The sequence below is a fragment of the Streptomyces sp. NPDC058464 genome (genome assembly GCF_042721035.1).
In the GTDB taxonomy this organism is placed as follows: Bacteria; Actinomycetota; Actinomycetes; order Streptomycetales; family Streptomycetaceae; genus Streptomyces.
Map to the genome: position 1 here is coordinate 1 of NZ_JBHXMA010000008.1, position 56,250 is coordinate 56,250.

Below are 56,250 nucleotides of genomic sequence, written 5' to 3' on the forward strand. Positions count from 1 at the left end.
ACGGCGGAGGGAGTTGCCGAGGGTGTAGCCGAAGCCCGGCTCCAGCGGCTCGATCACGAACCGGGAACGGAACTCGTCGACGACCTCTTCGGTCAACGAGGGACGCTGAGCGATCAGCATGTGTGGATCAGATCCTTCTTTCGTGGACGCCCACTATTTGACGTCCGACGGGACCGCGCCCGTGAAGGGCGCGGGTACTGCAAGGGTACGGGCGGTACGCCCCTTACGGAGCCGTACCGCCCGAGCAGCCCTGCGAAACGAGGTCAGACGCGACGACGCTTCGGCGGACGGCAGCCGTTGTGCGGGGTCGGGGTGACGTCCTGGATGGAGCCGACCTCGAGGCCCGTGGCCTGCAGGGAGCGGATCGCGGTCTCACGACCGGAACCCGGGCCCTTCACGAACACGTCGACCTTGCGCATGCCGTGCTCCTGGGCGCGGCGGGCAGCCGACTCGGCGGCCATCTGCGCGGCGAACGGCGTGGACTTCCGGGAGCCCTTGAAGCCGACGTGGCCGGCGGAGGCCCAGGAGATCACGTTGCCGGACGGGTCCGTGATGGAGACGATCGTGTTGTTGAACGTGCTCTTGATGTGCGCGTGGCCGTGAGCGACGTTCTTCTTTTCCTTGCGGCGCACCTTCTTGGCAGCGCCCTGACGACCCTTGGGGGGCATCTAGTAACTCCTACGGGGAGGTGGTCGGTCCTACAGCGAAGACCGCTGATGAAGCGTTGTCCGCTGCGGACTACTTCTTGCCCGGCTTCTTCTTGCCGGCGATGGCGCGACGCGGGCCCTTGCGGGTGCGGGCGTTGGTGCTGGTGCGCTGACCGCGGACAGGCAGGCCGCGACGGTGACGCAGACCCTGGTAGCAGCCGATCTCGACCTTGCGGCGGATGTCGGCCTGGATCTCGCGACGGAGGTCACCCTCGGTCTTGATGTTGTTGTCGACGTACTCGCGGATGGCGACCAGCTGCTCTTCGGTCAGGTCGCGAACGCGGGTGTTCGGGTCGATACCGGTCTCGGCCAGCGTCTGCTGGGAGAGTGTCCGGCCAATGCCGAACACGTAGGTGAGGGCGACCTCCACGCGCTTTTCGCGCGGGATGTCAACACCGGAAACGCGTGCCATTCAATGGCTCCTGGTGATCTTCGGAGGTCTTCCGCAGAACCGGTTCCCAGCCGCCGTACCAGGTACGAACTGGGTCCCCGGCCTCCGAACCGGGGGTGTCAGGCACCGTGGCGCCTGGGTCCTGCGTATGAACATTTCAGCTCGCGTCGCGCGAATCTCTGCGATGTCGATGCAGAGGGATTGGTCCTGCGTCAGCCCTGGCGCTGCTTGTGGCGCGGGTTCTCGCAGATGACCATGACCCGACCGTGACGGCGGATCACCCTGCACTTGTCGCAGATCTTCTTGACGCTCGGCTTGACCTTCATGGGATTGAGGTTCTCCGGGTCAGTTGCCGGCGGCCCCGCTCGCGCGGGACGTGGGCAAGATCTACTTGTATCGGTAGACGATCCGGCCACGCGTCAGGTCGTACGGAGACAGCTCCACCACGACCCGGTCGTCAGGGAGGATGCGGATGTAGTGCATACGCATCTTGCCGCTGATGTGTGCCAGGACCTGGTGGCCGTTCTGGAGCTCGACCTTGAACATGGCGTTCGGAAGAGACTCGACGACAGTGCCCTCGATCTCGATGGCACCTTGCTTCTTGGCCACGCTTCGCCCTTCGAATCGACTACCTTGATCGACTCCCACGCTTCCCTTGCGGGCGCATGCGGACATGCGGGTGCACGAGAGCCGACGAGTCAGTCTACGTCAGCGCACCCGGAAAGACGAATCGTGAAAGCCTGCCCCAGAAGGCAGATCATTAAGCGCGCAGCGCCCCGTAAGGGGCGCGGGGAACTGCGCGCTCAGCCCACACCGGCCGGCACCGTCGAAAAATGCTCAGCCCAGCGGATCCGGCGCAGCCGTGATCCCATGCTCGGCGAGCTTCGCCTTACCCCCGTCGGGAGACGTCAGCACCAGCGGACCCTCCGCGGTCAGCGCAACACTGTGCTCCCAGTGCGACGACCACGTACCGTCCGTCGTGATCACGGTCCAGTCGTCCGACAGGACCTCCGTCCGGGGTGTCCCCAGCGACACCATCGGCTCGATGGCCAGGCAGAACCCGGACACCAGCTTCGGCCCCTTGCCCCGCCGCCGGTCGACGTAGTTCAGCAGGTGCGGGTCCATGTGCATCTCGGTGCCGATGCCGTGGCCGCCGTAGTCCTCGATGATCCCGTACTTGCCGCCGCCCGGCTTCGGCTGGCGGCGGATGTACGTCTCGATCGCCCGCGAGACGTCGACCAGCCGGTTGCCCTGCTTCATCGCCGCGATGCCGGCCCACATCGACTCCTCGGTCACCCGGGAGAGCTCGATCAGCTCCGGAGCGTGGCCGGAGCCCACGAAGGCGGTGTAGGCAGCGTCGCCGTGCCAGCCGTCGATGATCGCACCGCAGTCGATGGAGATGATGTCGCCGTCCTTGAGAACGACGTCCTCGGAGGGGATGCCGTGGACGACGACGTCGTTGACGGACGTGCAGATGGTGGCGGGGAAGCCGCCGTAGCCGAGGAAGTTCGGCTTCGCGTTGTGCTCCGCGAGCACCTTGCGCGCGACCTGGTCCAGATCCTTGGTCGTGGCCCCGGGCACCGCTGCCTCACGCGTCGCCGCGTGAATGGCGGCGACGACCAGCCCCGCCTCACGCATCTTGGCGATCTGCTCGGGGGTCTTGATCTGCACCATCAGCTCTGCTTCCTCACGGGTGCGGGTCCTGTTTTGTACACCGCAACAGTACGGCCACCTGGCGGCGCGGCAACACGCGGTCGCGCCGATCACGGCCGCACCCCGGTCAGCGCCGGGTGAGCAGCGGGGTCCAGCGGCCTTCGTCCTGCAGATCCGGCGTCCGGAAGCCGGAGAGCGGAGTGACCTTGCCGTCCAGTCCGACCAGGATCAGCTGGTTGCGGAACTCGCCCTTGCCGGGGCTGCACTGCTCGGGATCGCACCGCCAGGCGATGAGGTGGCTGTCGTCGGCCCAGGCGAGCAGCTGCTGGCCGGGGACCACCGCGGCCCGCCCGCCGGTCCTCGCGTTCCGGATCTCGGAGACGATGTCGTCGCCCTCCCCCACGAAGGCGCCGGTCACCAGGGTTCCGTCAGGGGACCGGAGCCCCTCCGGGGAGGACGTACCCGCTTCCTGATCCGGGGCGGGCTTCCTCCTGCCGGTCACGTCATAGTAGATCGCCTTGTTGCCGCCGGACTCCCACACCAGCTTCCCGTCCCGGCTCCAGGAGAAGTCCTGACGACCTGCGGCGGGGGCTTCGCTCTTCCTGGCCGGCCGCTCGGCGAAGTCCGCCCTGCCGGAGGCGACGTCGATCACGTAGAAGCCGGTGCGGCTCTGCTTCGGTCCCGGGACGGTCTCGTCGTTCCAGCGGTAGGACGCGTCCTTGAACAGACCGTCCGGGTTGAGGCGGTACGCCGTCGCCAGCAGACGGCTGCCGTCCGGTGAGAACTGCACGCCGCCGACGCTCCGGTCGACCTTGATCCAGCGCCGCACCTTTCCCGTGGCCAGGTCAAGCAGCCCTATCCGGCGGACGGGCAGATCACGCTCGAGCACCGCCGCGGTCCGCGTCCCGGGGGCGACGTCCAGCCAGGCCCAGTCGGTCTTCTCGTACCGCTCGGTGGCCGTGTCGAGCAGCCGCCACTCGTAGGTGCCGATCGCGTTCCCGTCCGGCTGCTTCACGAGTTTCGCCGTGTAGTACGCCGAGACGGCGGTCCGCCCCGCCGCGATCAGCTCCCGAGGCGGCGACTGGTCCGGGTGCGCCGCCACGTCCTTGGCATCCGGCACGCCGGCGGCCCTCTCATGCGTGTCGCCGCCGCGCAGCGCGAGCGGCACCGCGAGCCCCACGGCGACGAGCACCGCTACGGCGGCAGCCACCAGCAGGCGTCGAGCCTTGCGAGGGCGAGGGCGAGGGCGAGGCAGCGGCCGCCGTTCGGCGGATTCCGCTGCTGGTCGCGCCTTGGGAGAGGACGTGGTGAACGCCGCGCGGGCATGCGGGTCGGGAGCCATGCTCGAACCTCCACGGGAATGACGACGGGGACCGGGATCCGGCCGGTCGGGGTGCGGGACAACGAGGAAGGGGCTGCTCCCGCGATACCGGAGCAGCCCCTCTGCGATCGATCTCAGCCCACGGGCAGGTGAAGCATCAAGGCGCCTGGGCCGAGGGCGAACTCACCCGCGGTTCACTCGTTGAACCAGTCCGGCGACCAGACGGCAGCGCCGCCCCCGTTCCACCAGACCTCCATCTTGTAGACGGAGAGCTGGCCGATGTTCTCGCCCTTCTTGTCGCAGCCGGAGTCGCCGCCGTCGTCGAGGGTCCACAGCCTCGACGTGATGCCGGCGGAGTTCCGGACCCACAGAGCACCGGTCACCCCGTACCCGTCGGCCTTGGTGTCACAGACCGAGAAGACATCGCCGTCGTCGTGGAAGTGCATGTAGCCACGGCTCGACGGAAGGTTGATCTGCTTGTCGCTGTCGGCCTGCGCCGAAGCACTCAGCCCGACCACCAGGGCGGCGGACGCGCCGACCACCATGGCCGCGCGAGCGAGCTTCGAGTTGATCACTGTTCCCCCAACTAGGTTGTGCATCACCGGTGTTGCCGGTGAGGTCGCTGTGAACACTATGTGTCCTACGGACTTCATGTCCACATCAATTAAGAGTTGGGCATGAATATGACAAGGAACCATGCGATCCGCTTGACGACCTCGTCCGCCGGGCTGTCCGCCGGGCTGCGTGCACAAACACGACGGTCGCGGCGCCCCTGAGGGCACCGCGACCGGTCGGACGGCGCGATCTACTTGTTCTCGGCCTTTTCGCGCTTGAGTACCTCGAGCGCCCGCTGCGTGATCTCGTCCACCGGACCCAGGGAGGAGATCGTCACGACCAGACCCTGAGCCTTGTAGTAGTCGATGATCGGCTCGGTCTGCGTGTGGTAGACCTCGAGCCGCGTCCGGACGGTGTCCTCGGAGTCGTCGTCGCGCTGGTACAGCTCGCCGCCGCAGATGTCGCAGACGCCCTCGACCTTCGGCGGGGTGTACGTCACGTGGAAGACGTGGGACGAGTCGTTGCGGCAGATGCGGCGGCCCGCGATCCGCTTGACGACCTCGTCCTCCGAGACCTCCAGGTCGAGCACGGCGTCCAGCTTGATCTTCTCGGTCGTCAGCAGTTCGTCGAGCGCCTCGGCCTGCGAGACGTTGCGCGGGAAACCGTCCAGCAGGAAGCCGTTCACGGCGTCCTCCTGCTCCATGCGGTCCTTGGCCATGGCGATGGTGACCTCGTCGGGGACCAGGTTGCCGGCGTCCATGTAGGACTTCGCGAGTTTCCCGAGCTCCGTCTTCTGGCTGATGTTGGCGCGGAACAGGTCGCCCGTGGAGATGTGCGGGATCTGCAGCTCCTTGGCAAGGCGAACGGCTTGCGTTCCCTTACCGGCGCCAGGCGGCCCGACGAGGACGATTCGCATCAGCGGAGGAACCCTTCGTAATTGCGCTGCTGAAGCTGGCTCTCGATCTGCTTCACCGTTTCCAGACCCACACCCACGATGATCAGGATGCTGGTACCACCGAACGGGAAGTTGTTGCTTGCCCCAAAGCCCACCAACGCCATCGTCGGCACGAGAGCGATCAGCCCCAGATACAGCGAACCCGGCCAGGTGATCCGGTTGAGCACGTACGACAGGTACTCAGCGGTCGGTCGGCCAGCCCGGATGCCCGGGATGAAGCCACCATACTTCTTCATGTTGTCGGCGACTTCCTCGGGGTTGAAGGAGATCGCCACGTAGAAGAACGAGAAGAAAACGATCAGCAAGAAGTACATGCTGATGTAAACCGGGTGCGTGCCCTTGGTCAGGTTGGTCTCGATCCACGTCTTCCAGCTCGAGGTACCGCCCGCGAACTGGGCGACCAGTGCCGGAATGTAGAGCAGCGACGAGGCGAAAATGACCGGGATCACACCCGCCTGGTTGACCTTGAGCGGGATGTACGTGGACGTACCGCCGTAGGAACGGCGGCCGATCATGCGCTTCGCGTACTGCACCGGGATGCGGCGCTGGGCCTGCTCGACGAAGACCACCAGCGCGACCATGACCAGGCCCACCGCGATGACCGAGCCGAACTCGATCCAGCCGCCGGCCAGGGTGCCCTGCTTCTTGATGGTCCACAGCGCGGACGGGAAGGTCGCGGCGATCGAGATGAACATCAGGATCGACATGCCGTTGCCGATGCCGCGGTCGGTGATCAGCTCGCCGAGCCACATGACGACGGCCGTACCGGCGGTCATGCAGATGACCATGGTGATCGTGGTGAAGATCGCCTGGTCCGGGACGATGCTGGAAGCGACCGTGCAGCCGGAGAACAGGGCGCCGCTGCGGGCGGTGGCCACCAGGCCGGTGCCCTGCAGGATGGCGAGCGCCACCGTCAGGTAACGGGTGTACTGCGTGATCTTCGCCGTGCCCGCCTGGCCCTCCTTCTTCAGGGCTTCCAGACGCGGGATGACCACGGTCAGCAGCTGAAGGATGATGCTGGCGGTGATGTACGGCATGATGCCGAGCGCGAAGATCGTGATCTGGAGCAGCGCGCCACCGCTGAACATGTTCACAAGACCGAACAGGCCCTGGTTGCCGGACGCCTCGCCGACACACGTCTGGACGGCTTTGTAGTTGACGCCGGGGATCGGGATGTGGGTACCGACCCGGTACACCACGATGATGCCGAGCGTGAAGAGCAGCTTCTTGCGCAGGTCGGGCGTCCTGAACGCCCGGGCGAACGCGGTGAGCACGGTGCCTCCTGCGACCCCCGCGCAACTGCGTCAAGGGTGACGGTCTTGAGGTTCGACGAATGGGAAAAAGAACAGTGCTGGCCACCTTACCGGCCGTACTGCCCCCCTAGGAACGACCAACCGGGGATACCCCATTGTGAGGTATCCCCGGTCGGGAAATGCTTACGTCATCGAGACGTCCGAAATGATCAGACGAGCTCGGTGACGGTGCCGCCGGCGGCGGTGATCTTCTCCTTGGCGGAGCCGGAGACGGCGTCGACCGTCACCTGCAGCGCCACGGAGACCTCACCCTGGCCGAGGACCTTGACGAGGCTGTTCTTGCGAACGGCACCCTTGGCGACGAGACCCTCGACGGTGACCTCGCCACCCTCCGGGTACAGCGCGGCCAGCTTCTCGAGGTTCACGACCTGGTACTCGGTCTTGAACGGGTTCTTGAAGCCCTTCAGCTTCGGAAGACGCATGTGGAGGGGCATCTGGCCACCCTCGAAGCGCTCCGGAACCTGGTAACGGGCCTTCGTACCCTTGGTACCACGACCGGCCGTCTTACCCTTCGACGCCTCACCACGACCGACACGGGTCTTGGCGGTCTTGGCGCCGGGGGCCGGACGGAGGTTGTGGATCTTGAGCGGGTTCTGCTCCGCCATGATCAGTCGACCTCCTCGACCGACACGAGGTGGCGGACGGTGTGCACCATGCCGCGGAACTCGGGGCGGTCCTCCTTGACGACCTGCGTGTTGATGCCCTTGAGACCAAGGGAACGCAGGGTGTCACGGTGGTTCTGCTTGCTGCCGATGTAGGACTTGACCTGCGTGATCTTGAGCTGCGCCATGATCACACACCCGCCCCGGCACGCGCACGGAGCAGAGCGGCGGGAGCGACGTCCTCGAGCGGCAGACCGCGGCGGGCCGCGATCTCCTCGGGACGCTGCAGACCCTTCAGGGCCGCCACGGTCGCGTGCACGATGTTGATCGCGTTGTCGGAGCCGAGCGACTTCGACAGCACGTCGTGGATACCGGCGCACTCCAGGACGGCACGCACGGGACCACCGGCGATCACACCGGTACCCGGCGAAGCCGGCTTGAGGAGAACGACGCCGGCAGCCTTCTCACCCTGGATCGGGTGCGGGATGGTGCCCTGGATACGCGGGACCTTGAAGAAGTGCTTCTTGGCCTCCTCAACGCCCTTGGCGATGGCGGCCGGCACCTCCTTGGCCTTGCCGTAACCGACACCCACGGTGCCGTCACCGTCACCCACCACAACGAGCGCGGTGAAGCTGAAGCGACGACCACCCTTCACAACCTTGGCGACGCGGTTGATCGCGACAACGCGCTCAACGTACGCGGTCTTCTCGGCGGCAGCAGCGCCGCCGTCACGGCCCTTCCGGTCCCGCCGCTCGCCGCCACCGGCACCGCCACCGCGGCGCTGGGGTCCAGCCATTGGATTACCTCTCTCTTTCCGCTAGCTACAAGCGGCTCAGAACTTGAGCCCGGCCTCGCGGGCGGCGTCCGCCAGGGCGGCGATGCGCCCGGCGTACTGGTTACCACCACGGTCGAACACCACGGCCTCGACACCGGCGGCCTTGGCGCGCTCGGCGACCAGGGCGCCGACCTGCTTGGCCTGCGCGGACTTGTCGCCCTCGCCACCGCGGACGGACGCGTCCAGGGTGGACGCGGACGCCAGGGTGTGGCCCTTCAGGTCGTCGATCACCTGCGCCACGATGTGGCGGTTGGAGCGGGTCACGACCAGACGGGGGCGCTCCGCCGTACCGGAGATGTTCTTGCGGATCCGGATGTGACGGCGCTTGATCGCGGCGCGCTTGTAGGCGTCGCCCTTGAGGATCTTCTGCCCGTATGCCATGGCTTACTTACCCGCCTTTCCGACCTTGCGGCGGATGACTTCGCCCTCGTACTTGACGCCCTTGGCCTTGTACGGGTCGGGCTTGCGCAGCTTGCGGATGTTGGCCGCGACCTCGCCGACCTTCTGCTTGTCGATGCCCTCGACCGAGAAACGGGTCGGAGCCTCGACCTTGAAGGTGATGCCCTCGGGGGCCTCGACCAGGATCGGGTGGCTGTAACCGAGCGCGAACTCAAGGTTCGAGCCCTTGGCGGTCACGCGGTAACCGACACCGCTGATCTCGAGCTTCTTCACGTAACCCTGGGTCACGCCGGTGATCATGTTCGCCACCAGCGTGCGGGACAGGCCGTGCAGGGCCTTGCTCTGACGCTCGTCGTTGGGGCGGGTCACCGCGAGAGTGCCGTCCTCGCCCTTGGCGATGTCGATCGGAGCCACGATGGTGTGGGTCAGCTCGCCCTTGGGGCCCTTGACCTGCACCGTGCGGCCGTCGATGGTGACGTCCACGCCGGCGGGAACCGCGATGGGGAGCTTGCCGATACGCGACATAGCTGTTTCCTCCGTTCCCTTCTGCTACCAGACGTAGGCGAGGACTTCCCCGCCTACGCCCTTCTTGCCGGCCTGCTTGTCGGTGAGGAGCCCGTGCGACGTGGAGATGATCGCCACGCCGAGGCCGCCCAGCACCTTGGGCAGGGAGGTGGACTTCGCGTACACCCGGAGACCGGGCTTGGAGATCCGCTTGATGCCCGCGATGGAGCGCTCACGGTTGGGACCGAACTTCAGGTCCAGGACGAGGTTCTTGCCGACCTCGGCGTCCTCGACCTTCCAGCCCGTGATGAAGCCCTCCTGCTGGAGGATCTCCGCGATGTGAGACTTGATCTTGGACGCCGGCATCGTCACGGAGTCGTGGTACGCCGAGTTCGCGTTCCGCAGACGCGTCAGCATGTCTGCGATCGGATCAGTCATGGTCATGAATTGGCCTGTGGCCTCTCTCGCCGGGGTTTCCTGGTGCGCCATCCCTCTCCCCGATCCGAGACGGGACGGGTGCGGCGCGGTGGACCTACGGCGTAGTAAGTCGTACGGGCGACTGTCAGGCGCCCAACCCTCCAAGCCTAAGCCATGGAAGGGAGGGCGCCTGACACGCCCATTGCTTACCGAGAGCCCTGGGAATCCCTAAAAGGGGGATTACCAGGAGCTCTTGGTCACGCCCGGCAGCTCGCCACGGTGAGCCATCTCACGAAGGCACACGCGGCACAGGCCGAACTTGCGGTACACGGAGTGCGGACGGCCGCAGCGCTGGCAGCGCGTGTAGCCACGCACACCGAACTTGGGCTTGCGAGCAGCCTTGGCAATCAGAGCCTTCTTCGCCATCTCGCTCACGCCTCCTTGAACGGGAAGCCGAGGTGACGAAGGAGCGCGCGGCCCTCAGCGTCGTTGGTCGCCGTGGTCACCACGGTGATGTCCATACCCCGGGTACGGTCGATCTTGTCCTGGTCGATCTCGTGGAACATGACCTGCTCCGTGAGACCGAAGGTGTAGTTGCCACGGCCGTCGAACTGCTTGGGGGACAGACCACGGAAGTCGCGGATACGCGGGAGCGCGAGCGACAGGGTGCGGTCCAGGAACTCCCACATGCGGTCGCCACGGAGCGTGACGTGGGCACCGATCGGCTGGCCCTCACGCAGCTTGAACTGCGCGATGGACTTGCGGGCCTTGGTGACCTGCGGCTTCTGGCCGGTGATCGTGGTGAGGTCGCGGATGGCGCCCTCGATCAGCTTGGAGTCGCGGGCGGCGTCGCCCACACCCATGTTGACCACGATCTTGACGAGGCCGGGGATCTGCATGACGTTCTCGTACTTGAACTCGTCACGCATCTTGCCCGCGATCTCCTCGCGGTACTTCAGCTTCAGACGCGGAGCAGTGGTGGTAGCCATCAGATGTCCTCACCCGTCCGCTTGGCAACGCGGATCTTGTTGCCTTCGTCGTCGAAGCGGTAACCGACACGCGTGACGACCTTGTTGCCGTCCTTCTCAACGACCAGCTGGACGTTGGAGACGTGGACGGGCGCCTCGGTCGTGACGATGCCGCCGGCCTGCGAACCGCGAGCGGTCGGACCGGCCTTGGTGTGCTTCTTGACCCGGTTGACACCCTCGACCAGGACACGGTCCTCGCGGGGGTAGGCCGCGATGACCTTGCCCTGCTTGCCCTTGTCCTTACCGGTGATGACCTGGACCAGGTCGCCCTTCTTGATCTTCATGCTTACAGCACCTCCGGAGCCAGCGAGATGATCTTCATGAACTTCTTCTCGCGCAGCTCACGGCCGACCGGGCCGAAGATACGGGTGCCACGAGGGTCGCCGTCGTTCTTGAGAATGACAGCGGCGTTCTCGTCGAAGCGGATGTACGAGCCGTCCGGACGGCGGCGCTCCTTGACGGTGCGAACGATGACCGCCTTGATGACGTCACCCTTCTTCACGTTGCCGCCGGGGATCGCGTCCTTGACGGTGGCGACGATGACGTCACCGATGCCCGCGTAGCGGCGACCGGAGCCACCGAGCACACGGATGCAAAGGATCTCCTTCGCACCAGTGTTGTCGGCGACACGCAGTCGCGACTCCTGCTGGATCACGTCTATCTCCTGTTTGTCTGCCGGTTCCCCGGGCGGGTGTGAAACCTACACACCCGCCCGGAGCCTGGCGGAACTGTCCTGCGAGGGATGCCCCGCAGGAGATTTACTTGGCCTTCTCGAGGATCTCGACGATGCGCCAGCGCTTCGTCGCGGACAGCGGCCGGGTCTCCATGAGGAGGACACGGTCGCCGACGCCCGCGGCGTTCTGCTCGTCGTGCGCCTTGAGCTTGTTCGTACGGCGGATGACCTTGCCGTACAGCGCGTGCTTGACGCGGTCCTCGACGGCGACGACGACGGTCTTGTCCATCTTGTCGCTGACGACGAGACCCTCACGGGTCTTGCGGAAGCTGTCGCGCGCCGCGGTGTTCTGCTCAGTCACATTGCTCTCGCTCATCAGGCGTTCTCCACCGTTTCGATGCCCAGCTCACGCTCGCGCATCAGGGTGTAGATCCGCGCGATGTCCTTACGGACGGCCTTGAGCCGACCGTGGTTCTCGAGCTGACCCGTCGCCGCCTGGAAGCGGAGGTTGAACAGCTCTTCCTTGGCCTCGCGGAGCTTGCCCAGAAGCTCCTCGTTGCCCAGCTCGCGCAGCTCGGACGCCTTGGTACCGGCCGACATCACGCTTCACCTGCCTCGCGCTTGACGATCCGGCACTTCATCGGCAGCTTGTGGGCTGCGCGAGTCAGGGCCTCACGGGCGATCTTCTCGTTGGGGTAGGACAGCTCGAACATGACCCGGCCCGGGTGCACGTTCGCGATCCACCACTCCGGAGAACCCTTACCGGAACCCATGCGGGTCTCGGCAGGCTTCTTCGTCAGCGGGCGGTCCGGGTAGATGTTGATCCAGACCTTGCCGCCACGCTTGATGTGGCGGGTCATCGCGATACGGGCCGCCTCGATCTGGCGGTTGGTCACGTACGCCGGCGTGAGGGCCTGGATGCCGTACTCGCCGAACGCGACCGTCGTACCGCCCTTGGCCTCACCGCGACGCTTCGGGTGGTGCTGCTTGCGGTGCTTGACCCTACGGGGGATCAGCATGTCGGTCAGGCCTCCGTTCCGGTGCTCTCAGCAGCCGGAGCGGCAGCGGCCTCGGCCTGGGGGGCCTCGGCAGCGGGAGCCTGCTGCGGCTTGCGACCGCGCCGCTCGCCACCACGGCCACCACGGGCCGGGCGGTCACCAGCGCCACCACCACGGGCCGGGCGGTTGCCGGCGCGGGCAGCGGCGTTCTCGGCGCGGACCTCGGCGATGTTCTTGACGTCGCCCTTGTAGATCCAGACCTTCACACCGATACGGCCGAAGGTCGTCTTGGCCTCGAAGAAGCCGTAGTCCACGTTCGCGCGGAGCGTGTGCAGGGGCACACGGCCCTCGCGGTAGAACTCCGAGCGGGACATCTCGGCGCCGCCGAGGCGGCCACCGCACTGGATCTTGATGCCCTTGGCGCCGGCCTTCATCGCCGACTGCATGCTCTTGCGCATGGCACGGCGGAAGGAGACGCGGGAGGAGAGCTGCTCGGCGACGGCCTGGGCCACCAGCTGAGCGTCCGTCTCCGGGTTCTTGACCTCGAGGATGTTCAGCTGGACCTGCTTGCCGGTCAGCTTCTCCAGGTCACCGCGGATGCGGTCGGCCTCGGCGCCGCGGCGGCCGATGACGATGCCGGGACGCGCGGTGTGGATGTCCACGCGGACACGGTCACGGGTGCGCTCGATCTCAACCTTCGAGATACCGGCGCGCTCCATGCCGGACGTCATCATCCGACGGATGGCGACGTCTTCCTTGACGTAGTCCTTGTACAGCTTGTCGGCGTACCAACGCGACTTGAAGTCGGTCGTGACACCGAGCCGGAACCCATGCGGGTTTACCTTCTGGCCCATTACCGGGTTCCTTCCTTGCTGCTGACGACCACGGTGATGTGGCTGGTCCGCTTGCGGATCCGGTAGGCACGGCCCTGGGCGCGCGGACGGAACCGCTTCAGGGTCGGACCCTCGTCGACGTACGCCTCGGAGATGAAGAGGCTGTCGGCGTCGGTGTGGTCGTAGTTGTGCGCGGCGTTGGCGATGGCGCTGTCGAGCACCTTGCCGACCGGCACGGAGGCTGCCTGCGGAGCGAATCGCAGAACAGCCTGAGCCTCCGTGGCGTCCATGCCACGGATCAGGTCCACCACGCGGCGGGCCTTCATGGGCGTGACGCGGATGTACCGCGCCTGGGCCCTGGCTTCCATGGTTGTCCCTCTCAGTTACTTACGTGTCTGAATGCGATCCGCTGCTAGCGGCGCTTCGACTTCCGGTCGTCCTTGACGTGGCCCCGGAAGGTGCGGGTCGGCGAGAACTCGCCGAGCTTGTGGCCGACCATCGACTCGGTGACGAACACCGGGATGTGGGTCTTGCCGTTGTGCACCGCGAGGGTGTGCCCCAGCATGGCCGGGACGATCATCGAGCGGCGGGACCAGGTCTTGATGACGTTCTTGGTGCCGGCTTCGTTCTGGGCGTCCACCTTCTTGATCAGGTGGTCGTCGACGAAGGGCCCCTTCTTCAAGCTACGAGGCATCTCAACCAGTCCTTAACGCTTCTTGTTCGTCTTGCGGCGGCGGACGATGTACTTGTTCGACGCCTTCTTGGGCGAACGAGTACGACCTTCCTTCTTGCCCCACGGGGACACGGGGTGACGACCACCGGACGTCCGGCCCTCACCACCACCGTGCGGGTGGTCGACCGGGTTCATGACGACACCACGGACGGTCGGGCGAACGCCCAGCCACCGCTTGCGGCCGGCCTTGCCCCAGTTGATGTTCGACTGCTCGGCGTTGCCGACCTCACCGACGGTGGCGCGGCAGCGCGCGTCCACCATGCGGATCTCGCCGGACGGCATACGGAGGGTCGCCATGGCGCCCTCACGCGCGAGCAGCTGCACCGAGGCACCCGCGGAGCGGGCGAACTTGGCGCCACCGCCGGGACGGAGCTCGATCGCGTGGACCGTGGTACCGACCGGGATGTTGCGGAGGGCCAGGTTGTTGCCCGGCTTGATGTCGGCCCCGGGACCGTTCTCCACGGTGTCGCCCTGCTGCAGGTTGCGCGGGGCGAGGATGTAGCGCTTCTCGCCGTCCGCGTAGTGCAGCAGCGCGATGCGCGCGGTGCGGTTGGGGTCGTACTCGATGTGCGCGACCTTCGCCGGCACGCCGTCCTTGTCGTGACGACGGAAGTCGATCACTCGGTAGGCGCGCTTGTGTCCGCCACCCTGGTGGCGAACGGTCACACGACCGGCGTTGTTACGGCCGCCCTTGCTGTGCAGCGGGCGGACCAGCGACTTCTCCGGCGTGGACCGCGTGACCTCGACGAAGTCGGCGACGCTGGCGCCACGACGGCCCGGCGTAGTCGGCTTGTACTTGCGGATTCCCATTTCTCAGTCCTCGTCCGATATCGGACGATCCGACCCGCTTACGCGGTCGGACCGCCGAAGATGTCGATACGGTCGCCCTCGGCGAGGGTCACGATCGCGCGCTTGGAGCCCGCGCGCTGACCGAAACCGGTCTTGGTGCGCTTGCGCTTGCCCTGGCGGTTGAGGGTGTTGACCCCGGTGACCTTGACCGAGAAGACCGCCTGGACGGCCTGCTTGATCTGGGTCTTGTTGGCGCCCGGGGCGACGACGAACGTGTACTTGTTCTCGTCCAGGAGCGCGTAGCTCTTCTCCGAGACGACCGGCTTCAGCAGCACGTCACGGGGGTCCGTGTACGACTTGCTGATCGGCGTCTCGACGGTGTTCTTGCCCTCGGCCTCGTGGCGGCGCGCCTTGGCGACGCGCGCGGCCTTGGCGGCCTTGGCGGCCTTCGAGGCGATGCTCGGGTGGCGGGTAGCCATCAGACCTCGGTCCCTTCGGTGTCGTTGGCCTTCGGGCCGGCGACGAAGGACTCGAAGGCGGCCTGGGTGAAGACCACGTCGTCCGAGACGATCACGTCGTACGTGTTCAGCTGGCCCGGCTCCAGGATGTGGACCTGGGGCAGGTTGCGGGCGGACAGCCACGCGGCCTCGTCGGCACGGTCGATGACCAGGAGCAGGTTCTTGCGCTCCGAGATCTTGCCGAACAGCGTGCGAGCGGCCTTGGTGCTGGGGGTCTCGCCCGCGATCACGCCGGTGACGACGTGGATGCGGTTGTGACGCGCCCGGTCGGTGAGGGCGTGACGCAGAGCGGCAGCCTTCATCTTCTTCGGGGTGCGCTGCGAGTAGTCACGCGGCTGCGGGCCGTGGACGACGCCACCGCCGGCGAACTGCGGCGCGCGGGTCGAGCCCTGACGGGCGCGGCCGGTGCCCTTCTGGCGGTAAGGCTTCTTGCCACCACCACGGACCTCGCCACGGGTCTTCGTCTTGTGCGTGCCCTGGCGGGCGGCCGCGTTCTGCGCGACGACGACCTGGTGGATCAGCGGGATGCTGACCTTCTCCACGCCGAAGATCTCCGCGGGGAGCTCGACGCTACCGGTCTTCTCGCCGGCAGGCGAAAGGATGTCAACAGTGCTCATCGGTTACCTCAGGCCCCCTTGGCCGCGGTGCGGACCAGGACGAGGCCGCCGTTCGGACCGGGAACCGCGCCCTTGATGAGCAGCAGACCCTTCTCCGCGTCAACGGCGTGGACGGTCAGGTTCTGGGTGGTGACACGCTCGTTGCCCATGCGACCCGCCATGCGGAGGCCCTTGAACACGCGGCCCGGGGTGGCGCAGCCACCGATGGAACCGGGCGAGCGGTGCTTGCGCTGGGTGCCGTGACCGGCGCCGAGGCCCTTGAAGTTGTGACGCTTCATGACACCGGCGAAGCCCTTGCCCTTGCTCTTGCCGGTGACGTCGACCTTCACGCCGGCCTCGAAGACCTCGGCGGTGACTTCCTGACCGAGGGTGTACTCGGAGGCGTCGGCCGTACGGATCTCGACAAGGTGACGGCGGGGGGTGACGTCGGCCTTGGCGAAGTGGCCCTTGAGGGGCTTGTTCACCTTGCGCGGGTCGATCTCGCCGAAGGCGATCTGGACCGACTCGTAGCCGTCGACGTCGTTGGTACGGACCTGGGTGACGACGTTGGGGCCGGCCTTGACGACGGTGACCGGAACAACACGGTTGTTCTCGTCCCACACCTGCGTCATGCCGAGCTTCTCGCCCAGGATGCCCTTGATCTGCTTAGCCATTCTCAGATCACCGGCCTCAGAGCTTGATCTCGATGTCGACACCGGCCGGGAGGTCGAGTCGCATCAGAGAGTCAACGGTCTTGGGGGTCGGGTCGAGGATGTCGATCAGGCGCTTGTGGGTGCGCATCTCGAAGTGCTCGCGCGAGTCCTTGTACTTGTGCGGCGACTTGATGACGCAGTACACGTTCTTCTCAGTGGGCAGCGGCACCGGGCCCGCGACCGACGCACCAGTTCGGGTCACCGTCTCGACGATCTTCTTCGCCGAGGAGTCGATGACCTCGTGGTCGTAGGCCTTGAGCCGGATGCGGATCTTCTGTCCCGCCATGGCTACTCAGTAGTCCTGTCTTTGCACGCTCTGGAACCCGGCGGTTCCGCCATCCTTCTCCGACCCACGCGGTCGGGTGTGTCGCGCTCTCGCCGACACAGATGCCCCTTGTTCGAGCATCCCTGCTGGGAAAGCACGGCCCTTCCGGAACCGCAAGCCGGGGGCGGAAGGCCCACCGGGTGCCTGGCCGGTGCCGCACCGCACTTCCCGAAAGATTCCCGTACGTCCGCCCCAGTGCTGCCGTAGTGGCAGTTAGGACGACGAGTACTGTGGGACTCGCTTCCGGTCCTCCCGGCGGGAGGCGCGCAGCATCAACACTCGACCGAGCAACTCCGACAGTCTGCCACAGAGGGCGGGGGGCTGGCCAATCGGGCCGGGGAGCATACCCCCGGAGTGACGCAGGTCAAACCCGGTCCCTCCCCGGCGGCGTCCGCGAGGGCCTCGGCCGATCCCCGCCGCACCGTAATCCGCTCGCCCGCCGCCACCCCCACCCCTACGCTGAGCAGGCACAACGGCTGTCACGGGGGACGTTCACCATGCGTACGCACTATCCACGGACCCGGCATCTGCCCTGGTCGCCCGGCGCGACCGCCGATGATCTCCGGGTCACCGACCTGTCCGGCCTGCGCGGCCGCGAGGTCGTCGTGACCGAGAAACTCGACGGCGAGAACACCACCCTTTACGCCGACGGCCTGCACGCCCGTTCGCTGGACTCGGCCCCTCACCCCTCCCGCACCTGGGTCAAGGCACTCCAGGCCCGGATCGGCCACGCCGTTCCCGAGGGGTGGCGGGTGTGCGGAGAGAACATGTTCGCCCGGCACTCCATCGCGTACGACGACCTGGAGAGCTACTTCTACGGCTTCTCGGTCTGGGACGCGGAGGGCCGCTGCCTGGACTGGGACCGGACGGTGGTCTTCCTGCGCGGGCTGGGCGTTCCCGTTCCCAGGGTGCTGTGGCGAGGCGTGTTCGACGAGCGGGCGCTGCGCGCTCTGCGGCTGGATCCCGGTCGGCAGGAGGGATACGTCGTCCGGGTCGCGGACGGGTTCGGCGCGCAGGAGTTCGGGGAACGCGTGGCCAAGTGGGTGCGGGCCGGACATGTGCGGACGGACACGCACTGGATGCACGCGGCCGTCGTCGAGAACGGGCTCGGGGCCGGCGCGGCGCTGTGGGCGGTGCGATCGGGAGCGGCCGTCGACGCGCGGGCACTGGCGGAGGCCGCGGGGCTGCCCGGCGAGGGGGACGCACGGGCCGTCGAGCGCTTCGATCCGGCGGGGCGGTCCGGGGACGACCTGCTGGCCGGTGCCCTGGCCGCGCTGCTGCACGGAGTGCGGCGGGGGCGGCTGGCGGCACGGCTCGCCACGGTGGCGGGCATACCGCTCGCCCGCCGGGTCGCCGACCTCGTGGGGCTGCACCCGGCGCTGCACCTGCCGTTTCCGGACGGAGACCGGCGGGCCGGTCTGGTGCGCCTGTCGTACGCCGCCGACCTGGGTCTGCTGCATGCGGTCGCCCGGGCCACCGCGGACACCGACGAGGCACGCGAGCAGGTGGAGTGGTCGGCGCTGCACGCCGAGGACGTACGGAATCTCGGGCTGCGGGAGGTGTTCGCAGAACTGCCGGCCGACACGGCCGCCCGGTGCCGGGCCGAGGCCCGGGAGGCGTACGCGCTGGGGCGGATCGGCGGTACCGACGAGGCCGTAGCGGCGACCTGGCGCTGGCGGTCCGGCGCGTTCCCGAAGCTGGTCCAGACGGTCGGTCCGGCCGGCAGCGGCAAGAGCACCTTCGCACGCGGGCTCCCGGGCGTGGACGCGTACGTCTCCCTGGACGACCTGCGCGAGGCGCGCGGCTCACGCGCCGACCAGCGGGCCAACGGCGAGGTCCTCCGCGAGGGGCTCGGCCGGCTGGACCGGGCCCTGGCGGCCGGCGGGACCGTGGTGTGGGACGCCACGTCCCTCACCAAGCAGCAGCGCTCGCTGGTGCACGGGATCGCCCACCGCCGTGACGCCCTGATCACACACGCCGTGGTCCTGGTCGCCGAGGACGAGCTGATACGGCGCAACACCCGCCGCGAGCACCCGGTGCCGCCCGACGTGCTCACCGGCCAGCTGCGGCGCTTCGTCCCGCCGTATCCGGGCGACGCCCATCGCACCTGGTACATCGGGGCGAGCGGGACCGTCGAGGAAGAGGTCTGACGCGTGCGTACGAGCGAGGAGATCTATCACCGGGTGCGCTGGGACGCGCGTTTCGACCCGGCCCGCTTCGTCCTCGGCGTCCTCCAGCGCGGCGCCGCGCCGAAGCGTGTCCCGCTGCCCGCGTTCGTGCCCGGGGGCGAGATCCCCTGGCACCGGGTGCTGTTCATCGAGGCCGACGGCGAGGTGGTGTGGGACCGGGCCACGGGGGCGGACCGGATCGACGCGACGGAGGCGGGGCGGGTTCGCGAGGCCCGGCTGCTCCGGGCACCGTTCTTCACGGCCCGTACGCCGTACGCGTGGGACGGCGCGGACTGGGGGCCCGCGCCCTCTCGACGCGGGGACTCCTCCGGCGGTGTGCGGGGATCCGGCGGTGTGCGGGTACTGACCTGGAACACGCTCTGGGACCGGTACGACGCCGACCGCATCGACAGTGCCCGGCGCAGGCCTCTGCTGGTGCGGGCCCTGCGCGACGCGGACGTGGACGTGATCGCGTTGCAGGAGGTCGAGGCGGAACTCCTCGCCCTGCTGCTGGGCGAGGAGTGGGTGCGGGCGGGCTGGACGCTGGGCACGGACCCACGAGGGCGGGACGTCGACGCGTGCGGTCTGCTGCTCCTGAGCCGGCTCCCCGTCATCGAGGCCGCGTACCACGAACTGGGCCCGCACAAGGCGGTGACCGCCCTCGTCGTGGAGGCGGGCGGACGGCCCGTGGTCGTCGCGGCGACCCATCTGAGCAGCGACCACTCCGAGAACGGCGCCGAACGGCGCACGACGGAACTCACGCGCATCGCCGAGGGGCTGGCGGGCGTGGAGGCCGAGCTGGTCCTGATGGGCGACTTCAACGACGGCGGCGGCACACCGCAGGTGCTGCTGGGCCTGCGGGACGCGTGGAGCGAGGCGCACGGCGCCGACGACGCGACCCCGACCTTCGACCCGGTCGGCAACCCGCTGGCCGCGATCTCGTCGCTGACGGGCCGGGTCTCACGGCTGGACCGGGTGCTGCTGCGCGGGGAGGGGCTGCGGACAAGGCGCGCCGAACTCCGCGGTGACGTGCCGTCGACGGAGGGGACGTACATCTCCGATCACTACGGTGTCCTGGCAGAGCTCGCGGTGGGCGCTCCGGAGGCGGACGCCCTGGAGTCCCTTGCCGAAGGACCGACGCCCCGGACGGCGCTGGCGTGGCTCCCGCCCGAGGAGCTGTGGGCCCCGCTGCAGGAGATCCGCCGGGACCACGACCCGCAGATCCACCGCTGGCCCCCGCATGTGAACCTGCTCTTCGGATTCGTACCGGAACACACCTTCGAACGGGCGGCGGCGGTGCTCGCGACGACCGCCACCGCTCCCTTCGACGCCCGGCTGGAGGGGGTGCAGTGGTTCGGCCACCGGGACGACGCGACCGTCTGGCTCGACCCCGCCGCCGCGGGTGAGGAGCCCTGGGCCGACCTGCACCGCACGCTGCTGCGCCACTTCCCCCGCTGCGGCGGCCGCCACACCGGCTTCACCCCCCACCTCAGCCTGGGCCGCACCACCGACCCGAACACCCTGGCCACCGCCTGCGCGGCCCGGCTCGCCCCGATGCCGGTCAGGATCGGCGAGCTGGCACTGCTTTCGCGGCGCGGGGACGAGCCGATGCGGGTGCGGGCCACGGTGACGCTGGGAACGGGCGAGGTGCGGTGGGCGGACGAGGCCGCGCAGGGCGGGGTGCAGGACATGGTGCGGATGGCCGAGGAGATCACCCGCCGCATCGAGGACACGTTCTCCGACGGTGTCGTCCATGCCGTCGGCTCCCGGCGTATGGGCTGCGCGCTGCCCGGTGCGGACCTGGACCTGGTGGCGGTGCTGCCCGGCACGGTCGGACTCCCCGCCGTACGGGCACGGTTGGCCGCCGCTCTCCCCGAGGCGACGGGTGTGCGGGAGGTGGTCGGGGCCCGCGTACCCGGTCTGCGGTTGCGGATCGACGGGCTGGACGTGGACCTGGTCGTGGTCACCACGGGATCGACGGACCCCGCGGAGGCGGTTGCGCGCCGGACCGAGCTGGGCGAGGAGGCCGCGATCGCGCTCAGCGCGGTGAGCGACGCCGACGCGGTGCTGGCCTCGGTGGGCGGGCACGGGGTTGCCTTCACCCGGCTGGCCACGCAGGTCAAGGCATGGGCGAAGGCCCGGGGCCTGGACTCGGCACCGTTCGGAGGCATACCGGGCCTGGCCTGGTCCGTCCTGGCCGCCCGCACCACGGCCGAGGCCGGCGACCTCGCGCCGGGCGATCTCCTCCGGCACTTCTTCGCAACGTGGGCGGCCTGGGACTGGCGGCAGCCGGTGGGCCGGACAGACGATCGAGCCCAGCCCCGCCTCCCCCTCACCATCACGACACCCTCCGCCCCCGTACGCCCCTGCACCGACCAGGTGACGGCGGGCATGCGTGACCTGGTCGTCCAAGAGCTTTTCCAGGCCTGGGAGTTGCTGGAAGCGACCACGGACCCCTGCCCACCGGCCGAGCTCCTCGCCCCTCCCCCGCTCCACCGCCGCCACGCGGCCTGGGCGGTCCTCACGGTGGGCCCGGGCGCGGACGAAGGCCGGGTGAGGGGCAGAATGAGAGCCCTCGTCACCGACCTCTCGGCGTCGGTCCCCGACTGCCACGCCTGGCCCCGCCCCTTCACCGCGAACCCGGTCCGCTATGCCATCGGCCTGGGCTCCGCCCCGCCGACCGCCGGCCAGCTCACGGCTCTGGCGGAACGCCGACTGCGCGGTCTGACCGGCGTCACGCTGACCCGGACCGAAGGAGGCGGGGTGCCGACCCTGCGCTGACGCTCCGCCTCCGACAGGGCGCGCTCAGAAGCCCCGAGGGACACCGAACCGGCGCGGATGACGCGGCTCCCGGACCGGTCCCCGCCGATCGGGCGCGTCAGAATCCCCAGGGGTCGCGATGAGGCTTGACTGCGGGGTCCTCGGACCAGGTCAGACGGGCCTCGATCTGGTCCCCGGTGAGCCCGAGGAGCCGATCGACTGCCCAGCCGTTCCATTGGACGGCACGGGGGAACTGCGGCAGCCGGAAGGCGGGCAGCCGAGCCGGCAGTGCTTCGGGACGGTACACGGGCCTCTTGACCTCACCGTTCCGCTTCGGCTTGGACGACCTGCGCAGATCAAGGCAGTCGACCACCTGGTCGACCACGTAGAGGACGTAGTCGTCACCCCCGGCCTTGTCGATCTCCACAGGCACCAGGCTTCCAGCCGCCAGCAACTCGTCCCCGAACCGTTCGGCCAGCCGACGGCTGAGAACGGGTGCGGCGGGGCTGCCGCTGGGAAACTCGCTCTTGGGAGTGCCGTCGTCGTCCAGCCATTCGGCGCGCAACCCGGTGGGCCGCCCCTCCTCACCTCCCTGCCCTTGCCCCTGCCCCTGCCCCTGCCAGCGCATGAGCCGGACCGCGTCCGTGACGTTCAGCCGCAGCGTCTCGTAGTCACCCAGGCTCGGCAGGAGCCGGTAGACCGCCAGACCCCGCCGGGGACTGCCGGACATCGGGTCACCTGACCGCACTGACCGGACGGTCAGCACAGGCTCTCCGCCACCAGGGGCAGAAGCTCGTCGAGCTCCAGCTCCTGGCTGCCTGACGCGCCCGAGAGCACCCACGTGCCGTTCTGGTCCCACTGCACGCGCCGCACATCACCGGTGTGGTTCTCGTACTTCACGAACCCGCCGGGTGCGTTCCTCAGCTCCGGGATCTCGGCCGGCAGGACCTCGGGCCGGGCCAGGGCACGCCCCGGGTTGTCGCTGCCTCCGCCGGTACGGGGGTGGTCGAAGCGCATCTTCAGGAACGGCATGGGGCCACGGCCGATGTCCGCGGTGGTCAGCATCTTGTGATACCTCGCCTCCGCCTCCTCCGGCGTCTCCCGCCCCGAGAACTCGCACCGGTACGCGGGGAAGACGATGGTGGTCAGGGGCGTGAGGTCGGGGTTCTGGACCCGGTGGTGGCCGTGCACCCCGGGTACGACGGCCGCTACGGCGTCGAAGGAGTATCCGGACGCCTCGAAGCCGCCAACGCAGGTCAGGAAGCGCCCCTCGGCGATCAGCTCCGCCTCGTGCGCGCGGGCGAAGGCCAGGACCGCGCGCGCCAGCGCCTCGTCGTGCCGGCGCACCTGGTTCATCTGGAGAAGCCGGGTGCCGTCGCCGGTCAGCGCCCCCGCGAAGTTCAGCACCGGGTTCAGCCGCCACGTCCAGGCGCCGGCCATGCCGTCGATCGGCGTGGCCCGCGGGAACGCGGTGACGGTGGACTGCAGATCCATGGTTCCTCGTGGGTTGCCGGATCCCCACCGCGGCACATCGCTCGCCGTGTTCTCTGCGAGACTCGTTCCCGGCAAGGCAGCCGTCCCCCTCATGGAGACCGACTGATGGACGCAGCGCACGACAACAGGTGGTCGGTGCTGGGCCGGGAGATCCTGCGTGGTGAGGTCGAGGTGACGGCGGCCCACTGCCCCAACTGCGATGCCCGGTCCTTGACCTGCAAGGAAGTGGGACGTCGCACGGACAGGACAGGGTACGCGGAGGTCCGTTGCGGGGATTGCGGACATGGCGTCTTCGTGGTGCGCGCCTTCGGACAGGACGGTTATCCCGCCCCGCCCTTCATCGGCGGCGAAGAGCGCTCGGGTCCGGGTCCGGCGTGAAGGCCGGATGCGGGTGCGGGAAGTCACTGGGAAACACATCCAACCGGGTCGCACCGGACAGGATTGCCACCAGGAATTCCACGATTCCCCCGTCGAAGTGCGGCCACTTGGTGTTGCGCGCCCCGTTCGCCGTCACGGTCCAGGAATTCGGGTCTTCTTCGGGGTCGGTAATCCAGTAGATCGTGTCACCATTGTCGGTCTTCCCGACCGCCAATAGGTCATCGATCTCGTACGGGACTTTCCTTTTCAGGCTCTCGGGCATCTGCTCCAAGATTTCGGCCGCACGTTCAGCGGCGTCAACGAGGCGCGTGGGATAAAAACGTGAACTCGGATGCAGAATGTTCATGAACTGATCGAAGGATCCCGACCCATACTGCTCTGCCAGCCACTTGTAGTCGTCAGGCAGGGAGATCCCGAGCTCGTCCTCCACCGACTCCCAGTCGATCTCCGCGGCAGCGTCCCCTGGAGGCGGAACCAGTCGCAGCAACTCTTCTCGTGCGGTCACAGCATCTCCGTCTCTCCGAATCCGAACATACCGGCAGGGTTCTCCAGTTCTTCGTCGAGAGTGAACCCCTTGTCCCCACGGGCATGGAAGGTCAATTTATGAGGGGCTACGTCGCCCGGCTCAGGATAGTGGGCTCGAACCTCGTATCTGACGGTCTCGCCGGCGTCCACCGCGTCATAGATCCTCTGCTCGATCTGGTCGCGCATGATCGGGGTGTTGGTGGGATCCTGCGTGAGAGTCACCAGGTTCTCCTCGAGATCCCCCCGTCCTCCCAGGCGATCCGCCAGCAGATGCCCGCGCCCCTCATTGAATCTCGTGCCGTGCCCGCTCCATCCGGATGGATGGATGTCCTGAGCTGCGGAGCTTCCGGTGTCGAGCATGTCCTTCGAGATGATCGCGTTGACGCCGGTCGCCCGCCCGTCGGCGTCCAACGGCAGGTAGTGGACGTTCCCGTTGTGCTCGATGACGCCGTTGCACGGTCCCAGACCCAGGGGGTCCACCCATCGCCACGGGTTGTGGACATAGGTGACCGGATTGAAGGCGAACTCTAGGCCGACCGGGTCCTGGGAGGCGTATCGGCCGGTCTCGGGGTCGTAGTAGCGGTGATAGTTGTAGTGGAAGCCCGTCTCCGGGTCGTGATACTGCCCGGGGAAGCGCAGCGGTGTGAAAGCCGTTCCGTCCGTTGTCCGAACGGTGACGCCCCAGGTCGTCCTCCTCGATCGCCAGGCGACCGTGCCGGTTTCGTCGACGAGTTCGGTGGGCGTACCCACGAGATCGGTGACGATCGCGAAGAACCGGGAGTCGATGTCCTGCCGGGTCGCCGCGTCGGTGATCCGTTCCGTCTGTGTGAGCGGGTGCAGGCCGTCGTGGTCCCAGGTGAGGGTGACGGGATGCTGCCGACTGTCGGAGACCGTGGTCTGTTCGGCCAGGGTCACGCCGTCCCAGACGAATCGAGTGATCTCGACCGGTGTCACGCCGTCGGCCGCACACCGCGTCTTCGATATTCGGCGTCCCATGGGGTCGTAGGCATAACGCCAGAACGTCCCGTCCGGTGTGGTGACGGCCGTCAGCCGGTCTTCGGCATCCCACTCGTAGGTCCAGACGTCCGCCTTGCGGGAGGGACGACGCCTACGCCTGGCGGTCACCCGGCCCGCCCCGTCGAACTCGTACCGCACCGAGCCCGCGCCACGCTGCGGCCACGTCGCTTCGACCTGGTTGCCTGCCTGGTCGTAGGCGTAGGACTCGACCCAGTCCTGTGCGCGCACACCGGTGACGCGCCCGGCGGTGTCCAGGTCGATCGAGGTCGGCCCGGTCAGCATGTCCTCCATGCCCACGAGGTAGCCGTCCGGACGGTACGCGTAGGCGCGCTGCTCCACGGTCTCGCCCGCGGCCGACAGCCTCTGGCCGACGAGGCGGCCTGCCGGATCCCAGTCGTGTTCCAGCAGCAACGAGTCGCCGATGGCACGCGATGTCTCACGCCCTGCCGCGCTGTGGGCGAAATCGAGACGGTGCCCCGAGGTGGTCAGTGATGTGGTCCGGCCCGCCGCGTCCAGTATGTACTCGGCCACCGCGCCAGCCGGTGTGGTACGTGCCCGGCGCCGTCCCCGGCCGTCGTAACGGAAGGAGAGCGTACGACCGTTGATCGTCTCGGCTGTGACGCGTCCCGCACCGTCCCGGTGCCGGACCATGTCGCAGCCCGGACCCAGGGCCCGGCTCAGCAGACCGTCGGCGTCATATTCGTACGAGGTGACGGTGCCGGCCGCGTCTTTCGCGATGGTCCGGCCGACCGCGTCCAGGCTGTAGCGGACGGTCTGCCCAAGCGGGTTGGTGCGGGAGACGAGCCGGCCCGCGGCATCTCGGCCGTAGTCGACCCTGCGGTCGTCGAAGTCCTGCTCGCTGATCAGTCGGCCTGCCGCGTCATAGGTGTAGTCCCAGGTCAGTCCTCTTGGGTCAGTGACCCTGGTCAGGTTCAGGGACGGTGCATAGGAGAACTCGTAACGGACTCCGTTCGCGTCGGTGCGCGCACTCAGCAGGTCGAAGTGCGTGTACTCGTACGTCGTGACGCCGCCGCCCGCGTCCATGTGACGGGTGCAGTTGCCCTCACCGTCGTACTCCCACGTCTCGGTCGCTCCGTCCGGGCCGACTGTCCGCGCGAGCTTTCCCTCGGGTGTCCACTGGTAGCGGGTCACCTTCCCTTCCGGGTCCGTGACGGCGCGAATCCGGCCGAAGGCGTCATACTCCCTGGTCACCCGGTGCCCCAACGGGTCCACTATGCCGACGCACAGGCCGCTTCCGTTGTTCGTCAGCCGGGTCCTGGCGCCCAACGCGTCGACGACGCCGGCCAGAGCACCCGTCTCGTCGTATTCGTAGTGCGTCGTGGCACCGAGGGGGTCCGTGACCGTGACGCAGTTGCCCCTGCTGTCGTACTCCCTCGCAAGCGATGCTCCGCCTGGCAGGGCTACGGTCGCGAGTTGTCCCCTTTCCGTGTAGGAATAGCGCGTCGTCGCTCCGTCCGGACGAGTGACGACGGTGAGCCGCCCGCCAGGACCGCGGGAGAAGCGCGTCGAGTGCCCCAGGGCATCCGTCCACGTCACCAACTGCTGATCGCTGCCGTACTCGTTGACCGTCACGCCGCCGCATGCGTCGATCTCCGCCTCGATCAGGAACCGCTCGTCGACGACGAAACGGTTGATCGCGCCCTGCGCACTCGTGTAGGTCGTGATGCGCTTTCCGGGCCAGGCGTCGTCGATGCCGTCGTAGGCGATGACAGCAGCCAAGTGCCCGGCTTCGCCGCCTTGCGCGACGCATCGGTCCTGCTCGTCGTAGGCGTAGGTGTAAGTACTTGCGTTGGTGTCCGTCCACGAAGTGATGCGCAGTCTGTCGTCATAGGCGTATCGCAGTGGAAGGCCGGACGAGTTGACGACCTCGGTGAGGTTGCCGTCTGTATAGCCGAACCGCATGACCTCGACGTCCGTACCGTCCTCGGCGGCGTCCGCCAAGTGGAGTGCCGTCACGCGCCCGCCGTCGGTCGTGATCCTCACGAGGTAGCCACCCGTGTGCCGGACGGCGACCGGTGCCCCGTCGGGGGCGTAGTCGAAGTGAACTGCGTTGCCATGGCGGTCCGATATCCGCAGCAGAGGGCAGAGCCCACGGCTGGGCCTGCCGAAATGGCGCGTCAGGCCGGATCCGGGATCCTGTACCCGGTAGCCACCGCCGTCGAGACGACGGAGGGGCCAGCGGGGCCCGGTCTCCGGGAACGCCGGCGTGTCCGGGTCGGCTGGATGCGTGTACGACAGCAGTCGGCCGTCCTCGGTGACGAAGACGACGCCCTGTCCGTCGATCTCCAGCCGCTGGTCGAGGGTGGAGGCCCAGGAGGGCCCGAACCACCAGCCCGTCCGATACCCGGATGCCACCTGCCGGGAAAGTCCAAGCGGCAGGGTGCCGGGGAGATTCAGATCGGACTGTGCAAGAAACATCCAACCGGTCGCCATGTCGATCGGGTCGCCGCAGCCCCGGATACGCGACTTGAGGCGACCGAGCGCATCCTTGCCGCCGGTGAGGGCGTCGTCGAGCATCCGGCGCCCGCTCTTCCCCAGCCCGCGGACGGCGAGGCTCATGGCCTTCATGCCGCCGCGGAGATTCTTCATCTCCTTCAGCCCCTTGGCGAGCTTGCCGAGGCTGGTGATGCCCTTGCCGCCGGGTATGCAGTCCAGGGCCGCGAACGCCACATCCCATAGCGATGCTTGGCCTTGGGAGTATTTGTAGAGGGTGTCGGCGAGGACGACGAGGGCGGCGACGAGGACGATCGCGCCGAGGATCGGCCCGCCGATGATCATCGCGATGATCCCGACGACCGCGACGACGACCTTGCAGACCGTGACGATGGTGTCCCAGTTGTCCTCGAACCAGTGCCCGACGTCCTGCCACCAGTGCCGGTTCGGGATCCCGGCGTCGGAGGCCTCGTCGATCTTCCGCTTCGCCTCACCCGCCGCGTCGTCGCGCATCTTCCGCGCGTCCTCGGCCATCTTCTTCGCCGCGTCGAGGGCGCTCTGGGCGGACGTCACGTCCGACTGGGCCTGGGTGTGCGCGGACTTGGCGCTCTGCACGTCCCGCGCAGCGGCCCGGACCTTCCCCTCGTCCGGCTTGTCGGCGTCGGACTTGCTGCCGGTGGGATCGTCCTTGTACTTGTCCGCTTCCTTCGTCGCCCGCGTCACCCACGAATCGGCCGACGACAGGCGGGACTTGGCGGAGGACAGATCCGACTGCGCCTCCTTCGCCTTCGCGAGAGCCTTGTCGGCGAGAGCCTGGGCGCGCTCCAGCTTGGGCCAGTAGTCGGCGAGCGCGTCGCCGCACAGCTCGTAGGACTTCTTCAGCTTCTTCAGGTTCTTCGGGACGTCCTTGAACTGCTCCTTGAACACCTCGGCCGACTTGCCCGCCCACTGCAGGAGGGTGTCCTCGCCGGCCATGCCCTTGACCAGACGCAGTGCGTCGGAGACGTCGTCGGCGAAGGCATGCAGCTGCGCGGCGAGGGTGCGGACGCGCTGCGGGTCGCCGGGGGTGGGGTCCCGGTCGAGGTCGAGTGGATGCCAGTCCGCCGGTCGATACCCCGCCATGATCCCGCAACCCCCGTCGCGTACGCCCCGTCAACAAACCTGTGCACACGCGAACTTACAAGGAACGGTCGTTCGAGGTGAAGCCCGGCGGTCGGACTCGCTGTCAGGTCCCGAGCGTCCAGCAGGGGGAACCCTCCACAGGCGCGGGGCGGACCCGCAGGGCGGACAGGTCGAAACCCTGGTCGTCGGCGTCGTCGTCGGCGTCGTCACCGGTGGGCAGACGTCCGGACGCATCCGGGTAGTAGTACAGACCGTACGACCAGTACTCCGGGAACTCGTGGCACATGAGATCGGGGTACGCCGAGATCTCCGCCTCGTGATAGCGCTCGTTGATTCTGGCCACGGCCTCCGCGCAGGAGATACCGAACCTTGAGATCATCTCGTTCGCGATGTCCCGGAAATACTCGACCATGCCTTGATCGAGGTCCATCAGGAACTCCGCTGTCATGGCGTCGGTGGTCCTACTCGGCTCGGCGACGGCGGCCGCGCAGCGCCCGTCGGCCCTCTCCGATGGCATCCACGGAGCGCAGCCACCAGTACTCCAGCTTGTTGCGCACCGCCAGATACACCCACCGGCGCTTGAACCAGGGCGGCAGGTCCCGGAACGGCACGAAGGTCAGCGTGTCCCTGATGGGGTGCTCGGCGACGCCGCCGGGGCCTTCGGCCCGCAGAACCGCGAACAGCTCCGGAGTCAGAGCCTCGTTGAGCCGCGCGGCGTGCCCCGTCGCGACGAAGGCGTTCGTCCGCTGCAGGCCCTCGGGCAGCAACCGCATCACCTTGACGATCCGAGGCGACGCCTCCTCCAGCGGGCAGTGGAACGCCAGCCCGATCACCGCCGTACCGAGATGATCCTCGCCGCGCTCGAAGGCCGCATCCCACTCGGCGGGGTCGTCGAGCCCCAGCAGTCCCTCGCCGCTCTTCCAGTCCAAGACGCCGGCCCGCTCAGTCCGCGAAGCGGAACGTCGACGTGATCGCGTCGAAGATGTCGAAGAAGGAGTCGGCGAGGTCGAGGACCTGGCTGCTGCCGGCGACCAGGGCGACCTTGCCCTCCTGGCCGGGGACCGGGATGAACGTCTGCATCAGGACCGCGCGGATCGTGCGGCCCAGGCTGTCCTCGGGCATCGGGATGTCCTCGATGCCGTAGGTGCGGGCGGCGGGGCCGACGCCGGGGATGTCGACGGTCGTCACCTTGCGCCAGGAGTCGCCCTCCCGGTGGGCCTCCTTGGGGGCGAGCTGCGCGGCGATGGCGGCCGGGTCGTTGGAGAGGGGTGCGCCCTCGCGGGTACGGCCGCCGACCAGCGACACCGTGACCGAGCCGGTGATCGGGGTGTCTCCGCCGAAGCTCTCCGCCATGCAGCCGCAGTACATCGCGCCCGACTTCCACGCGTCGGCCGCGGACTTGCGGAGGAACGCGATGTACGTGTCCCGGTACTGGGCCAGCTCCGGGTACTGGGCGACGCGCTCGTTCACCATCCGCCGGATCGAGTCGTCCCGGGACTCCGGCCGTACGTCGAACTCCCACCACGACTCGGGCACCTTGATCCGGAATCCGCCGCGCTCGATGGTGAGCGTCTCCATGTAGCGAGCCATGGTGTACGCAACCCCTCCCCCGATGATCTGATATACGGTGCGGCCCAGACTACGAGACGTGCGAACGGGGGACGGTCACGTGGGCAACGGCAAGAGCGATCTCGCCATACCGCTGAGCGAGCTTGAGGACTACGGCCGCAAGCTGCGCTCCATCAAGGAACGTCTCAACCACACCAAGAAGATGTTCGAGTCGTACAAGGACGACGTCGGCAGCGGCACGGTCTACGACGCCCTCGACGACTTCGAGTCCAACTGGCACGACGGCCGCGAGGACATCACCAAGCAGATCGATTCGCTCGCCGACATGTCCGACACCGTGGTCCGCGAGTTCAAGAAGCTGGACGACGACCTCGCGAAGAAGGCGAAGGACGCGGTGCGGCCGGAGGGCCAGCAGCAGCAACAGGGTGGTGGCGGGAACAAGGCGGAGTAGTCCGCGTTCCGCGCGGACAGGCTCATTTCATGCCGGACACCGCACTGCTCATCATCGACATGCAGCGCGCCATGATGAAGGACGCCCACGACGGCGAGGCCTGCCTGGGCAGGGTCGCCGAGCTCGCGGACCGGGCCCGCGCCGACGGCGTGCCGGTCGTCTACCTGCGGCAGCAGTTCGCCCAGTTGCCCGCCGAGTGGCTGGAGATCCATCCGACGCTGACGCCCCGGCCGGGAGACGTGGTCCTCGACAAGGAGAGCGCGGACTCCTTCCTCGACACGACGCTCGGCCAGGTCCTGGAGGAGCGCGCGGTACGCCGGCTCGTCGTCACCGGCTTCGCCTCCGACTACTGCGTCGACTCCACCAGCCGCAGCGCCCTCTCCCACGGCTACGACGTGGTCCTCGTCGCCGACGGCCACACCACGATGGAACGCCCGGCCGGCACCGAACCGACGGCCGCGCAGATCGTCGCCCACCACAACGGGATCTTCTCGGTCATCCAGTACGCGGGACGGTCGGTCACAGTGGCCGCGGCGGCGGCGATCCGGTTCGACGGTTCACAGCCGACCTGACCGGTCGGCGTCGTCCACGTCCACGCTCACGTTCCATGCCTCCGGCAGTTCGCCACCGCAGAAGACGCAGACGAAGTCGGCCTCACGGACGATGTTGTGCTCAGCGCAGGCCGGGCAGCGACGGAACACCACCTCGTGAGTGAAGGCGGTGGGGCGGCCGAGCGGGATGCCGTCGAGTGCCCGGGCCACCGCGGGCCAGGACGTGATGTCGGGGCAGTAGCCCGTCGACTGGTTGCTGACCTCGTCCACCGCCCAGCGACCCGCCTCGCGTACGAACACGAAGGTGATCTCTCCGGCCCCGAGTACGGCCGCCGCGCCCGCGCAGGCCACATGCTCGCTACGGCGAGGCGCCAGCCGTAGCAGCCCGTCGGCGCCGACGACGTACGTGAACGGCTCGGCCAGCTCGGCCGGTGACTGCCGTCCGGCCCACGACTCGAAGTCGGCCACGGACTCGATCGGGGTTCCGGTGGCCGCGGATTGCCGTGCCGTGACGGCGAGTTCGGCAGGGCCGACGTAGCGGTAGCCGCGCTCCGGCGGACCGCCGCCGAGCAGCTCCTCCTCCAGCGTCCTGTCGTACGACCGGAACCCTGCCTTGATGTGGTCCGGAGTGGGTGAGTCCGGGCGGAGCATCGACGGCAGGCGGGCGACTCGCCACATGCGGTGGACGTGGTGCGGGGTGACGTTCCCGGCCGGGTCCGCCAGGGCGCAGGTGGCGGTGAGGATCTCGGTGACCTGGGGTGCGCCCGTGGCCGCGCCCGTGCCGGCGTCGAGGGCCACCGCCACCAGCATGTCGAGGAACTCGGTCAGCTGGAGGTCCGCAGCCATGCGGCACATGCGGCGCACGACCGACGGCGACGGGTCGTGGAGGCTCTCGACCCCTGTCACCCCGGCGGACCAGAGGACGAGGATCGGCGCGGACAGGTCGTAGTCGCGGAAGTAGGCCATCTCGTCGGCGGTCGCCCTGGCCTCGTCTGCGTCGAACGCGCAGAGCGAGCAGACAGCGGCGAAGAGACGGTCCCATTGTTGCCGTCTGTCCGACAGGAACGCGCCGACCGAGACGTCGGCGAACGACCACGTGCCGGTGGCGTTCAGCGCACCCACGGCCACGACCGCCCCGAGCGGTGCGAACAGCTCGCGGGCGTATCTCACTCGTCGGCAGTGGCGGCGTGGGAGAGGAAGGCCGTCCAGGTGGCGGGCGGGAAGGCGAGGTGGGGGCCGCGGGAGGGGGTCGCGGTGTTCTTGGAGTCGCGGACGTGGACGGTGGCGGGCGTGGTGGCGACTTCGACGCAGGAGCCGCCTTCACTGCCACTGCTGTAGCTGCTCTTGGACCACGTCAGACGCGTCAGACCGGAGGCGTCCTCGGCCGTGGTCTTGCGGATCATGTCTCCCCCAGCAGTTGTTCGATGAAGGCCGCCGACTCACGCGGCGTGAGCGCCTGCGCCCGGACGATGCCGTACCGCAGTTCAAGGATACGGAGCTGCTTCGCATCGGACACCGGGCGGCCGTTGGCAACTGCCGGCGAACGCCCCAGCGCCGAACCGTCCTCGGACTTCAGTGCACCGGATCTTCCAGCAGGATCCGGGGCTCTTTCCCCGAGCCGTAAGGGCGCTCGGCGTCTCCTTCAGCGATCCGGTCTCGGCATCACCGTTTCCCACTGACCTGACGGAGAACCGTCCCCTGGAACGCCGCGTCGACACCCTCCTCCGCCTCGACACGGCGAAAGACGGCAGCTTCCTGCTCGCCGTGGAGGCCCAGGGAGGGCAGGACGCCGACAAGCCCGCCAGCTGGGCCTACTACCTGGCGTATCTCTACGCCAGGTACAAGATGCCGGCCGTACTGCTGGTCGTCTGCCGGGACAGGCACACGGCCGCCTGGGCGGCACAGCAGGTCAGCCTCGGTCCCCCGCAGTGGCCCACCCTCACCTTGCGCCCGCTCGTCCTGGGCCCGGACACCGTGCCCGTCATCGACACTCCGGAAGCGGCCGCCAAGGACATCTCCCTCGCGGTACTGTCCTCCGCGCTGCACAGCCGCGCCCCGGAGTCCGATGCCATACTGAAAGCACTGGCAGCCGCCCTGAAGGGCCTGCAGGCCGACGACGAAGACACCGCGAGCATCTACATCGAGCTCACCGAACAAGGCCTGGGCAAGACGCCGGCCGCGGACCTCTGGAGGCACCTGATGGCCGTCGACCTCTCCATCTTCCAGTCCCAGACAGCCCAGGCCCTCCGAGCCGAAGGCCTCGCCGAAGCCCTCCTCGTCGTCCTCGGTGGCCGCGGCATCGACGTCAGCGACGAAGCCCGCGAGCGCATCGCCGCCTGCGACGACCACGACACCCTCACCACCTGGCTGACCCGCGCCGCCACCGCCAACACCACGGCCGAGCTCTTCGAGCAGTCCAAGTAAAAGGACGGGTTAATTCCGGGTTATTCGAAATGAACGGCCTCCGGAAAATCTATCCATGGAAATCTGTGAGTTTCCCTCACTGATCATTTCCAAATCCTGTGACATTTTCTGACCTTGGCTTTACCATCGCCCAATGCGTATTTCCGAGGTCGAAGCCGCCAACGCCCGCATGCTGGCCCACGCGCCATCGGTCAGGCCGGTCACCACCGGGGACATCATCCGCGTGCACCGCAAGAAGTTCCCGTACCGGGGCTACGTGGAGATCGAGTCGCCGTACTGTCCGCCGTTTGTGATGTTCTGCGTGAACGACGATGCGGTGGCCATGGACACCCTGTGGAACGGGACGTTCGGCTACGAGCCCGGCACGCTCGCCACCTGGTCGCGGCTGGCCGCGCGGAGTTCGACCATCGCGGACGTCGGCGCCCATGTCGGCTACTTCTCGATGATCGCCGCGCATGCCAACCCGAAGGCGAAGGTGCACTCCTTCGAGCCGGTCGACCAGATCCACGCCCGGCTCTCGGTGAACGTCCGCTCCAACGGCGTCCAGAACATCAAGCTCCACCAGGCCGGCGTCTCCAGCGAGCCCGGCTGGGCCGACATCAGCGTCCGTTTCTCCGGGAACCTGCTCTCCACCGGCTCGACCCTGGAGGGCGCCGCCGCCCCTGACGCCCAGCACAAGCGCATCCAGCTCCTCACCCTCGACGAGGTGTTCGCCGAGACCAAGCTGGACCTCGTCAAGATCGACGTGGAGGGGCACGAGATGTCGGTGCTCCGCGGAGCCCGGCAGGTGCTGAAGCGGGACCGGCCGACCCTGGTGATGGAGGCCCTGGTCGACGCCTCCCTCGACGACCTCGTCGCCGAGTTCGAACCCCTCGGCTACGAGGTCCACTGGATCGCCGAGCACGACGGTGCGCTGGTGCCCTGGAACGAAGCCCGGCCGCCGCACACCCGCAACCTGCTCTTCGCTCCCCAGGGCTGAGCCCACAAGGGTTGCACTGAGGCTGTCCCCACCCCCGACCCACCCGTCTGCCGGATGGTCGGGGCTCCTCGGCGTCCGGCACCGTGAAGGACGGAAACGTCAGTCGCGTGTTGGGGGAAGGACGCCATCGTGCGAATCGCAGTCGGAGCCACAGCACCACTCCTGGCCCTCGCCCTGGCCGTACCGGCCGCGGGGGCGGCGCCGGCCACCACCGCCCATGCCGCCACCGCCACCGTCACCGCCACCGGGCTGTGGCGCATGGACGGGTACGGAACCGTCCTCGCCATCGACGCGCGCGGGGCGCAGGAGTACCAGACGACCGCCGTCAGCTGCCTGAAGGGGTACTTCGCCGCGGCGGCCCCGAAGCCGGGGACGTACGGTGTCGAGGGCGCCGTGCTCACCGTGCGGCCCGCCCCGGACGGGGAACACGCCCGGTTCGGCGTCGACGTCGCGGTGGGGCACCGGCAGCTGCGCCGGATCGGCTCCCTGCCCGCCGCCTGCACCCGCCCGGCCGCGACCGACCCGCGCACCGCCTTCGACGTCTTCTGGCAGTCGTTCGAGGAGAACTACCCCTTCTTCGCCGCCAAGGGCATCGACTGGCACGCCGTCCGCGACCGCTACCGGCCCCTCGTCCACAAGAACACGCCCCGGGCGCGGCTCTTCGACATCCTCAGCCGCATGATCACCCCGCTGCACGACGCGCACGTCCTCGTCCAGGACGGCGACCGGCACTACGGCACGGTCCGGCCCGGCACCGTCGTCCCCACCGAGGAACTCAACGACAAGGTGAAGAAGTTCGTCGTCGAACGCGACCTCGCACGGGCCACCGGCCGGCAGGACTTCGCGGGCGGGCTCATCACGTACGCGGACCTGAAGCAGCAGGGTCTGGGCTACCTCCGGATCGCGAGCTTCGACGGCTACGACCAGGACGACCCGTCGTACACCGCCCAGCTCGCCGAGCTCGACCGGGCGCTCGACACCGTCCTCACCCCGGCCCGCGTCCGCGCCCTGCGCGGGCTGGTCATCGACCTCCGCATCAACGGCGGCGGCTCCGACGCCCTCGGCATCCGCATCGCCGACCGCCTTACGGACACCCCGTACGTCGCCTACGCCAAGCGCGCCCGCAACGACCCGGCCGACCCGACCAGGCACACCCGCCCCGAGCCGATCCCCGTGAACCCCTCGCCCAAGCCCCGCTACACCGGCCCGGTCGCCCTCCTCACCGGCGGCTCCACCGTCAGCGCAGGCGAGACCTTCACCCAGGCCCTGATCGACCGCCCGGGACGCACCGTACGTATCGGGCAGCCGACCCAGGGCGTCTTCTCGGACGTCATGGTCCGCAACCTCCCCGACGGCATGGCGGTCTGGCTGCCCAACGAGGAGTACCTGACCCGGACGGGCCGGACCTTCGACGGGACCGGGATCCCGCCGCAGATCAGCGAACCCGTCTTCACGGACGAGGAGTTCGCGAAGAACCGCGACTCGGCGTTCGACCGGGCCGTGGAGCTGTTGCGGGAGCACAGGTCATGACTTGGTCGCTGCGGAAAGTCGGCCCGCACGGCCAGTTCGCGGCTGCCGGTCGTCACGACACCCTTGGTACCGGCCGGGAGAAGAACACTGGTGTCGTAGTTCTCGAACTGGTCGGAGACCAAGAGGTCCGCGTAGCCGTCACGGTTGACGTCACGCAGGCGGACATGGACACCGAAGCCCGCGTACTGAACGGCGTCCCCCGGCACACCCGCTGTCGTACGCGTGAACCACTGCGAGCCCACACCGGTCAGCCCCTTCCGGCCGCCACGCAGCACGTGCACACCACCGGCCTCCTCGGCCGAGCCCACCTTCTCGTACGGCACACCGACGGCGAGGTCCGGGTAACCGTCCCGGTTGCTGTCACCCGCCGAGACGGAGTGACCGAACTGCTCGTCCTTGATCGCCACGGTGGCAACACCGGTTGTGGACTGGGTGAGGCCGAACGAACTCGTGGCGCCCTTGGCCCCGCCGCGGAGTACCGGTCAGTTCGGCTGTCACGGCCGTCACAATCGAGAAATGACCGCTAGCATACTTGTACATTTCTCTCCGATTTCCAAAATGACGCGATGATGCCGTTATCCGCCAAACTCGACGATCACAGCGGATGGTCAGCCACGGCCCGAGATGACACGTCTCCAACCTGGCCCTTCATTACACTCAGTCCTCACAAACAGCATGGGGAACATGACCGACGTGACCAACAATACGAACATCTGCGGCATCTGCGGCGCCCAGCTCGACGAGGAGCATTCCCATGAGGAAGAGGATCCTGGAATCCAGGTCAGATACAAGGTAATCAAAATTCGCGGCATTCTAGCCGATTCAATTGCGGTCGACGACCCGGGTGACCAGCATCCACTGCCCACCCGGGTCCTCGCCACCAACCTCGGGGTAGACGCCAATTCGCTACTCGGCATCCAATACACATGCCTCGTTTCCAGCGATCCCTACGGAACTACGCGATTCGATTATCGCCTCGGCGAGGACTAGCCAACGACGCACATCCCGTTTGGGGTGCAGCAACCCCACTCCCCAAACGGTTCGAAATCTCAACCTGAAACCGAAGGCCACGTTCGAATAGTGCCGTTCACACCTGGCCATAGATGTATGAATGTCGACTGGGTATCCAGTGACCGTTCCACCTTCTGGGACCGGGCTTTGCCGCATACGGATTCAAGGTGGCCCCGTCCCGCGAGCAATTCAGGGCCATTGACTGGGGCGAATCCACAGATCTCCGTCACCCGGCCTGATTCTGACAGAATCACCGATCTCCAGCTCACTCATGACGGTGAAGATCCTACTCAGAACAATATCTTTTTCGGCACTTTCTTCGACTTCCACATCCAGATTCGACCCTGACTCTCCGGTCCCCGCGCCAGTAACCTCCCCCATACCATCCAACGCCTCATTCAGAGCGTCTTCGACGTCGTCCCGGTCGACGGGAATTGGACCGTCGAACCAAATTTCCACGAAGTCCACTGCTACCTCACCGCGATAGGAGTTCATCGAAGAACGCGTCCATCATTTGCACGGATTTCTGTCCCCTCGCAGTCTTGGAGAAGCCAAGAGCCGGCGATTCAGGACTGTTCAGGAGACTCGCACCTCGTTGCGCGTACCCCTGAGTGAAAAATTCCTCAGCCCCCTTGTTCGCATCCATGCTCTGCTGGACATCGATGACACGAGGGGTGAGATCCGGATTCTCCTTGAAAATGTCATGTCCGCGAGCAATGCGACCCTTCATGACTTGCAATGGATTCCCCTTTCCCTGTGCCCTCCCAACGTAGCGAACATTGCCATCGGAATCCTCCGCCACGTAGGTGATGTAACTCCGCCCATTGGACGCGGACGGCTCACTTAGATTGAGATTCTCCCCAGGCTTCACGTCAAACGTATCGAAGAGGTCCGCACCCTCATCTACGTCATCACAGTTGTGGACGAGGACCGGCGTATCGCCGGCCTCCACATAGTACGTATGCGTGCTGGAGACGGTGAGGTTGTTGACCGTCGCCGTCTGGGTCCATGCCTTTACGGCCGTGATCTGGACGTACGTGCCGGCCGCCGTCTGCAGCCAGTCACCCGAGCGCAGTTCCTTCGCCTTCGCCCAGCGGTGCAGCTTCGGCAACCAGATGGGGTGGCCGTCGGTCGCCGTGATCGACTTACCGTTGGCGAGGGTCAGGCGGACGAGGTGCTTGGTGCCGTGGCCCTTGATCGTGGCCGTGACCGTCTGGGTGCCGAGGCCGCCCAGGACCGGGTCCGTCGACTTCACCTTGTCGCCGGGCTTCAGGTCCTTGATGGCCTTCGTCTTGCCGTTGGCCAGAAGGACCTTCGTGTCCGGGGTGAAGCTGTTGCACTTGCCGCTCGACTCGACCGCGTCCTCGACCGCGTCGGACGCCTTGCCCGCGTCCTTCTCTGCGGTTTTGGCAGCGGACTTCTCTGTAGCTTTGACAGCCGTTTTCTTCTCGACCGCCTTCGCCGCCTTCTCCTCGGCGGTCTTCACGACCTTCTTCTCGACGGCCTTCGCCGCCGTGTTGACGACCGTCTTCTCGGCGGTCTTCACCGCCGCTTGTTCGGCGCCCCGCGCCAGCACCCCGCCGCCGAAGCGCATGGCGCCCCTCGCGGCCGCCAGGGCCAGGCCGCCCTCGCCGAAGGTCGCGACCGTGATCACGATCGTCGCCGCCGCCATCAGGCAGGAGCCGAGGGAGGGGTTGGTGGCGCAGCTGACGATGTCCGCGACACCGGAGTACTCGTACGCCACGTGCGCGACGACCTTCGTCGCCTTCCACGCCGCGTGCGCGATCTGGGAGAAGCCCCAGAACTCGCCGTTCGGGTCCGACTTGGTCACCGGGCTGTTGTCCGCGTAGGCGTAGCCGCCCAGTTGGAGGAGGTCGGAGAAGTCCATGACCGGGTCGAGGGTCGTGAAGCGACCCGTTACGGGGTCGTAGTCCCTCGCGCCCAGGTGGATCAGGCCCGTGCTCGACTCGTCGTCCCCGCCGATGTACGTCCGTGAGCCGGCCCAGGCCGCCGCGCCGGCCAGGTCGCCGCGCAGGTTGCCCCACGCGTCGTAGGACCGGGAGGAGACCGCCATCCCGGACGCCAGCTTGATCTGGACCGTGCCGGTGCCCTGGGTGTTGGTGATCTGGGCGGCCAGGGTGTGGGCGGAGGTGGCGCTGGAGGTGTAACGGACCACCGTCGGGGCACCGGCCTGGCCATAGCTGCGCATCGCCTTGGTGGCCGTGGTCGTCTGGGAGCCCATCACCTCGGTCTCGCCGAGGTAGAGGGTCGTCCAGCCGCCGGGGGTGGTGTGGCGTACGGACGTGGCCGGCAGTCCTATCCCGTTGGCCGCCGTGTCGTACGTCCACTCGACCGCGGGCAGGCTCGCCGAGCCCACGGTCATGGACAGCTTGCGGCCGAGCGCGTCGTAGCCGTAGTGCAGGACCTTGCCCGTGGCGTCCTTGGTCTGGGTGACGTGGTCCTGGTCGTCGTACCAGGTGCGGCTGGTACCGGCGTCGGGGTCGGTGCTGGTGAGGACGCGGTGGCGGGAGTCGTAGGTCCAGGACCAGACGCGGCCGGACTTGTCCTTGATCTGGGTGCGGTTGCCCAGCGGGTCGTACGTCGTCTCCGTGTAGGTGCTGGCCGAGCGGTCGGCGTTGGTGTAGGTGATCTGCTTGACCGCGCGGCCGAGGGCGTCGCCGATCGTCTTGGTGGCGGTGGCGCCGCTGGGCGGGACGACGGTGACCGAGGCGTCCGTGTCGCTGTAGGTACCGGTGGTGGACGAGAACTCGGCGTTGTGGTGCAGGGTGGTCGTCTTCACCGGCCGACCGAGGCCGTCGTAGGTCGCCTTCGTCGAGTTGGGGATCGGCTGCTGGCTGGTCGGCAGGTACCAGGCCGTTGCCGGCAACGAGTCGGCCGCCCCGAACTCCTACCGGATCTTCGTCAGCCCCAGCGACCGTGACGAGTCCGCCGCCGACCTCACCGGTGACGACAAACCCGATCTGCTGGCCATCAGCGAGTCGACGGACGACAACGGGAACTCCTCCTACACCCTGCGCGACTACCCCTCCGGCAAGGACGGTGACCTGTTCTACGGAATGAACCCGTCCTATGGCAAGGTCACCAAGAACACCGCCTACACCGACGGCTGCACCTCCTCCAGCCTCAGCTGGAAGGGCGCGCTGATCACCCATACCGGCGACTACTACCCGGGCGACGGGCTCCAGGACCTCATCGCCCGCATGGGCGACGGCAATCTCTACGTCTACCCTGGTGACGGCTTCGGAGGCTTCAACACCTGTGCCCGGCTGCCGATCCTGCTGCCGACCAAGGGCACGGACACCAGCGGTGCGAGCGTCAACGTCCCCGACCCGTCCGCCTTCGACCAGATCCTGGCCGTCGGGGACGTCACAGGCGACGGCCAGCCGGACCTGTTCATGACCTCCGGCACCCAGTACTGGGCCTTCACCGGCTACACCGGCGGCTCCTTCGCCGGTGCCACCCTGCTGAACACCGGCAGCGCCTGGACCACCCGGGACCTCGTCACGGTCGCCGACATCAGTGGTGACGGGATCCCTGACATGCTCTACCGCTCGGACTCCGGCCGGCTGATCCTGCGCAAGGGCAAGGCCAATTCAGCGGGTACCGGCGTCGACATCCTCTCCCTCGCCACCGCGGCGGCGAGTGCTGACGGGTCCGACGCCGAATACGCGGCCAGCGGCTGGTCCAGCACCGACGTGCCCCGCTTCTTCGCCATCCCGGACGTCAACGGCGACGGGATCCCCGACCTGTACGCCCACATGAGCAGCGGCAGCGTGCGCCTCTACTTCGGCGGCAAGACCGCGATCGGCAGTTACAGCACGGTGATCAGCAGTTGGACGGGCAAGCTCGCCTTCGGCTGAGCCCGGCGGAGCCGGCGGCTACAGCCGCCGGCTCTCCAGCGGTCCCAGATACGTCGGTGTCAGGCCGCCCATGTCGAGCACCAGCCGCTGCACCACCACCGTGGGGTCCACCGACCAGAACGTCAGGCGGTGGACCCCGGATCCCGGCGTGTGGCGGGTCGCCGTCCGGTTGACGTTGTCGGAGGTGTTGCGCGCCCAGACCGTGTTGAGCAGGCCGTCGTCCGCGCCCGCGGTGATGTCCACCAGCTGGGGGTCCTCGTCGTCGAAGGAGAGCGCGTAGCGCAGGCCCCGCCCTGTCCCCAGTGCCGGATTCCGCGGGGACAGGTACGCCCACACCGTCACCTCCCCCGCCGACAGCAGGCTCACCTCGTACTCCAGCCGGGGCCAGGAGTCCGGGGAGTCGCCCCAGCCTCCCGTCACCGGCCACGCCGTCATCCCGGCCCCGGTGCGGCCGATCCCCGCCAGGCGGCGCCACTCCCCGACCGACCGGTCGTAGTGCTCCGCGTCGATCGCCACATACCCGCCGGCCTCGACGAATCCCCGCAGGCCGCGAGCCGACGGCCGCTCGGCGACACACCCCACCGTCACCGACTCCCCCGCCCCGCTCACCGTCAGCGTCCCCTCCGCGCGGCCGGCCGGGGCCCGGGACCAGTCCACCCGCACCTCCACCCTGACCTGCCGCACCAGCCGGCCACGGGGACGGTCCACCGTCAGCCAGGGTGCCGACGTCTCCACCCGGTAGTCGAAGGGCGAACGCCCCCGGTTGAAGACCTCGACGTACTGCTGCGGCCGGGTCTGGTACGGGCTGAACGGCGGCAGGGTCATGGACCCCTCCTCGTCGGGGTCCACCGACACGCCCAGCCCCGCCGCCTGCGGCACCTCGATCCGGCGTACCGCAGGGAAGAGCACGTCCGGGAGCGCCACGTTGTCCTTCTCCGGCTGCTGCCAGGGCGCGTTGGGGCCGTAGCGGTCCACGTCGCCGTAGTCGATGTGGGGCTGGGTCTGGAAGCCCTGCCACTTGCCGTCCGCCACCCGGGAGTTGAAGCGGTCGGCCAGGGCGAGGTCCTGGAGCAGGCCCTGCTCCGCCTGCGCCGCGCGGTCGTTCGTCGCCGCCCTGCCCTGGCGGGCGTAGAGCAGGTTCGTGAACTCGGCCTCCCGCAGCGCGTACAGGTTCGCGGTCGCCGCCACCTCGTAGCCGACCAGTTCGAACCATGCGTCCTGGGCCGCATCCGGCAGCCGGCGGGCGATGCGTGCCGCCCGCCGGCCCAGCTCCCGCCACTCCTCCGTCACCCGCTCCAGCTCGCCGTGGCCGAAGGAGAAGGGCGTCTGCCGGTCGTCGTACACCACCTGGCCGTCGTCCCCGAGCGTGATCCGGCGGTTGAGCAGCTCCGGTTTGCGGCGTGCCTGCAACTGGCCGTAGCGCGCGAGCAGTTCGGCTATCTCGGTGGCCGCCGCCGCGCCGAAGTTCTGCCGGGCGTGCCTCCGTTCCCACTCCCCCAGCCGGTCGAAGCCCCAACGCTCGGGGTTCCAGGCGTAGTTCAGGAAGAACTCGGTCGGCAGTTCGTTCCCCTTCAGGTCGCCCACGTTGGCCACCCACAGGCCGTGGTTGCCGTAGGCGTGCGCCTGGTGGAGCTGGTCCCAGACGTTGCGGAGGTTGGCGGTGTCGACCCACTTGTAGTTGCGGCCGGCTCCCACGTAGTCGAAGTGGTAGTAGAGGCCGTAGCCGCCGGCGCGTGGTTCCTGCGGGGAGGGGTGCTTGCGGATGTTGCCCCAGTTGTCGTCCGTGAGGACCACGGTCACGTCGTCCGGTGCGCGCAGACCGCGGTCCCAGTAGCGCTGGACCTCCTTGTACAGGGTCCAGACCTGGGGGGTCTCGGCGGCCGGTCGCCCCGTCACCTCCTCGATGATCTGCCGTTGCGCCGCGATGATCTCCCGCATCAGCTCGATGCCGTCGCCGTCGGGGAGGCCGGTGTCGCCGTTGCCGCGCATGCCGAGGGTGACCACGCCCTCGAAGTCCTCGTCCACCATGCGCTGGATGCCGGCCCGCCAGTAGGCGCGGATCGCCTCGGCATTGCGGAGGTAGGACCATTCGCCGGTGCCCCCGTAGGGGTCGGTGCCGCCCGTCGCGTGGCGGTTCCATTCCTCGATCCCGCGCATCATCGGCGCCTCGTGCGAAGTGCCCATGACAATGCCGTACAAGGCGGCCCGCCGGTGGTTCTCCGGGTCGTCCTCGGCGAACGCCCGCCCCCAGACGGCCGGCCAGAGGTAGTTGCCCTTCAGCCGCAGCAGGACCTCGAAGACCTTCGCGTAGAAGTCGGCGTTGAAGCCGCCGGGATAGCCCGGGGCCTTGCCGGGGCCGAAGTGGGCCGGGGCCCAGGTGCCGAGCGCCGGGTTCTCGTCGTTGACGAAGAAGCCGCGGTACTTCACCGCCGGGGTGCCCTGGGTGTGGCGGCCCGGCAGCACCCAGACCTCGTCGCGGTGGACCGGGGGCACGTCGTCCCACCAGTGCCAGGGCGAGACGCCGATGCCGTACGAGACGTCGTACGCCCCGAAGATCGTGCCGCGCGGGTCGCTGCCGGCGATGACGAAGGCCTGGTCGACGCCGGGCAGAGGATGGTCGACCACCGTCTGCAGCGAGGTCTCCCAGCGGCCCCGGATCCCCGTCACGTCCAGCTTTCCGGACGCCACCAGGCCGTCGATCAGCGGGCTGCGGCCGATCGTGCCGACCAGCACCGCACGGCGGGCGATCGTCGCGGCCGGCCGCACCCCCGTCACCCGCTCGATGTCGTCGCGGAGGTCGCCCGCCACCCGTACGACTCCGGGGTGGTCGTCGGCGCTCACCACGACCGGGGCGCCGACCAGGGAGAACGCTCCCGAGGTGAAGGAGAGGTAGGCGCCCGGGTCCGTCGTCCGGAGCCCGGAATCCGGGGCGCCCCAGGCGATCCCCGACGACAGCACCGGCACCGCGGCGGCACCTGCGCCCAGCACAGCCCTCCGGCTGACAGACATGGCTCACCCCTCCACCCGACTCCACCCGAATTTGGTCAGCGGCATGACAAATGGTGGGTGAGCGACTCCGGGGGAACCAGGGGTCGTACGCGCCGAATAGTTTCGAACTCCCGCACGGGCCCCAGGGGATGCCGGGACACAGGGGATGCCGGAGATGCCGAAAGGGCCCGTACGACCGAAGTCGTACGAGCCCCTTCAGATACCCACCGGGTCAGCCCTTGCGGGCCAAGATCACTTCGTGATCTTGATGACCTGGCCGGCGCCGACCGTGCGGCCACCCTCACGGATGGCGAACTTCAGGCCCTCTTCCATGGCGATGGGCTGGATGAGCTCCACCTTCATCTCGGTGTTGTCACCCGGCATGACCATCTCGGTGCCCTCGGGGAGGGTCACGACGCCGGTCACGTCCGTCGTACGGAAGTAGAACTGCGGACGGTAGTTGTTGAAGAACGGCGTGTGGCGGCCACCCTCGTCCTTGGACAGGATGTAGGCCTGCGCCTCGAACTCGGTGTGCGGGGTGACCGAGCCCGGCTTGATGATGACCTGGCCGCGCTCGACGTCCTCGCGCTTGATGCCACGGAGGAGCAGACCGACGTTCTCACCGGCCTGGCCCTCGTCGAGCAGCTTGCGGAACATCTCGATGCCGGTGACCGTGGTGGTGGTCTTCTCGGTCTTGATGCCGATGATGTCGACGGTCTCGTTGACCTTGAGGACACCACGCTCGATACGACCGGTGACGACGGTGCCACGACCGGTGATCGTGAAGACGTCCTCGATCGGCATCAGGAACGGCTTGTCGACGTCACGCTCGGGCTGCGGGATGGCCTCGTCGACGGCGGACATCAGGTCCAGGACGGACTGGGTCCACTCCGGGTCACCCTCGAGCGCCTTCAGCGCGGAGACCTTGACGACCGGCAGGTCGTCGCCCGGGAACTCGTACTCGGAGAGCAGCTCACGGACCTCGAGCTCGACGAGCTCCATGATCTCCTCGTCGTCCACCATGTCGGCCTTGTTCAGGGCGACAACGATGTACGGAACGCCGACCTGGCGGGCCAGGAGCACGTGCTCCTTGGTCTGCGGCATCGGGCCGTCGGTGGCGGCCACGACCAGGATCGCGCCGTCCATCTGGGCGGCACCGGTGATCATGTTCTTGATGTAGTCCGCGTGACCCGGGCAGTCGACGTGGGCGTAGTGACGGGTCTCCGTCTGGTACTCGACGTGCGCGATGGAGATCGTGATACCGCGCTGACGCTCCTCGGGCGCCTTGTCGATGTTGTCGAACGCGGTCGCCTCGTTCAGGTCCGGGTACGCGTCGTGCAGCACCTTGGTAATGGCGGCCGTGAGGGTCGTCTTACCGTGGTCGATGTGACCGATGGTGCCGATGTTGACGTGCGGCTTAGTCCGCTCGAACTTCGCCTTCGCCACTGGGGTCCTCCTGGAAGTGGTTCTGTACGCCTTGACTCGATCGGCGCCAGGTGATCTTTGCTGTTGGTTCCCGGGCCCCGGGCCATTCCGCCACGAATGCGGAGGAACGGCCCGTGAGGCTCCGGGGTCAAGCCTAAAGCGTGTGTGCGCGGTGCGTTGAACGCGGTGCGCTACTCGCCCTTGGCCTTCGCGATGATCTCCTCGGCGACGTTCCGGGGAACCTCGGCGTAGGAGTCGAACTGCATGGAGTAGCTGGCCCGGCCGGACGTCTTGCTGCGCAGGTCGCCGACGTAACCGAACATCTCCGAGAGGGGCACGAGGCCCTTCACGACGCGGGCACCGGCCCGCTCCTCCATGGCCTGGATCTGGCCACGGCGGGAGTTGATGTCGCCGATGACCTCACCCATGTAGTCCTCGGGCGTGGTGACCTCGACGGCCATCATCGGCTCAAGGAGCACGGGGGACGCCTTGCGCGCGGCCTCCTTGAAGGCCTGCGAACCGGCGATCTTGAAGGCGAGCTCGGAGGAGTCGACCTCGTGGTAGGCACCGTCGAGCAGGATCACGCGGACACCGGTCATCTCGTAACCGGCGAGGATGCCGAACTGCATGGCCTCCTGCGCACCGGCGTCCACCGAAGGGATGTACTCCTTCGGGATACGGCCACCGGTCACCTTGTTCACGAACTCGTACGACGTGTCGCCGCCCTCGAGGGGCTCGATCGCGATCTGCACCTTGGCGAACTGACCGGTACCACCGGTCTGCTTCTTGTGGGTGTAGTCGACGCGCTCGACGGCCTTGCGGATCGTCTCGCGGTACGCGACCTGCGGCTTGCCGACGTTGGCCTCGACCTTGAACTCACGGCGCATACGGTCGACCAGCACCTCGAGGTGCAGCTCGCCCATACCACCGATGATGGTCTGGCCGGTCTCCTCGTCCGAGTGGACCTGGAAGGACGGGTCCTCCTCGGCCAGGCGCTGGATCGCGATGCCCAGCTTCTCCTGGTCGCCCTTGGACTTGGGCTCGATGGCGACCTGGATGACCGGCGCCGGGAAGTCCATGGACTCCAGGATCACCGGGGCCTTGTCGTCGCACAGCGTCTCGCCGGTCGTGGTCTGCTTCAGACCCATGACGGCGATGATGTCGCCGGCGCCCACCGACTCGATCTCCTCACGCTTGTTCGCGTGCATGCGGTAGATCTTGCCGATGCGCTCCTTGCGGCCCTTGACGGAGTTCAGCACGGCCGTGCCGGACTCCAGGCGGCCCGAGTACACCCGGACGAACGTGAGCTTGCCCAGGTGCGGGTCGCTCATGATCTTGAATGCGAGGGCGGACAGCGGCTCGTCGTCGGACGGCCTGCGCTTGACCACGACCTCCGGGTCCTTCACGTCGTGGCCTTCGATGGCCTCGACGTCCAGGGGGGAGGGCAGGTAGCGCACGACCGCGTCGAGCAGGGGCTGGACGCCCTTGTTCTTGAACGCGGTGCCACAGAACACCGGGGTGACCGTGACGTCCTTGGACTTGCCGGACGCGATGGTGATGCGACGGATCGCGGCGTACAGCTGCTCCACGGAAGGCTCCTGGCCCTCCAGGTACAGCTCCATGATCTCGTCGTCGTTCTCGGCGACGGTCTCGACGAGCTTGCCGCGGTACTCCTCGGCAGCCTCGGTGTGGGTGGCCGGGATGTCGACGACGTCGTACATCTCGCCCTTCTCCGCCTCCGCGGACCACACCAGGGCCTTCATCGTGACCAGGTCGACGACACCCTTGAAGTCGGCCTCGGCACCGATCGGGAGCTGCATGACGATCGGCGTCGCGCCCAGGCGGTCGCTGATCATGTCGACACAGCGGTGGAACTCGGCACCGGTCCGGTCGAGCTTGTTGACGAAGCAGATACGCGGAACGCCGTAGCGGTCCGCCTGACGCCAAACCGTCTCGGACTGGGGCTCGACACCGGCAACGCCGTCGAACACCGTCACGGCACCGTCGAGGACGCGGAGCGAACGCTCCACCTCTACGGTGAAGTCGACGTGACCCGGGGTGTCGATGATGTTGATGGTGTGATCGACGTCTTCGAGCGGCCAGTGACAGGTGGTGGCAGCAGAGGTGATCGTGATGCCACGCTCCTGCTCCTGCTCCATCCAGTCCATGGTGGCAGCACCGTCGTGGACCTCACCGATCTTGTACGACACACCGGTGTAGAACAGGATCCGCTCAGTGGTGGTCGTCTTGCCCGCGTCGATGTGGGCCATGATCCCGATGTTGCGGACCTTGGCCAGGTCAAGCGAAGTGGTAGCCATAAGGCTTCAGTCTTCTCTCGGTCTCGATGTGGACTGCGACTACCAGCGGTAGTGCGCGAAGGCCTTGTTGGACTCGGCCATCTTGTGCGTGTCCTCGCGCTTCTTGACGGCCGCACCGAGGCCGTTCGAAGCGTCGAGAAGCTCGTTGAGCAGACGCTCGGTCATGGTCTTCTCGCGACGGGCGCGGGAGTAACCGACCAGCCAGCGCAGCGCGAGCGTGTTGGCACGACCGGGCTTGACCTCGATCGGAACCTGGTACGTCGCACCACCGACACGGCGGGACTTGACCTCGAGGGTCGGCTTGATGTTCTCCAGCGCGCGCTTCAGCGTGATGACCGGGTCGTTGCTGGTCTTCTCGCGCAGGCCCTCCATGGCGCCGTACACGATGCGCTCGGCGGTGGAGCGCTTGCCGTTCAGCAGCACCTTGTTGATCAGGGAGGTCACCAGAGGGGAACCGTAGACCGGGTCGATGATGACCGGGCGCTTCGGGGCGGGGCCCTTACGAGGCATTTCTACTTCTCCTTCTTGGCGCCGTAGCGGCTGCGGGCCTGCTTGCGGTTCTTGACACCCTGGGTGTCGAGCGAGCCGCGGATGATCTTGTAGCGAACACCCGGCAGGTCCTTCACACGGCCGCCGCGCACGAGCACGATGGAGTGCTCCTGCAGGTTGTGTCCCTCACCCGGAATGTAAGCGGTGACCTCGATCCCGCTGGTCAGACGCACACGCGCGACCTTACGCAGGGCCGAGTTCGGCTTCTTCGGGGTGGTCGTGAACACACGCGTGCAGACGCCACGACGCTGAGGGGAACCCTCGAGTGCGGGCGTCTTGTTCTTCTCGACCTTGTCCTGCCGGCCCTTCCGGACCAGCTGCTGGATCGTAGGCACTACTTCTCCGGTTTCTGTGTGCCGATGGTGAAGCTAACCTGGAACGTCACCGACCCACGCGGTCGGGTGTGTCGGATCCCGTGGACTCCTGCCGCAAGGCAGAAGGGGGCGCGGATCGCGGTGGCCGCTTCGTCACTCCGGTGCGGTTTGAAGGCACGCACGAGGGTCAGGGCACACCCCAGGCACAAGGTCTGAGCGTACCTAGCGCAATCACTCCGGTCAAAACAAAAGGACGGGGACCGGTTGTGGGGGGCATGAGCTGCGATTTTGGGGGTGGGTTCCGATATACCACGCAGACGAACGACACGCGAACGGAAGGGGGCGCGGGGTGCCGGGGATCAGTTCGGCGCCTGTGCAACGCTGATCAGATCTTCTGGTCGCCGGTCCCCTTCAGCGCGCCCCTCGGGGGCGCGGGGCTGTGTAAATTTGCGGCTCCGCCGCGTGGGCGCGACCAGCCACGACGTCTCTGCAGCCGCCAGTCGGCCACGCGAGGCACTGCCATCGGCGTTCTTCAGGGGGCATCACGGTCATGAGCACAGCTCAGAGCAGTACCGCGACGACCACCGAGCCGGCCCCACGGCCTCAGAGACTTCGCCTCCCCCCGGCCGCCCGCCCCTATCTCCCGCCCCTCGCCCTCTACGGCGCCGCCAAGCTCACCGGCCTCCTGGTCTTCGCCTGGCTGCTGACCTACGCCGGCGACTACCGCCACAAGGACCCCCGCTTCGGCGGCGGCGCCCACTGGTGGGACGTCCTGTCCACCTGGGACGGCTGGTGGTACCTCCAGGTGGCGCAGAAGGGCTACCACCCCGAGCCGCTCAAGCCGCTCGCCCCGGGCGGCCAGTTCACCGCCGAACAGAACTCGGTCGCCTTCTTCCCCCTCTATCCCGGTCTGGTCCGAGCGGTCTCCGAGATCACCGGCATCGGCCTCTACGGCTCCGCGATCCTCGTCTCGGTGCTCTCCTCCTTCGTGGCGGCGGCCGGCATCTACGCGGTGATCGCGATGCTCGCCGGGACCCGGGCCGGGACCATCGCGGCCGGCCTGTGGGCCGTGGCCCCCGCCGCCGGCGTCGAATGGGCGGTCTACACGGAGTCCCTGTTCGTGGCGATCGCCGCCTGGACCTGCCACGCCGTGATGAGGCGCCGCTGGGTGGCGGCGGGCCTGCTCGCCTTCCTGTCCGGCCTGAGCCGTCCGACGGCGGCCGTCCTGATCGGGGCGGTCGGCCTGGCGGCCCTGGTGACGCTGGTGCGCCCAGGCAGCCGACGCGATCAGGGCGTCGCGGCCCCGCTCTACGCGGCGATCGCGGCACCCCTCGGTCTCCTCACCTACATCGTCTGGGTGGGCTGGTCGATGGGGGACCTGGGCGCGTACTTCTCCCTCCAGCACCAGGCCTGGGCCCACTACTTCGACTTCGGCGCCTACACCCTGGACGTGCTGCGGAACGTGGCGGTGGGGCACGGCGACTACCTCTTCGCCTACTCCGTCCCGGACCTGATCGCCGTGCAGGTGGTGGTGGCGCTGCCGTTCCTGGTCGCGCTCATGCTGCGGAAGCGGCCGCCACTGGTGCTGACGGCCTACGCCCTCGCCTCGATCGTGACGATCCTCGGCACCCAGCAGATGTTCGGGAACACCCCGCGCTACCTGCTCCCCGTCTTCCCGCTGCTGCTGGCCCCGGCGGCGGCGATGGCGCGGCTGAAGTGGCCGAGCCTGGTGGTCTTCTTCGCGACGGCCGCGGTGGCGTCGGGGTGGTACGCGCATTACGTGATCTTCGAGTTGGGGATTCCGTAGCGAGCGGCGTTCAGTTGCCGTCGACCACGGCCAGATACTCAGCAACGAGGCTGTTCGGCAGGCGCCCCTTGGAGCTGACCGGCCGCCCGTTCGCCTTGGCCCAACGCCGCACCCTTTCCGGGGAGGCATCAGGAGTGGCACGGTCTGGATTCCGTGCCACGGCTTCCTCCTGCTCCGGCGAGGTCCCGTGACGGTCCGCGACGGACGATCCAGCGAGCAGGGGAAGGCCGTCCTCCAGGACGTCGGCGAAGGTACGCAGGCGGGCCGCGACGAGTTGGGGCGGTGCTGTCGAGGTGAATTCCCCGCCCTTCGTCCTGGCAGAGGCGGCTAGCAGTGGATTGCTCAGCAGGGAAAGCGCGTCCTCGATCTCACGAGGGCTGAGGGGATTTTTCTCGGTGCCCTTGCTCATACGCCAGATGTCGCGAACAGTCAGCGCTCCTCCGCTGAATTCGATGTCATTCTCGTCATTCCCGCTCTCCCAGAGAGCACTGGAGACCTGACCGATGGCTTCGAGGCTTCGCGTGACAGAGGTCAGGACAGAGTCTGCCGACTCGGAGAAGATGATGTCGAACAACTCCTGAGGAAAGAGTCGCGCATGCCGAGAACGACTGATCCACTCCGCGATGTTGCCCGCGGAGATCAAGGGGATGTTTTTACTCTTGGCCCATTGCGGCAGGCGACCGCCGAAGTCCGGGCCGACCACGATGACCCCTTCCGCTTTGTGAATCTTCCGGTGCTCCTCCAGAGCATCGAATTTGATGTCGTTTTCGCGGACCACACCGGCCGAGTCTGTTTTGACTTCAACCGTCACACGGCACCGCCTTGTGGGCGAGATCCAGAAGACCACGACCAGGTCCGTCTTTCCGGGCCCACCGTGCTGTTCGACGTTCAGTCCCAACAGGCGGAAGGACGTGGCGACGGCTTCCTCGAACCGTCGGGGATTGGCGCTGTCGACGGCAGCATCGAGGACTTCCTGCACTTGGTTGACCATCTCCGCGGCCGAGGCTTCGGAGGGCCTGGTTTCCTCGCTCCCGCGAGGAGGCGAAAGGTGGGATTCGGCCGGCTCCAGGCATGGAAGGGCATCGTGGAACAGTTCCCCCAGAGGGGTGATTCGGTACCGTGTGTGGCCGATGCGCTCGATGAGCTCGGCGTCGTTCAGAATGGCGAGCCGCCGCGTCAGCTCCCCACGAGAGAGCCTATGGGCGGGGAACCGGAGACTCAGCCAGCGCAGGATCGCCCCGGTTTCCGACTCCTCGCGGAGAGCCGACAGGACCTCTCCGACCAGCGCGACTTTGCAGTGCAGGATGCGCACGAGATCAAGCGGATTCCCGGAATCGAGCCACTCGACGGCCACCGGCGTAGGGGCGAAGGTGTGCATGCCGACCTGTTCGAGGATGTTCAAGGCCCTGAGAGTCCACAGGGTCTGCTCGGCCGAGGTCTCCTTGACGGTGAATTGTTCAGCGCATTGCCGAATATAGTCGTCTTTGGTGGTGCGCGGGGACGCCAGGTCTGTGAGAATCCGGAAATTGTCCAGCGAACCGCCGCCGGCGAGGTATCCCCACTGTGGCTTGCGGTGGACCAGTGCGTTCTGGTCGAGTCCCTCCGTTTCCGCAAGCACAAGAGGCCCTGCGGGCTTCTGCTCGGGTGTTTTCTGATGCAAGTCCGTGAATCCCGGGATTTCGTTCGTCTGTGCCGGCCGGATAGCAGTGCTCAGAGAACGGCCGCGATCGGTCAGCACCACCTGGTTACTGTGATTCCACAGCTCCGCAAGACCGAGGGCGCGGAACCAGTTGGAACGTCGGCGCACCTGGTCGAGAGTGCCCCACTTCAGTCCGTATGAAGTCTCGGCCGCCGCGTTGAGCTCGGCGTGACTCCGTCCTGAACCAATCTCCCTCAGCATCTCCCCCACAAAGCGGACGTTCGCGTGAAGGACTGCGGCCAAGTAGTCGGTGTCCCCACCGTCGAGGAAGACACGGGCTTCGCCCGTCAAGCGCAGCGTGTCCCCACCTTTGGTGATGAGTCCGCAGGATCCAAGGCTGTGGACGGCCGCCTTGATTGTCGTTACGGCACCGGTGGCGGGCCAGGTGAAGGGCCTTTCCGCTTCCTCGTCACCTCCGATGTCCCGCAACAGCTCGCGCAGGTTCGGGACCAGTTGGTCCACGTTGCCGGGGACCCAGAGGATGGAACTGGATCGCTGGGTCCATCGACGAGGAGCTGGAAAAGCCCTACGGTTCGGTTCGGCGGTGGGCATCGATCCCTCACGGTTGAGAGTTTCATGGATGAGATTAATACCCTAGCTTTCACATTGCCTTAGCGGATAAATTCACCACTCAATGGTGAAACGTGATCAATATTGGCCGCTCCAATATGGCTATTGTTCGTTGTTCCCATGATTCAGATCGGTCCCGTCCCTGTGTGGCGAGTCCGAACACGCCGAAGGGCGGCCACCCCGCGCTGGGGTGACCGCCCTTCAGATCCAACTCCTACTGGTTGTACGGACCGTAGTCGTAGTCCTCCAGCGGAACGGCCTGGCCGGAGCCGGTGCCGAACGGCGAGTAGTCGATGTCGTCGTAGCCGACGGCCGAGTACATCGCGGCCTTCGCCTCCTCGGTCGGCTCGACCCGGATGTTGCGGTAGCGGGACAGACCCGTACCGGCCGGGATGAGCTTACCGATGATGACGTTCTCCTTGAGGCCGATGAGGCTGTCGGACTTGGCGTTGATCGCCGCGTCCGTCAGCACTCGGGTCGTCTCCTGGAAGGAGGCGGCCGACAGCCAGGACTCCGTCGCCAGCGAGGCCTTGGTGATACCCATGAGCTGCGGACGACCCGAAGCCGGGTGACCGCCCTCCTGGACCACACGACGGTTCTCGTGCTCGAACTTCGAGCGCTCGACCAGCTCCCCGGGCAGCAGCTCGGCGTCGCCGGACTCGATGATCGTCACGCGGCGCAGCATCTGCCGGATGATGATCTCGATGTGCTTGTCGTGGATCGACACACCCTGCGAGTTGTAGACCTTCTGGACCTCGCCGACCAGGTGGACCTGGACGGCACGCTGACCCAGGATGCGCAGCACGTCGTGCGGGTTGGTGGCACCCACGGTGAGCTTCTGGCCCACCGAGACGTGCTCGCCCTCGCTGACCAGGAGTCGGGCGCGCTTCGAGATCGGGAACGCCGTCTCGTCGCTGCCGTCGTCCGGCGTGATGACGATCTTCTTGGTCTTCTCGGTCTCCTCGATACGGACACGGCCGTCCGCCTCGGAGATCGGGGCGACACCCTTCGGGGTACGGGCCTCGAAGAGCTCGACGACACGCGGCAGACCCTGGGTGATGTCGTCACCGGCCACACCACCGGTGTGGAAGGTACGCATCGTCAGCTGGGTACCGGGCTCACCGATGGACTGGGCGGCGATGATGCCGACCGCCTCACCGATGTCGACCAGCTTGCCGGTGGCCAGCGAGCGGCCGTAGCACATGGCGCAGGTGCCGACGGCGGACTCACAGGTCAGGACCGAGCGGGTCTTGACCTCGGAGACGCCACGGGCCACGAGCTCCTCGATGAGGACGTCACCGAGGTCGGTGTTGGCCGGGGCCAGCACCACGCCGTCCACGACGATGTCCTCGGCCAGCGCACGGGCGTACACGCTGGTCTCGACGTTCTCCGCCTTGCGCAGCACGCCGTCCGCGCCGACCTCCGCGATGTGCAGCTTGAGGCCGCGCTCGGTGCCGCAGTCCTCCTCGCGGATGATGACGTCCTGCGAGACGTCCACCAGACGACGGGTCAGGTAACCCGAGTCGGCGGTACGCAGGGCGGTGTCGGCGAGACCCTTACGGGCACCGTGCGTGGAGATGAAGTACTCAAGGACGGACAGGCCCTCGCGGAAGGACGCCTTGATCGGACGCGGGATGGTCTCGTTCTTCGCGTTCGACACCAGACCACGCATACCGGCGATCTGCCGCATCTGCATCATGTTTCCTCGGGCACCCGAGTCAACCATCATGAAGATGGGGTTCGTCTTGGGGAAGTTCGCGTTCATCGCCTCGGCGACCTCGTTGGTCGCCTTGGTCCAGATCGCGATGAGCTCCTGCGTGCGCTCTTCCTTGGTGATCAGACCGCGCTCGTACTGCTTCTGGACCTTCTCGTCCTGCGCCTCGTACCCGCGGACGATCTCCTTCTTCGCCTCGGGAACGACGACGTCGGAGATGGCCACGGTGACACCGGAACGGGTCGCCCAGTAGAAGCCGGCCGCCTTCAGGTTGTCGAGCGTCGCCGCCACGATGACCTTGGGGTAGCGCTCGGCCAGGTCGTTGACGATCTCGGAGAGCTGCTTCTTGCCCACCGAGTAGTCGACGAACGGGTAGTCCTCGGGCAGCAGCTCGTTGAAGAGCGCGCGGCCCAGGGTGGTGCGCAGCCGGAAGGTGTCACCGGTCTGGTACTCCGGCTCGCCCTCCTCGACGACCGGCGGGGTCCAGCCGCGCGGCGGGATGGTGCCCACCGGGAAGCGGATGTCGATCGGCGACTGCAGCGCGAGCTCGCCGGCGTCGAACGCCATGATCGCCTCGGCCGTGGAGCCGAAGGACCGGCCCTCGCCCTTGGTGTCACGCAGCTCGCCGTCGGTGGTGAGGAAGAACAGACCGAGGACCATGTCCTGGGTCGGCATCGTCACCGGACGGCCGTCGGCGGGCTTGAGGATGTTGTTCGAGGACAGCATCAGGATGCGGGCCTCGGCCTGCGCCTCCGCGGACAGCGGCAGGTGCACGGCCATCTGGTCACCGTCGAAGTCCGCGTTGAACGCGGTGCAGACGAGCGGGTGGATCTGGATGGCCTTGCCCTCGACCAGCTGCGGCTCGAAGGCCTGGATGCCGAGGCGGTGCAGGGTGGGCGCACGGTTCAGCAGCACCGGGTGCTCGGCGATGACCTCTTCGAGGACGTCGTACACGACGGTGCGGCCGCGCTCCACCATGCGCTTGGCGGACTTGATGTTCTGCGCGTGGTTGAGGTCCACGAGCCGCTTCATCACGAACGGCTTGAAGAGCTCCAGCGCCATCGCCTTGGGCAGACCGCACTGGTGCAGCTTCAGCTGCGGACCGACGACGATCACGGAACGCGCGGAGTAGTCCACACGCTTGCCGAGCAGGTTCTGACGGAAACGACCCTGCTTGCCCTTCAGCATGTCGCTGAGGGACTTCAGCGGGCGGTTGCCGGGACCGGTGACCGGGCGACCACGACGGCCGTTGTCGAACAGCGCGTCGACGGCCTCCTGGAGCATGCGCTTCTCGTTGTTCACGATGATCTCGGGCGCACCGAGGTCGAGAAGGCGCTTCAGTCGGTTGTTCCGGTTGATCACACGGCGGTACAGGTCGTTCAGGTCGGAGGTCGCGAAGCGGCCACCGTCCAGCTGCACCATCGGGCGGAGGTCCGGCGGGATGACCGGCACGCAGTCGAGCACCATGCCCTTGGGGCTGTTGCTGGTCTGCAGGAACGCGGAGACGACCTTCAGGCGCTTGAGCGCACGGGTCTTCTTCTGGCCCTTGCCGGTGCGGATGATCTCGCGGAGCTTCTCGGCCTCCTCGTCGAGGTCGAAGGACTCCAGGCGCTTCTGCAGCGCCGCGGCACCCATCGAGCCGTCGAAGTACGTGCCGAAGCGGTCACGCAGCTCGCGGTAGAGGAGCTCGTCGC

Annotated in this window: 58 protein-coding genes and 3 pseudogenes (1 of these 61 only partly in view); 10 read left to right on the plus strand and 51 right to left on the minus strand. The window is 67.6% G+C overall.

The features are described from left to right. The 31 genes and pseudogenes from ACFWPQ_RS12935 to rpsJ all read right to left on the minus strand — a co-directional run. A pseudogene (locus ACFWPQ_RS12935) lies at positions 1–120 on the minus strand (DNA-directed RNA polymerase subunit alpha); the annotation flags it as partial. 143 nt (positions 121–263) lie between these two features. Further along, positions 264–668, minus strand: a complete 405-nt coding sequence (gene rpsK, locus ACFWPQ_RS12940) for a 30S ribosomal protein S11 (protein WP_003956432.1) — start codon at positions 666–668, stop codon at positions 264–266. 70 nt (positions 669–738) lie between these two features. Further along, on the minus strand, positions 739–1,119 hold the full coding sequence (gene rpsM, locus ACFWPQ_RS12945; protein WP_031167100.1) for a 30S ribosomal protein S13: 381 nt from the start codon (positions 1,117–1,119) through the stop codon (positions 739–741). A gap of 191 nt (positions 1,120–1,310) precedes the next feature. Beyond that, positions 1,311–1,424 carry a 50S ribosomal protein L36 gene (rpmJ, locus tag ACFWPQ_RS12950; protein ID WP_003998809.1) on the minus strand — a complete coding sequence of 38 codons (114 nt, stop codon included), beginning with the start codon at positions 1,422–1,424 and terminating at the stop codon, positions 1,311–1,313. A gap of 61 nt (positions 1,425–1,485) precedes the next feature. Further along, complete coding sequence (gene infA / locus ACFWPQ_RS12955) at positions 1,486–1,707, minus strand: translation initiation factor IF-1 (RefSeq protein WP_003948620.1); 222 nt, start codon at positions 1,705–1,707, stop codon at positions 1,486–1,488. A gap of 228 nt (positions 1,708–1,935) precedes the next feature. Beyond that, positions 1,936–2,772, minus strand: coding sequence for a type I methionyl aminopeptidase (gene map / locus ACFWPQ_RS12960; RefSeq protein WP_384032727.1), 837 nt, complete (start codon positions 2,770–2,772; stop codon positions 1,936–1,938). A gap of 106 nt (positions 2,773–2,878) precedes the next feature. Then, complete coding sequence (locus ACFWPQ_RS12965; protein ID WP_384032729.1) at positions 2,879–3,961, minus strand: hypothetical protein; 1,083 nt, start codon at positions 3,959–3,961, stop codon at positions 2,879–2,881. A 305-nt stretch (positions 3,962–4,266) separates the two neighbouring features. Continuing rightward, the gene (locus ACFWPQ_RS12970) at positions 4,267–4,647 is read right to left on the minus strand and encodes a hypothetical protein (protein ID WP_361282975.1); all 381 of its coding nucleotides are present in this window, start codon (positions 4,645–4,647) and stop codon (positions 4,267–4,269) included. A 230-nt stretch (positions 4,648–4,877) separates the two neighbouring features. Further along, entirely contained in the window at positions 4,878–5,543 is a 666-nt protein-coding gene (locus tag ACFWPQ_RS12975; protein WP_361282973.1) for an adenylate kinase, read from the minus strand. After that, entirely contained in the window at positions 5,543–6,856 is a 1,314-nt protein-coding gene (gene secY / locus ACFWPQ_RS12980; RefSeq protein WP_384032731.1) for a preprotein translocase subunit SecY, read from the minus strand. Before secY ends, ACFWPQ_RS12975 begins: the two co-directional genes overlap by 1 nt. A gap of 188 nt (positions 6,857–7,044) precedes the next feature. Continuing rightward, positions 7,045–7,500 (minus strand): 50S ribosomal protein L15, encoded by a 456-nt coding sequence (gene rplO / locus ACFWPQ_RS12985; protein WP_361943823.1) that lies wholly within the window; start codon positions 7,498–7,500, stop codon positions 7,045–7,047. Positions 7,501–7,502: 2 nt separating this feature from the next. Then, entirely contained in the window at positions 7,503–7,685 is a 183-nt protein-coding gene (gene rpmD / locus ACFWPQ_RS12990; protein WP_006140898.1) for a 50S ribosomal protein L30, read from the minus strand. A gap of 2 nt (positions 7,686–7,687) precedes the next feature. Then, the gene (rpsE, locus tag ACFWPQ_RS12995; protein WP_030860989.1) at positions 7,688–8,293 is read right to left on the minus strand and encodes a 30S ribosomal protein S5; all 606 of its coding nucleotides are present in this window, start codon (positions 8,291–8,293) and stop codon (positions 7,688–7,690) included. A gap of 36 nt (positions 8,294–8,329) precedes the next feature. Further along, positions 8,330–8,713, minus strand: coding sequence for a 50S ribosomal protein L18 (rplR, locus tag ACFWPQ_RS13000; protein ID WP_020941679.1), 384 nt, complete (start codon positions 8,711–8,713; stop codon positions 8,330–8,332). 3 nt (positions 8,714–8,716) lie between these two features. Continuing rightward, positions 8,717–9,256 (minus strand): 50S ribosomal protein L6, encoded by a 540-nt coding sequence (gene rplF / locus ACFWPQ_RS13005; RefSeq protein WP_089099427.1) that lies wholly within the window; start codon positions 9,254–9,256, stop codon positions 8,717–8,719. A 24-nt stretch (positions 9,257–9,280) separates the two neighbouring features. Beyond that, positions 9,281–9,679 (minus strand): 30S ribosomal protein S8, encoded by a 399-nt coding sequence (gene rpsH, locus ACFWPQ_RS13010; RefSeq protein ID WP_089099428.1) that lies wholly within the window; start codon positions 9,677–9,679, stop codon positions 9,281–9,283. A 213-nt stretch (positions 9,680–9,892) separates the two neighbouring features. Then, on the minus strand, positions 9,893–10,078 hold the full coding sequence (locus ACFWPQ_RS13015; protein WP_003948630.1) for a type Z 30S ribosomal protein S14: 186 nt from the start codon (positions 10,076–10,078) through the stop codon (positions 9,893–9,895). Between the two features lie 5 nt (positions 10,079–10,083). Continuing rightward, positions 10,084–10,641, minus strand: coding sequence for a 50S ribosomal protein L5 (gene rplE, locus ACFWPQ_RS13020; protein ID WP_123974794.1), 558 nt, complete (start codon positions 10,639–10,641; stop codon positions 10,084–10,086). Then, on the minus strand, positions 10,641–10,964 hold the full coding sequence (gene rplX / locus ACFWPQ_RS13025; protein ID WP_030967306.1) for a 50S ribosomal protein L24: 324 nt from the start codon (positions 10,962–10,964) through the stop codon (positions 10,641–10,643). Before rplX ends, rplE begins: the two co-directional genes overlap by 1 nt. Positions 10,965–10,966: 2 nt before the next feature. Beyond that, a complete protein-coding gene (gene rplN, locus ACFWPQ_RS13030; protein WP_003992364.1) occupies positions 10,967–11,335 on the minus strand; it encodes a 50S ribosomal protein L14 in 369 nt (122 codons plus the stop codon). Between the two features lie 103 nt (positions 11,336–11,438). After that, complete coding sequence (rpsQ, locus tag ACFWPQ_RS13035; RefSeq protein ID WP_384032734.1) at positions 11,439–11,729, minus strand: 30S ribosomal protein S17; 291 nt, start codon at positions 11,727–11,729, stop codon at positions 11,439–11,441. Continuing rightward, entirely contained in the window at positions 11,729–11,953 is a 225-nt protein-coding gene (gene rpmC, locus ACFWPQ_RS13040; protein WP_018564811.1) for a 50S ribosomal protein L29, read from the minus strand. Before rpmC ends, rpsQ begins: the two co-directional genes overlap by 1 nt. Then, entirely contained in the window at positions 11,953–12,372 is a 420-nt protein-coding gene (gene rplP, locus ACFWPQ_RS13045; protein WP_030788270.1) for a 50S ribosomal protein L16, read from the minus strand. Before rplP ends, rpmC begins: the two co-directional genes overlap by 1 nt. 5 nt (positions 12,373–12,377) lie before the next feature. Further along, positions 12,378–13,205 (minus strand): 30S ribosomal protein S3, encoded by an 828-nt coding sequence (gene rpsC, locus ACFWPQ_RS13050; RefSeq protein ID WP_093499641.1) that lies wholly within the window; start codon positions 13,203–13,205, stop codon positions 12,378–12,380. Continuing rightward, on the minus strand, positions 13,205–13,552 hold the full coding sequence (rplV, locus tag ACFWPQ_RS13055) for a 50S ribosomal protein L22 (RefSeq protein WP_003974262.1): 348 nt from the start codon (positions 13,550–13,552) through the stop codon (positions 13,205–13,207). The genes rpsC and rplV overlap by 1 nt, the downstream gene beginning before the upstream one ends. A 44-nt stretch (positions 13,553–13,596) precedes the next feature. After that, positions 13,597–13,878 carry a 30S ribosomal protein S19 gene (rpsS, locus tag ACFWPQ_RS13060; protein ID WP_003992359.1) on the minus strand — a complete coding sequence of 94 codons (282 nt, stop codon included), beginning with the start codon at positions 13,876–13,878 and terminating at the stop codon, positions 13,597–13,599. Between the two features lie 12 nt (positions 13,879–13,890). Beyond that, entirely contained in the window at positions 13,891–14,727 is an 837-nt protein-coding gene (gene rplB / locus ACFWPQ_RS13065; RefSeq protein WP_093499642.1) for a 50S ribosomal protein L2, read from the minus strand. A gap of 38 nt (positions 14,728–14,765) precedes the next feature. Continuing rightward, the gene (gene rplW / locus ACFWPQ_RS13070; protein ID WP_189268840.1) at positions 14,766–15,185 is read right to left on the minus strand and encodes a 50S ribosomal protein L23; all 420 of its coding nucleotides are present in this window, start codon (positions 15,183–15,185) and stop codon (positions 14,766–14,768) included. After that, positions 15,185–15,841 carry a 50S ribosomal protein L4 gene (gene rplD / locus ACFWPQ_RS13075; RefSeq protein ID WP_384032737.1) on the minus strand — a complete coding sequence of 219 codons (657 nt, stop codon included), beginning with the start codon at positions 15,839–15,841 and terminating at the stop codon, positions 15,185–15,187. The genes rplW and rplD overlap by 1 nt, the downstream gene beginning before the upstream one ends. Positions 15,842–15,849: 8 nt before the next feature. Beyond that, a complete protein-coding gene (gene rplC, locus ACFWPQ_RS13080) occupies positions 15,850–16,494 on the minus strand; it encodes a 50S ribosomal protein L3 (RefSeq protein WP_062706771.1) in 645 nt (214 codons plus the stop codon). Between the two features lie 16 nt (positions 16,495–16,510). Continuing rightward, on the minus strand, positions 16,511–16,819 hold the full coding sequence (rpsJ, locus tag ACFWPQ_RS13085; RefSeq protein WP_003948644.1) for a 30S ribosomal protein S10: 309 nt from the start codon (positions 16,817–16,819) through the stop codon (positions 16,511–16,513). A gap of 536 nt (positions 16,820–17,355) precedes the next feature. On the opposite strand from rpsJ, the gene ACFWPQ_RS13090 reads away from it, so the two are divergent. Together ACFWPQ_RS13090 and ACFWPQ_RS13095 are read left to right on the plus strand one after the other, a co-directional pair. Next, on the plus strand, positions 17,356–19,008 hold the full coding sequence (locus tag ACFWPQ_RS13090; RefSeq protein WP_384032739.1) for an RNA ligase family protein: 1,653 nt from the start codon (positions 17,356–17,358) through the stop codon (positions 19,006–19,008). A 3-nt stretch (positions 19,009–19,011) separates the two neighbouring features. After that, positions 19,012–21,807 carry a poly(A) polymerase gene (locus ACFWPQ_RS13095; protein WP_384032741.1) on the plus strand — a complete coding sequence of 932 codons (2,796 nt, stop codon included), beginning with the start codon at positions 19,012–19,014 and terminating at the stop codon, positions 21,805–21,807. Between the two features lie 97 nt (positions 21,808–21,904). Here the strand turns inward: ACFWPQ_RS13095 and ACFWPQ_RS13100 are convergent, their stop codons facing one another. From ACFWPQ_RS13100 to ACFWPQ_RS13130, 7 genes are all read right to left on the minus strand, one after another. Continuing rightward, positions 21,905–22,516, minus strand: coding sequence for a hypothetical protein (locus tag ACFWPQ_RS13100; RefSeq protein WP_384032743.1), 612 nt, complete (start codon positions 22,514–22,516; stop codon positions 21,905–21,907). Between the two features lie 29 nt (positions 22,517–22,545). After that, complete coding sequence (locus ACFWPQ_RS13105) at positions 22,546–23,280, minus strand: hypothetical protein (RefSeq protein ID WP_384032745.1); 735 nt, start codon at positions 23,278–23,280, stop codon at positions 22,546–22,548. Between the two features lie 337 nt (positions 23,281–23,617). Then, on the minus strand, positions 23,618–24,163 hold the full coding sequence (locus ACFWPQ_RS13110) for an SMI1/KNR4 family protein (protein ID WP_384032746.1): 546 nt from the start codon (positions 24,161–24,163) through the stop codon (positions 23,618–23,620). Next, entirely contained in the window at positions 24,160–28,776 is a 4,617-nt protein-coding gene (locus ACFWPQ_RS13115) for an RHS repeat-associated core domain-containing protein (RefSeq protein ID WP_384032748.1), read from the minus strand. The genes ACFWPQ_RS13110 and ACFWPQ_RS13115 overlap by 4 nt, the downstream gene beginning before the upstream one ends. A 103-nt stretch (positions 28,777–28,879) precedes the next feature. Then, positions 28,880–29,224: a hypothetical protein gene (locus ACFWPQ_RS13120; RefSeq protein WP_384032750.1), complete on the minus strand. Its 345-nt coding sequence runs from the start codon at positions 29,222–29,224 to the stop codon at positions 28,880–28,882. A gap of 13 nt (positions 29,225–29,237) precedes the next feature. Beyond that, a complete protein-coding gene (locus tag ACFWPQ_RS13125) occupies positions 29,238–29,705 on the minus strand; it encodes a hypothetical protein (RefSeq protein ID WP_384032752.1) in 468 nt (155 codons plus the stop codon). Positions 29,706–29,718: 13 nt separating this feature from the next. Continuing rightward, positions 29,719–30,366, minus strand: a complete 648-nt coding sequence (locus tag ACFWPQ_RS13130) for a hypothetical protein (protein WP_384032754.1) — start codon at positions 30,364–30,366, stop codon at positions 29,719–29,721. Positions 30,367–30,445: 79 nt separating this feature from the next. Between ACFWPQ_RS13130 and ACFWPQ_RS13135 the strand changes: the two genes are divergently transcribed. Together ACFWPQ_RS13135 and ACFWPQ_RS13140 are read left to right on the plus strand one after the other, a co-directional pair. Beyond that, positions 30,446–30,796, plus strand: a complete 351-nt coding sequence (locus ACFWPQ_RS13135) for a hypothetical protein (RefSeq protein WP_294010595.1) — start codon at positions 30,446–30,448, stop codon at positions 30,794–30,796. A 29-nt stretch (positions 30,797–30,825) separates the two neighbouring features. Beyond that, positions 30,826–31,368: an isochorismatase family protein gene (locus ACFWPQ_RS13140; protein ID WP_384032756.1), complete on the plus strand. Its 543-nt coding sequence runs from the start codon at positions 30,826–30,828 to the stop codon at positions 31,366–31,368. Here ACFWPQ_RS13140 and ACFWPQ_RS13145 read toward each other — a convergent pair. The 3 genes and pseudogenes from ACFWPQ_RS13145 to ACFWPQ_RS13155 form a co-directional block, all read right to left on the minus strand. Continuing rightward, positions 31,354–31,920, minus strand: a complete 567-nt coding sequence (locus ACFWPQ_RS13145; protein ID WP_384033195.1) for a hypothetical protein — start codon at positions 31,918–31,920, stop codon at positions 31,354–31,356. The genes ACFWPQ_RS13140 and ACFWPQ_RS13145 overlap by 15 nt on opposite strands. Positions 31,921–32,513: 593 nt before the next feature. Continuing rightward, entirely contained in the window at positions 32,514–32,750 is a 237-nt protein-coding gene (locus ACFWPQ_RS13150) for a DUF397 domain-containing protein (protein ID WP_384032758.1), read from the minus strand. Further along, positions 32,747–32,923 (minus strand): annotated as a pseudogene (locus tag ACFWPQ_RS13155) (transcriptional regulator); the annotation flags it as partial. The gene ACFWPQ_RS13150 and the pseudogene ACFWPQ_RS13155, both read right to left, overlap by 4 nt. Here ACFWPQ_RS13155 and ACFWPQ_RS13160 point away from each other — a divergent pair. The 3 genes from ACFWPQ_RS13160 to ACFWPQ_RS13170 all read left to right on the plus strand — a co-directional run bounded on the left by ACFWPQ_RS13160 (position 32,923) and on the right by ACFWPQ_RS13170 (position 36,280). Next, a complete protein-coding gene (locus ACFWPQ_RS13160; protein WP_384032760.1) occupies positions 32,923–33,771 on the plus strand; it encodes a hypothetical protein in 849 nt (282 codons plus the stop codon). The pseudogene ACFWPQ_RS13155 and the gene ACFWPQ_RS13160 overlap by 1 nt on opposite strands. 133 nt (positions 33,772–33,904) lie before the next feature. After that, complete coding sequence (locus ACFWPQ_RS13165) at positions 33,905–34,750, plus strand: FkbM family methyltransferase (protein WP_384032762.1); 846 nt, start codon at positions 33,905–33,907, stop codon at positions 34,748–34,750. A 129-nt stretch (positions 34,751–34,879) separates the two neighbouring features. Then, positions 34,880–36,280 (plus strand): S41 family peptidase, encoded by a 1,401-nt coding sequence (locus ACFWPQ_RS13170; RefSeq protein ID WP_384032764.1) that lies wholly within the window; start codon positions 34,880–34,882, stop codon positions 36,278–36,280. Between the two features lie 281 nt (positions 36,281–36,561). On the opposite strand, the pseudogene ACFWPQ_RS13175 reads toward ACFWPQ_RS13170, so the two are convergent. Beyond that, positions 36,562–36,687: pseudogene (locus ACFWPQ_RS13175) on the minus strand (FG-GAP repeat protein); the annotation flags it as partial. A 277-nt stretch (positions 36,688–36,964) separates the two neighbouring features. On the opposite strand from ACFWPQ_RS13175, the gene ACFWPQ_RS13180 reads away from it, so the two are divergent. Next, positions 36,965–37,270 (plus strand): hypothetical protein, encoded by a 306-nt coding sequence (locus ACFWPQ_RS13180; RefSeq protein ID WP_384032766.1) that lies wholly within the window; start codon positions 36,965–36,967, stop codon positions 37,268–37,270. A gap of 210 nt (positions 37,271–37,480) precedes the next feature. Here ACFWPQ_RS13180 and ACFWPQ_RS13185 read toward each other — a convergent pair whose 3' ends face one another. Further along, a complete protein-coding gene (locus ACFWPQ_RS13185) occupies positions 37,481–37,786 on the minus strand; it encodes a hypothetical protein (protein WP_384032768.1) in 306 nt (101 codons plus the stop codon). Next, positions 37,767–40,178: a polymorphic toxin-type HINT domain-containing protein gene (locus ACFWPQ_RS13190; protein WP_384032769.1), complete on the minus strand. Its 2,412-nt coding sequence runs from the start codon at positions 40,176–40,178 to the stop codon at positions 37,767–37,769. The genes ACFWPQ_RS13185 and ACFWPQ_RS13190 overlap by 20 nt, the downstream gene beginning before the upstream one ends. On the opposite strand from ACFWPQ_RS13190, the gene ACFWPQ_RS13195 reads away from it, so the two are divergent. Next, positions 40,129–41,172, plus strand: a complete 1,044-nt coding sequence (locus tag ACFWPQ_RS13195; RefSeq protein ID WP_384032771.1) for an FG-GAP repeat domain-containing protein — start codon at positions 40,129–40,131, stop codon at positions 41,170–41,172. The two genes, ACFWPQ_RS13190 and ACFWPQ_RS13195, sit on opposite strands and share 50 nt — an antisense overlap. An 18-nt stretch (positions 41,173–41,190) precedes the next feature. On the opposite strand, the gene ACFWPQ_RS13200 is transcribed toward ACFWPQ_RS13195, so the two are convergent. From ACFWPQ_RS13200 to rpsL, 5 genes are all read right to left on the minus strand, one after another. Then, on the minus strand, positions 41,191–44,181 hold the full coding sequence (locus ACFWPQ_RS13200; protein ID WP_384032773.1) for a glycosyl hydrolase 115 family protein: 2,991 nt from the start codon (positions 44,179–44,181) through the stop codon (positions 41,191–41,193). 231 nt (positions 44,182–44,412) lie between these two features. Next, positions 44,413–45,606 (minus strand): elongation factor Tu, encoded by a 1,194-nt coding sequence (gene tuf, locus ACFWPQ_RS13205; RefSeq protein ID WP_383713011.1) that lies wholly within the window; start codon positions 45,604–45,606, stop codon positions 44,413–44,415. A 170-nt stretch (positions 45,607–45,776) separates the two neighbouring features. Next, positions 45,777–47,903, minus strand: a complete 2,127-nt coding sequence (fusA, locus tag ACFWPQ_RS13210) for an elongation factor G (RefSeq protein ID WP_217549159.1) — start codon at positions 47,901–47,903, stop codon at positions 45,777–45,779. Positions 47,904–47,942: 39 nt separating this feature from the next. Further along, positions 47,943–48,413, minus strand: coding sequence for a 30S ribosomal protein S7 (gene rpsG / locus ACFWPQ_RS13215; RefSeq protein WP_005481264.1), 471 nt, complete (start codon positions 48,411–48,413; stop codon positions 47,943–47,945). Positions 48,414–48,415: 2 nt separating this feature from the next. After that, positions 48,416–48,787 (minus strand): 30S ribosomal protein S12, encoded by a 372-nt coding sequence (gene rpsL / locus ACFWPQ_RS13220; protein WP_003948652.1) that lies wholly within the window; start codon positions 48,785–48,787, stop codon positions 48,416–48,418. A gap of 529 nt (positions 48,788–49,316) precedes the next feature. On the opposite strand from rpsL, the gene ACFWPQ_RS13225 reads away from it, so the two are divergent. Then, a complete protein-coding gene (locus ACFWPQ_RS13225; protein WP_384032775.1) occupies positions 49,317–50,573 on the plus strand; it encodes a hypothetical protein in 1,257 nt (418 codons plus the stop codon). Positions 50,574–50,583: 10 nt separating this feature from the next. Here the strand turns inward: ACFWPQ_RS13225 and ACFWPQ_RS13230 are convergent, their stop codons facing one another. Together ACFWPQ_RS13230 and ACFWPQ_RS13235 are read right to left on the minus strand one after the other, a co-directional pair. Further along, a complete protein-coding gene (locus ACFWPQ_RS13230; RefSeq protein WP_384032777.1) occupies positions 50,584–52,734 on the minus strand; it encodes a restriction endonuclease in 2,151 nt (716 codons plus the stop codon). A gap of 322 nt (positions 52,735–53,056) precedes the next feature. Further along, a protein-coding gene (locus ACFWPQ_RS13235; RefSeq protein WP_384032779.1) for a DNA-directed RNA polymerase subunit beta' crosses the window boundary here: on the minus strand, positions 53,057–56,250 show its 3' portion. The gene runs 706 nt beyond the window's last position; the window shows 3,194 of its 3,900 coding nt (coding positions 707–3,900); its start codon lies beyond the right edge, outside the window; the stop codon is at positions 53,057–53,059.

Coding starts and splice junctions, on each gene's coding strand:
- rplB (WP_093499642.1), bottom strand. CDS start 14,727: ATGGGAATCCGCAAGTACAAGCCGACTACGCCGGGCCGTCGTGGCGCC.
- rplP (WP_030788270.1), bottom strand. CDS start 12,372: ATGCTGATCCCCCGTAGGGTCAAGCACCGCAAGCAGCACCACCCGAAG.
- ACFWPQ_RS12975 (WP_361282973.1), bottom strand. CDS start 5,543: ATGCGAATCGTCCTCGTCGGGCCGCCTGGCGCCGGTAAGGGAACGCAA.
- ACFWPQ_RS13165 (WP_384032762.1), top strand. CDS start 33,905: ATGCGTATTTCCGAGGTCGAAGCCGCCAACGCCCGCATGCTGGCCCAC.
- ACFWPQ_RS13200 (WP_384032773.1), bottom strand. CDS start 44,181: ATGTCTGTCAGCCGGAGGGCTGTGCTGGGCGCAGGTGCCGCCGCGGTG.
- ACFWPQ_RS13100 (WP_384032743.1), bottom strand. CDS start 22,516: ATGTCCGGCAGTCCCCGGCGGGGTCTGGCGGTCTACCGGCTCCTGCCG.
- ACFWPQ_RS13115 (WP_384032748.1), bottom strand. CDS start 28,776: ATGGCGGGGTATCGACCGGCGGACTGGCATCCACTCGACCTCGACCGG.
- ACFWPQ_RS13225 (WP_384032775.1), top strand. CDS start 49,317: ATGAGCACAGCTCAGAGCAGTACCGCGACGACCACCGAGCCGGCCCCA.
- rplC (WP_062706771.1), bottom strand. CDS start 16,494: ATGGCTAAGCAGATCAAGGGCATCCTGGGCGAGAAGCTCGGCATGACG.
- rplV (WP_003974262.1), bottom strand. CDS start 13,552: ATGGAAGCCAGGGCCCAGGCGCGGTACATCCGCGTCACGCCCATGAAG.
- rpsQ (WP_384032734.1), bottom strand. CDS start 11,729: ATGAGCGAGAGCAATGTGACTGAGCAGAACACCGCGGCGCGCGACAGC.
- rpmJ (WP_003998809.1), bottom strand. CDS start 1,424: ATGAAGGTCAAGCCGAGCGTCAAGAAGATCTGCGACAAGTGCAGGGTG.
- ACFWPQ_RS13015 (WP_003948630.1), bottom strand. CDS start 10,078: ATGGCGAAGAAGGCTCTGATTGCCAAGGCTGCTCGCAAGCCCAAGTTC.
- rplX (WP_030967306.1), bottom strand. CDS start 10,964: ATGAAGATCAAGAAGGGCGACCTGGTCCAGGTCATCACCGGTAAGGAC.
- rpsK (WP_003956432.1), bottom strand. CDS start 668: ATGCCCCCCAAGGGTCGTCAGGGCGCTGCCAAGAAGGTGCGCCGCAAG.
- rpsE (WP_030860989.1), bottom strand. CDS start 8,293: ATGGCTGGACCCCAGCGCCGCGGTGGCGGTGCCGGTGGCGGCGAGCGG.
- rpsC (WP_093499641.1), bottom strand. CDS start 13,205: ATGGGCCAGAAGGTAAACCCGCATGGGTTCCGGCTCGGTGTCACGACC.
- rpsM (WP_031167100.1), bottom strand. CDS start 1,119: ATGGCACGCGTTTCCGGTGTTGACATCCCGCGCGAAAAGCGCGTGGAG.
- rplW (WP_189268840.1), bottom strand. CDS start 15,185: ATGGCTACCCGCCACCCGAGCATCGCCTCGAAGGCCGCCAAGGCCGCC.
- rpsS (WP_003992359.1), bottom strand. CDS start 13,878: ATGCCTCGTAGCTTGAAGAAGGGGCCCTTCGTCGACGACCACCTGATC.
- rplR (WP_020941679.1), bottom strand. CDS start 8,713: ATGGCATACGGGCAGAAGATCCTCAAGGGCGACGCCTACAAGCGCGCC.
- map (WP_384032727.1), bottom strand. CDS start 2,772: ATGGTGCAGATCAAGACCCCCGAGCAGATCGCCAAGATGCGTGAGGCG.
- rpmD (WP_006140898.1), bottom strand. CDS start 7,685: ATGGCGCAGCTCAAGATCACGCAGGTCAAGTCCTACATCGGCAGCAAG.
- ACFWPQ_RS13140 (WP_384032756.1), top strand. CDS start 30,826: ATGCCGGACACCGCACTGCTCATCATCGACATGCAGCGCGCCATGATG.
- ACFWPQ_RS13130 (WP_384032754.1), bottom strand. CDS start 30,366: ATGGCTCGCTACATGGAGACGCTCACCATCGAGCGCGGCGGATTCCGG.
- ACFWPQ_RS13120 (WP_384032750.1), bottom strand. CDS start 29,224: ATGACAGCGGAGTTCCTGATGGACCTCGATCAAGGCATGGTCGAGTAT.
- ACFWPQ_RS13105 (WP_384032745.1), bottom strand. CDS start 23,280: ATGGATCTGCAGTCCACCGTCACCGCGTTCCCGCGGGCCACGCCGATC.
- ACFWPQ_RS13150 (WP_384032758.1), bottom strand. CDS start 32,750: ATGATCCGCAAGACCACGGCCGAGGACGCCTCCGGTCTGACGCGTCTG.
- fusA (WP_217549159.1), bottom strand. CDS start 47,903: ATGGCTACCACTTCGCTTGACCTGGCCAAGGTCCGCAACATCGGGATC.
- rpsG (WP_005481264.1), bottom strand. CDS start 48,413: ATGCCTCGTAAGGGCCCCGCCCCGAAGCGCCCGGTCATCATCGACCCG.
- ACFWPQ_RS13185 (WP_384032768.1), bottom strand. CDS start 37,786: ATGAACTCCTATCGCGGTGAGGTAGCAGTGGACTTCGTGGAAATTTGG.
- rplO (WP_361943823.1), bottom strand. CDS start 7,500: ATGGCGGAGCAGAACCCGCTCAAGATCCACAACCTCCGTCCGGCCCCC.
- ACFWPQ_RS13180 (WP_384032766.1), top strand. CDS start 36,965: ATGACCGACGTGACCAACAATACGAACATCTGCGGCATCTGCGGCGCC.
- rplD (WP_384032737.1), bottom strand. CDS start 15,841: ATGAGCACTGTTGACATCCTTTCGCCTGCCGGCGAGAAGACCGGTAGC.
- rplF (WP_089099427.1), bottom strand. CDS start 9,256: ATGTCGCGTATCGGCAAGCTCCCCATCGCGGTTCCCGCCGGCGTGGAC.
- ACFWPQ_RS13090 (WP_384032739.1), top strand. CDS start 17,356: ATGCGTACGCACTATCCACGGACCCGGCATCTGCCCTGGTCGCCCGGC.
- rpmC (WP_018564811.1), bottom strand. CDS start 11,953: ATGTCGGCCGGTACCAAGGCGTCCGAGCTGCGCGAGCTGGGCAACGAG.
- rpsJ (WP_003948644.1), bottom strand. CDS start 16,819: ATGGCGGGACAGAAGATCCGCATCCGGCTCAAGGCCTACGACCACGAG.
- rpsH (WP_089099428.1), bottom strand. CDS start 9,679: ATGACCATGACTGATCCGATCGCAGACATGCTGACGCGTCTGCGGAAC.
- rplE (WP_123974794.1), bottom strand. CDS start 10,641: ATGGCTACCACCACTGCTCCGCGTCTGAAGCTGAAGTACCGCGAGGAG.